The sequence below is a fragment of the Geobacillus sp. Sah69 genome (assembly GCF_001414205.1).
GTDB classification, from domain to species: Bacteria; Bacillota; Bacilli; order Bacillales; family Anoxybacillaceae; genus Geobacillus; species Geobacillus stearothermophilus.
This window is the reverse complement of sequence record NZ_LLKS01000073.1, coordinates 1-42,961: the sequence shown is the minus strand read 5'-3', so window position 1 is coordinate 42,961 and position 42,961 is coordinate 1. Positions and strand designations below refer to the sequence as shown.

Sequence of the window (42,961 nt, the reverse complement as noted above, 5' to 3'; positions counted from 1 at the left end):
CGCTTTCGCTGCGGCTCCGCCTCTTCGGCTTAACCTCGCACGCCATCGTCACTCGCCGGTTCATTCTACAAAAGGCACGCCATCACGCATGAACGCGCTCTGACTACTTGTAGGCACACGGTTTCAGGTTCTCTTTCACTCCCCTTCCGGGGTGCTTTTCACCTTTCCCTCACGGTACTGGTGCACTATCGGTCACTAGGGAGTATTTAGCCTTGGGAGATGGTCCTCCCTGCTTCCGACGGGATTTCCCGTGTCCCGCCGTACTCAGGATCCGCTCGGGAGGGAACGAAGTTTCGACTACAGGGCTGTCACCTTCTCTGGCCGGCCGTTCCAGACCGGTTCGTCTACCCCGTTCCTTTCTCACTCCCACAATGAGCGGTCCTACAACCCCAAGAGGCACGCCTCTTGGTTTGGGCTGTTCCCGTTTCGCTCGCCGCTACTCAGGGAATCGCGTTTGCTTTCTTCTCCTCCGGGTACTAAGATGTTTCAGTTCCCCGGGTGTGCCCTCCATGCCCTATGGATTCAGGCATGGATACTGCCCCATTACGGACAGTGGGTTCCCCCATTCGGACATCTCCGGATCAACGCTTGCTTACAGCTCCCCGGAGCGTTTCGGCGTTTGCCCCGTCCTTCATCGGCTCCTAGTGCCAAGGCATCCACCGTGCGCCCTTTCTAGCTTAACCTACAGCGCTCTCGGCTTCTTCCTTATTGTCTAGCATCGGTCGGCTCGCCGCCGCTCGGGGTCAAATAACCTTCCCCCTCGGGGTGCCAGCACCCCTGCGGGCGAAGAACATTTGCCCATCGCGGCGAAACGCTCGCCTCCGCTTTTCCGGTTATCTAGTTTTCAAGGAACGAATCAAGAAAAGTGGTGGAGCCTATCGGGATCGAACCGATGACCTCCTGCGTGCAAAGCAGGCGCTCTCCCAGCTGAGCTAAGGCCCCGCAACCGATGGGCCTAAGTGGACTTGAACCACCGACCTCACGCTTATCAGGCGTGCGCTCTGACCAGCTGAGCTATAGGCCCATGGAGGGAAAGTTCCCTCAAAACTAAACAAAACGACAAGCGTCATTATAATCAAACCGATAGGTTTTGTCAAGAAATTCTGTCTAGCTCCGGCTCGCCGCCGCTCGGGGTCAAATAACCTTCGCCTTCCGGGTGCAAGCACCCTTGCAGGCGAAGAACATTTGCCCATCGCGGCGAAACGCTCGCCTCCGCTTTTCGTACTGTCTAGCTCCGGCCGCCATCGGCTCGCGACGCTTCGGTCCTGCTGCGGCGGCAACAGCCTCCTCGCAGGCCCTCCAGCGCGTTTCGCCGATAGGCGGGCGACCTTCGCTTTTCCCCTTAGAAAGGAGGTGATCCAGCCGCACCTTCCGGTACGGCTACCTTGTTACGACTTCACCCCAATCACTTGCCCCACCTTCGGCGGCTGGCTCCCGTAAGGGTTACCTCACCGACTTCGGGTGTTGCAAGCTCTCGTGGTGTGACGGGCGGTGTGTACAAGGCCCGGGAACGTATTCACCGCGGCATGCTGATCCGCGATTACTAGCGATTCCGGCTTCATGCAGGCGAGTTGCAGCCTGCAATCCGAACTGAGAGCGGCTTTTTGGGATTCGCTCCCCCTCGCGGGTTCGCAGCCCTTTGTACCGCCCATTGTAGCACGTGTGTAGCCCAGGTCATAAGGGGCATGATGATTTGACGTCATCCCCACCTTCCTCCGACTTGTCGCCGGCAGTCCCTCTAGAGTGCCCAACCGAATGCTGGCAACTAGAGGCGAGGGTTGCGCTCGTTGCGGGACTTAACCCAACATCTCACGACACGAGCTGACGACAACCATGCACCACCTGTCACCCTGTCCCCCCCGAAGGGGGAACGCCCAATCTCTTGGGTTGTCAGGGGATGTCAAGACCTGGTAAGGTTCTTCGCGTTGCTTCGAATTAAACCACATGCTCCACCGCTTGTGCGGGCCCCCGTCAATTCCTTTGAGTTTCAGCCTTGCGGCCGTACTCCCCAGGCGGAGTGCTTATCGCGTTAGCTGCAGCACTAAAGGGTGTGACCCCTCTAACACTTAGCACTCATCGTTTACGGCGTGGACTACCAGGGTATCTAATCCTGTTTGCTCCCCACGCTTTCGCGCCTCAGCGTCAGGTRCAGGCCCGAGCCCCGCCTCCGCCACCGTGTTCCTCCACATCCCTACGCATKTCACCGCTACACGGGGAATTCCGCTCTCCTCGCCTGCCCTCAGTCCCCCAGTTTCCAAGGACYCTCCACGGTTGAGCCGTGGGCTTTCACATCAGACTTAAGAGACCGCCTGCGCGCGCTTTACGCCCAATAATTCCGGACAACGCTCGCCCCCTACGTATTACCGCGGCTGCTGGCACGTAGTTAGCCGGGGCTTTCTCGTGAGGTACCGTCACCGCGCCGCCCTCTTCGAACGGCGCTCCTTCGTCCCTCACAACAGAGCTTTACGACCCGAAGGCCTTCTTCGCTCACGCGGCGTCGCTCCGTCAGGCTTTCGCCCATTGCGGAAGATTCCCTACTGCTGCCTCCCGTAGGAGTCTGGGCCGTGTCTCAGTCCCAGTGTGGCCGGTCACCCTCTCAGGCCGGCTACGCATCGTCGCCTTGGTGAGCCGTTACCTCACCAACTAGCTAATGCGCCGCGGGCCCATCCGCAAGTGACAGCCCAAAGGCCGCCTTTCAACCGAAGACCATGCGGTCTTCGGTGTTATCCGGTATTAGCTCCGGTTTCCCGGAGTTATCCCGGTCTTGCGGGCAGGTTGCCCACGTGTTACTCACCCGTCCGCCGCTGACCGAATCAAGGCAAGCCTCAATCCGGTCCGCTCGACTTGCATGTATTAGGCACGCCGCCAGCGTTCGTCCTGAGCCAGGATCAAACTCTCCAAAGAAAGTTGATTGGCTTGTTCAGCGCCAAAACCAATGGTCATAGCGCACGCGCTTCGTTTCGTTCAGTTTTCAAGGAACAAGGTGACTTCCTGCATTTTTCTCTTCTTGCTTCTTCGTGGAGCGGGTGATGGGAATCGAACCCACGACATCAGCTTGGAAGGCTGAGGTTTTACCACTAAACTACACCCGCATATAATTTCGAACCAACATCCGCCACGCTCTTCCGTGCCCCTTCCTCTGCAAGCACATTCAAAGACGCTGGATGCGTCGGGGCAACTCGAAGCGGATTCGATAAGGCAGTACTCGTGGCTGAGATTTTACCACTAAACTACACCCGTATAGCAATTGATGAAGATATTCAAATCGGGAAGACAGGATTTGAACCTGCGACCCCATGGTCCCAAACCATGTGCTCTACCAAGCTGAGCTACTTCCCGATCATGGCGCGCTCGAGAGGATTCGAACCCCTAACCTTCTGATCCGTAGTCAGATGCTCTATCCAATTGAGCTACGAGCGCATTTTTAGCGACAAATTTTATTATAACAACTACTCATTCTTTTGTCAACATAATGTTTGGGTTTAGTGGAATGCGGTCGAGAGGACTTGAACCTCCACGGGGTCGCCCCCACTAGGCCCTCAACCTAGCGCGTCTGCCATTCCGCCACGACCGCATATGGACTAATCAGTGCGGGTGGAGGGACTTGAACCCCCACGCCGTGAGGCGCCAGATCCTAAGTCTGGTGCGTCTGCCAATTCCGCCACACCCGCTAATATGGTGAGCCATGGAGGACTCGAACCTCCGACCCTCTGATTAAAAGTCAGATGCTCTACCTACTGAGCTAATGGCTCATGGTTAGGTATACACTCACAGCGAACGATGTCCCTTCCTCTACTAGCATATTCAAAGACGCACGATGCGTCGGGACAACTCGTAGCAAACTCAGCGATGCAAAGCTCGTTGCTCTACCTACTGAGCTAATGGCTCATGGGTTCAATAACACTCCGAGACAACGATGCCCCTTCCTCTACAAGCTTATTCGAAGAAGTCAAGTGCGTCGGGGCAACTCGAAGCAAACTCGATGATGTAACGCTCGTTGCTCTACCTACTGAGCTAATGGCTCATGGTTGGGTATACACTCCAGGTACTACCTAGCTCTACCTGCCTCTTCCTCTGCCAGCCTATTCAAAGAAGCTAGGTGCGTCGAGGCAACTCGAAGCAAACTCGATGATGCATCGCTCGTTACTGAGCTAATGGCTCATGGGTTCAATAACACTCCGAGACAACGATGCCCCTTCCTCTACAAGCTTATTCGAAGAAGTCAAGTACGTCGGGGCAACTCGAAGTAAATTCGATGATGTAACGCTCGTTGCTGAGCTAATGGCTCGTATTTAACACATAAAGTGGCTGGGCCAGCTGGATTCGAACCAGCGCATCACGGAGTCAAAGTCCGTTGCCTTACCGCTTGGCTATGGCCCAGCGATTGGTGTAATGGCGGTCCCGACGGGACTCGAACCCGCGATCTCCTGCGTGACAGGCAGGCATGTTAACCACTACACTACGGGACCGCAATCCGCGGGAAACCCCCGCGCTGTAAGTGACCCGTACGGGATTCGAACCCGTGTTACCGCCGTGAAAGGGCGGTGTCTTAACCACTTGACCAACGGGCCATGCGACTATCGAAAGTGGCGGAGAAGGCGGGATTTGAACCCGCGCGCCGTTAAGTCACGACCTAACGGTTTAGCAAACCGTCCCCTTCAGCCACTTGGGTACTTCTCCAAACACTGGCTCCGCAAGTAGGATTCGAACCTACGACCTACCGGTTAACAGCCGGTTGCTCTACCGCTGAGCTATTGCGGAATGATGAAGAAATTATGCTATACTTTACGATGTGCTCGTTACCTCTTCCAGATAATTCAAGGAAGAAAGATGCGTCGAGACAACTTGTAGTGAATTCGATGATGCTAATGCTCGTCGTTGAACTATTGTGGAACGGCTCAGATTTCCTACACTTTCACAATCGACATTGTCTATTATATTGAGCTGTCGACTCTTTGTCAACATGTTTTTTGCTGTTTGTTTCATCGCCGTTTGGCGACGGCTTTTATAATTTAGCATATGGCCAATTTAATTGTCAACCACTTTTTTTTGCAAAATGTGATACTGCTCTCTTTTCGAAGAGGACGTTCGCATATCCGTGCCGTGATACAAGAGCTCCATAAAAAGTTTCGTTTCCTTCGGGAAAGACACGGCGGATGTTCCTAATAGGGTTCGGCATAAGCAAGGAAGCGTTCAACGGCGTTGGTTCGCTAGTTTAAGCCGCCCGCGGCAGTTCCCGCAGACGTAGCGGGCGGTGTTCATGCGCTTTTTTCGAGTGTACGTCAGGCCGCAAGATGTGCAAATGTATGTATAGATCGTTTTCGACCTGTCTGTTTTTTGGCCGATTGGACGACAATAGCGAGGCGCCCCCACTTTTTGCAGCAGTTCGCGGAAGTCGCGGTCGCGATGGCGGTAGCCTTTTCCCTCAAGGTGCAAGTGGTAATGGCAAAGCTCATGTTTGATAATGGCGATCAATTCTTCCTCGCCGAACTGCTCGTAATGTTTTTGATTGAGCTCAATGTTATGCGTCTGCAACATGTAGCGCCCGCCGGTGGTGCGCAAACGAGGGTTGAAGAAAGCGGTATGGCGGAACGGCTTGCCAAATGTGCTTATGGAAATTTGTTCAACGAGCGCTTGCAAGCGTTTTTGATCCATGACAGGCGCCCCCCTTTTATGTTTTCAGCACAGGACAATGCGCAGCTACATACATTATATACTACCTTTCCGTATGTTAGGGAGGTGACTGTTTTGCCTACGTGGCTAAAAAATCAGATGAGACGAGCCTATTATGAGAAAAATCTTGATCAAATTAAGCTGTTAAACCAATGCTGGTTTTTTTATCAAAGGAAGCACTGTCCGTAACATATGTTTGAGGCTGTCCCTGCTGTTCATTGGGCAGTACGGGACAGCCTCTCCAGCTTATTCCGGCGGAAGCATCGATAATGAAATTCTTCCTTTCGCTGCATCAACCCTTTCCACCCACACTTTGACGACGTCGCCGACGGAGACGACATCAAGCGGATGGCGGACGTATTGTTTGCTTAGCTTGGAAATGTGCACGAGCCCGTCCTGTTTGACGCCGATGTCGACAAAGGCGCCGAAGTCGACGACGTTGCGCACCGTTCCTTCGAGCTCCATGCCTGGCTTTAAGTCTTCCATTTTCAAAACGTCTTTTCGCAATATCGGCTTGGGCAGCTCGTCGCGCGGGTCGCGCTCTGGGCGGCACAACGCGTCAATGATGTCGCGGAGCGTCAGTTCCCCGATGCCGAATTCGGATGCCGCTGCTTTCACATCGATGGCTTGCAGCGCTTGGCGAAGCTCATTGCTGCCGATGGCGGCGGTTGTAAATCCTAACTTTTGCAACAACTGCTTCACTTCCGCGTACCGCTCGGGGTGAATCGGCGTGCGGTCAAGCGGCTCGTCGCCGTCGACAATGCGCAAAAACCCGATGCATTGCTCATACGTTTTCGCCCCAAGACGCGGGATCGTTTTCAGCTCCTCGCGGCTGCGGAATTTCCCTTGCTCTTCGCGGCGTTTGACAATGTTTTCGGAGACGGTTTTCGTCAGTCCCGAGACGTATTGGAGCAGCGAAACGGACGCCGTGTTGACGTTGACGCCGACTTGATTGACGACCGTCTCCACGACGAAACGGAGCGACTCCGCCAGCTTTTTTTGCGACACATCGTGCTGGTATTGGCCGACGCCAACCGATTTCGGGTCAATCTTCACCAGTTCGGCGAGCGGGTCTTGGACGCGGCGGGCGATTGAGACGGCGCTCCGCTCTTCAACTTGCAAGTCGGGAAACTCGGCGCGTGCAAGGTCGGAAGCCGAGTAGACGCTCGCTCCTGCTTCATTGACAATCAAATAAAAGATATCGCGTTGCACATGCTTCAGCGTGTCGGCGACAAACTGTTCAGTTTCCCGAGAGGCTGTTCCGTTGCCGATGGCGATCATATCCACATGATAGTCGTCAAGTAAACGAAGAATCTTTGTCCTCGCTTCATCCTTTTTCTCTTGCGGCGGGTGTGGGTAAATGACATCGATATGAAGCAGCTTCCCTGTTTCATCAACAACGGCAAGCTTGCATCCCGTTCGGTAGGCTGGGTCGATACCGAGCACCGTTTTTCCTTTCAATGGCGGCTGAAGAAGCAGTTTGCGTAAATTCTCGGCAAAAATATGGATCGCCCGCTCTTCCGCTTTCTCCGTCAACTCGTTGCGGATGTCGCGCTCAATGGCGGGCTCCATCAGCCGTTTGTATCCGTCTTCCACCGCTTCAGCCACGAGCCGGGCGGCCGGGGACGCCTCGTTGACGATCGTTTGCCGCTGCAAATAGCGGATGATTTCTTCGGCAGGGGCTTGGACCGAGACGCGCAGCACCTCCTCTTTTTCGCCGCGGTTCAGCGCCAAGACACGATGGGGGACGATTTTCGCCACAGGTTCTTCGTAGTCGTAATACATCTCGTATACGTTTTTTTCGTCCTTCTCCGACGCCTTCGCGGTGGACACGATCATCCCTTTCCGCCACGTCTGTTCCCGCGCCCATTGACGAAGAGCGGCATCGTCGGCCACCCGCTCGGCGATGATGTCCTTCGCCCCTTGCAGCGCCTCGTCTGCCGTTGCGACCCCTTTTTCTGTATCAATGAACGCCCGGGCCTGCTCTTCCGGAGTTGGGGCGGCAGGGCAGGAAAGAAGCCAATCGGCAAGCGGCTCAAGCCCTTTTTCTTTCGCAATCGTCGCCTTCGTGCGCCGCTTTTGCCGGTACGGGCGGTACAAATCTTCGACTTGCTGCAGTTTCGTGGCGCTGATAATCGCGTTTTTCAGCTCTTCGGTCAATTTCCCTTGCTCATCGATCAGCCGAATGACTTCTTCTTTCCGCTGCTCTAAATGCTGCAAATACTCCCAGCGCTCAAGCACCGCACGAATTTGCACTTCATCGAGCGCACCCGTCATCTCTTTCCGGTAGCGGGCGATAAATGGAATCGTATTTCCTTCCTGATGCAGGCTGATGACGTTTTCAACTTGTTTGGCTGCCAGCCGTTGTTCATCAGCGATCGTTTGAATCAAACGCTGTTCAATCGCCAACACGTTCCCTCCTTATGCACAGCCTTGCACGTTCTCCCATCTACACTCGCTCCTGAAAATGAGCAATGTTTGCAAACAGCTACCCGCTAGACCGTCTCTGCGTATTCCACACTTCGGCCGCCTTCCGAAGACGGCAAACGACGTTTCTTCACGCAACATATTCCCGTTAGCACGATGTCCCAGCCGCAACCGCACCGCAATCCGGACGCACCCGCTGATCTTTTGTCCATTCGAAGCAAGAGGAAGCCATCATTCCCCGCCGGTTGCACCGAGCTTGGGCAGGGAGAGAGTTCCGGACCGGGGATGACAAAAAAAGAGCTACTTATTCGTAGCCTCTTTGTGAAAGAATACACATAAATGCCAATAGAGGGGACAGACCGTTCCATGAGCCGATCTGCCCGTTTGGCCGGTGAGCCGACATCGCTGCCATGAGACGTTGCGCACCCATGCTGCTTCCACGCGCATCGATTGATCTTCCCACAGCAACACTTGCTGTTTTGGCGTCCCTCACGCTGAAGCGGAAAGATTTCCTTGCGCTTGCTTCAAAAGTCGATCAGCCCTAAGCTGATTTGCAGCGCTTCATCGACTTTGTCCATCATCTCATCATCCAGATGGGTGATTTTGTCAGTCAGCCGCTGCTTATCAATCGTACGGATTTGTTCAAGCAAAATGACCGAGTCCCGCTCAAACCCGTAGCGCTTCGCATCGATCTCGACATGCGTCGGCAGCTTTGCCTTTTGGATTTGCGCCGTGATCGCCGCTACAATAACCGTTGGACTGAAGCGATTGCCGATATCGTTTTGGATCACCAACACGGGGCGGACGCCGCCCTGCTCTGAGCCAACAACCGGGGAAAGGTCCGCAAAATACACGTCGCCACGTTTGACAATCAAAGCATTACCCCCCGCTAACTAAGCGTTCAACGGTGTGATCGGCCTCGTATTCAGCATGAAACGCTTCAGAAGCAATAGATAAATTGATTTTCGCCATTTCCATGTAGCCACGTCTCATCGCTTCGCGAATTTGCCGCTTTTTCCGCTCCCGGATATACATTTTCGTCGCCTGGTAAATAAGTTCATTGCGATTGCCGTTCTCCTGTTTGACGAGGACGTCGAGCTCCGTCAGCAGCGACTGCGGCAAACGAACGATGATTTCCGTCGTTGCGCCAGATTCCGACACAAATATACACCTCCACGAACTGCAGCCATTCATTGCTTCCACTTCATGATACCATTAAACAACGGCGCTGCAAAGTCATTTCTCCATTTTCTATCCTTTGTCTTTTGAAGCAGATTATGCACTGCTTTCCCCGCGGCCAATGGCGTTTCTCACTTCCATTATACGCTTATGGCGGAAAAAAATACGGGGCACTCGATAACTGATCGTGCAAGGCACTTCGTAGTTGATCGTTTCCAAATGGCGAGCGACATCATCAATGGAAATTACCTCGTCCCCTTGGCGACCAATCAGTGTCACCTTCGTGCCGACCGGCAGCGGACCAGGCAGGCGGATCATGCACTGGTCCATGCAAATGCGGCCGACAATCGGCGCCTTTTGTCCGTCAACAAGGACATGAAAGTGCTGCAGGCGGCGGAGCCAGCCGTCCGCATAGCCGATCGGAATCGTCCCGATCCACTCCTCCGTCTGCGCAGTGTACGTCGCACCATAGCTCACCTTTTCGCCTGGTTGCAGTTTTTTGACGTGTACGAGGCGGCTATGGAGCGAAAATGCTTCTTTTAATGGATACGGCAGCAGCGGCTTGATGCCGGGCGACGGGGCAAGCCCATACATGGCAATGCCGAAGCGGACCATATTGAACGTCCGGTCAGGGAAACGGAGCGACGCTGCGCTGTTGGCGCAATGGACGAGCGGCGGGCGCGACGGCAGCCATTCGAGCATGTGCAAAAAACGGGTATACTGATAGGAAAAATAATCGGTGTTCACCTCATCCGCAGTCGCAAAATGCGTGTACACCCCTTCAAGCACAAAATGCGGATGGCGCTCAATCAGCGCTACGATTCGTTTCGTCTCTTCCTCGTCTTTCACTCCAAGCCGTCCCATGCCGGTGTCCATTTTCAAATGGAAATGAATAGGAAAAGGGCCGCTGTAAAGGGCGGACGCTTCTTCCAACCAGTCGGAGCGGAACACGGTCAGGGCAATGCGCTGCTGGGCGGCCAGCGCCGCATCAGCTGGACGGGAAGCCCCGAGAACTAGAATCGGCGCTTCGATTCCTTTTTCCCTTAAAGCGAGCGCCTCATCCAAAAAGGCAACCGCCAGGCGGGAGGCCCCCGCTTCGAGCGCTGTCCTTGCCACCTGCACATCCCCATGTCCATAGGCGTTCGCCTTCACGACCGCCATAATGTGCGTGTCGTCCGGCAGCAAACGGCGCAAATTCGCCACATTGTCGTAAATGGCGTCCAAATCCACTTCCGCCCACGTATCGCGATGAAAGTCGTTCATGGTTTCTCGCTGCCTTTCCTGTTGCGCAAACTTGAAAGCGCTCGAAATCATTTTTGTCCTTTTTTAGTTTACCATGCCATTGCGGAAGAAGGAATAGGGGAAAGCGTGCGAAGACAGCGAAAAACGTTGGACGGCGCTGCGGTTGGCTGCACCGGTGCCGCAACTCCAATCGGGCAATAGAAAAAAGGCGGTTCCCCTGCTTTCGGAAGCGGGGAGACACGCCTTTTTTCGGATGGCATCGTTATTTTGCCGCTTTTTCCTGCACTGTGCTGGCCACCATTATCATTTCTTGTGGAGTCAAATCGTCCGAGGCGAGCGTAAACTCCACCCCGTTGTACGACCATGTCAGCGTTCGATCGGTGAGAGCGCCGACGGTGAAGCCTAAATCGACGGGATCGCCGTTCACCAAGACGGGCATGCTCGTTGCCGGAAGCACTTCCGCTTTTTCTTGAACGAGCGTAAATGATTTTTTGCCGCCAAACGTCATAATCACTCGTTTGCCACTCTCACTTTTGACCTCTTTTTCCTCGAGCATTTTCACTCCTTCAGGCAGCCGGCTCAAATCAGGGTACATGACTTCCATCACTTGTTCTTTTCCTTCGGCCATCGTTGGCACCTCAAGACGCGCCCCGGTCATGTTTTTGGACGTGTCGAACGCATCGTCATCAAACTTTTTGTTAAATTCAACATTGGAGAATTCGACCGTCAACAATGCTTTCCGGTCGGTATCCATCACTTTGACCGAGACCGGCGCCAAATCTTTTTTGCGCAGTGTAATCTCCTGTGTTGGGACGACCTCACTGTTCGGGTAGTTCGTTTTTGTCTCGAACACGTAATAATTTTTCGTTTCCTTAAACTTTGCCTTTGGATCGCTCAAAATGTCTTTGACGAGCGATTCGTACAAATACGCTTGGCTGCTGTTTTTCGGCCAATCGCTGACAAACTTGAAGCTTTTGTTGAGGGCGGGTGTAAAGACGAATACCCCCTCATCATTGCGCAAAATCACTTGGCTTTGCCCTTTGTCGGCGTTTTTCAAGCTGACGCGGTAGTACGACGGCTGCTTATGCCACACTTCCACATGGTATACTTGCGGCTCGGCGCCGGTGTGGAACGTCATTTTCGTTTCCGCTTGGTAACCTGTCATCTCATCCATCTTTTCATTCAGCGCCTTGAACACTTCCTCCTGCGATTTGGACCCGCAGCCAGCTAACACAAATAGAAAGATGATGCCGACCAATGCCATAAGCACCTTTCTGCCCATCGCTTCAACCCCTTTGCCTCATATATCGGTTTCTGTCCATGCACTACAATATATGAGACAACACCCGGGAATATGCAGACTAGCTATGACAAAGATCGAACGGCTTGAATGGTTCCAACCGCTCGATGACGACTTGGGCAACCGCATAATCGCGGCTATGGGAAATGGAAAGATGAACGACTTCGCGGTCGCAGTCAGCAGCAATGCGCGGTTTCCCGTAGGCATCTGTGGCGATTTCAATATCCTGAAATGACAAATGCCGTCCAATTCCTGTCCCGAGCGCTTTGGCGTACGCTTCCTTCGCCGCAAACCGTCCGGCGAGAAATTCCACCTGCCGGGCAGGCGGCAACTCATCAAACTGCGCCTTCTCCCGCGGCGTTAAAATCCGCTCCGGGAGTTTGCGGCTGCGGGCAAGGATGGACCGAATGCGCTCCAATTCCACAATGTCAATGCCGATGCCGATGATCATCGCGTTCCCCCCCTGCTATCGGTTTGCCGGCCGCGGACAAATTTTTTCCGGCCGTCGCGCATAAGATGGCTTATAGCAATAACATATGTTTGGTTTCCTGCCAAGAAAGGAGGCTCGTTCATGTTTCACCGTACCGGGGACGGTCGGCCGCTGCCTCGCCTTTGCCCCGCCGTATTCATCCTGTTGCTCGTCCATGTTGGCTTATGGGGGTTGTTCACGCTTCCTCTTCCGGCGCTTGAGCCAGTCTGGCAGAGCATCGTCGGAACGAACGGCGCCATCCGCCATGGGGAGTATTGGCGGCTTGTCAGCTCGCTTTTATTGCACCTCGATTTCGATCATTTAGCCGCGAACAGCCTCTCCTTATGGTTGTTCGGCTCGTGGCTCGAGCAAGCGCTTGGGAAAAGGAAGTTTTTGCTTCTTTATATCGGGGGAGGCGTCGGCGCCAACCTTGCCACCGCCTTGCTTCTTCCGCCGATGTACAGCCATGTTGGGGCGTCGGGCGCCATTTTCTCCTTATTTGGCATGTACAGCTATCTCGCCCTTTTTCGCCGCGACCTCATCGCCCCCCGGCACGCCCAGTTGCTGTTGGCCGCTATGGCCATCAACCTGTTGCTCGGCTTGATGGAGCCGGACGGCAACCTCATCGCCCATCTGTTTGGCTTTGTCACCGGCGGGCTGCTCGCTCCGTTTTTGACCGTCCGCCCCGAGCCGCCGTCGTTTCATGTCGTCCGGCCATGAAAAAACGGCGCTTAATGCGCCGTAATCCGCCGTTTTTTCGTCCGTCCGCGCGCGGAGCCGTCCGGGCGGCCGCCCCGTTTTTTCTCCCGCTTGACCGCTAATGGCGGCTCTTCGGTCAGTTTTACCGGCGTAGTATCCGGCTCGCGCGTCAACATTTTCAAGCAGGCGGCGACAAGCGTCACCGAATCATGCTCTTCCAGCAGCTCCTCGGCGGCCCGCTTGTAAAACGACAAGTTTTCCGTTTCCGCCACATTGAGAAGCTTCTCAATGGCAATGCGCTGTTGGCCTTCCAGCGCCTCATCGAGCGTCGGCGGCTTCATCCGCTCCATTTTCCGCTTCGTCGTCCGCTCAATATGGTGAAGTTGGCCGATCTCCCTTGGCGTGACAAACGTCATCGCCACACCCATTTTCCCGGCGCGACCTGTCCGCCCGATCCGATGGACGTAGCTTTCCGGATCCTGCGGGATGTCGAAGTTATATACGTGCGTCACGCCGGAAATATCCAATCCGCGCGCGGCAACGTCGGTTGCGACTAAAATTTCGATCGATCCTTCTTTAAACTTGCGCAACACCGACAGGCGCTTCGCCTGGCTTAAATCGCCGTGGATGCCTTCCGCCGCATAACCGCGCAAGTTGAGCGCCTCGGCAAGTTCATCAACGCGCCGCTTCGTGCGGCCGAACACGATCGCAAGCTCCGGCGCCTGAATATCGAGAAGCCGCGTCAAAATGTCAAATTTCTTTTTCTCGTGCACTTCTAAGTAGTACTGTTGAATGTTCGGCACGGTCATCTCTTTCGCCTTGACCTTCACGAGCTCCGGTTCATTCATGAACCTCTCGGCGATGCGGCGGATCGGATCCGGCATCGTTGCGGAAAACAGGAGCGTCTGCCGACCGGTCGGCACATGGCTTAAAATCGCTTCAATGTCCTCGATAAACCCCATGTTGAGCATCTCGTCCGCCTCATCGAGCACGACGGTATGCACGTGCTCAAGACGCAGCGTGCCGCGGTTGATATGGTCAAGAATGCGGCCCGGCGTGCCGACGATGATGTGCGGATGTTTTTTCAAGGCGCGAATTTGCCGTTCAATATCTTGCCCTCCATAAATCGGCAGGACGCGCACCCGCTTCACCGCGCCGATTTTATACAGCTCTTCCGACACTTGAATGGCGAGCTCCCGCGTCGGCGCGACAACGAGTGCTTGAACGGCGCCGTTTTTTACGTCCACTTTTTCCACAATCGGAATACCAAACGCCGCCGTTTTCCCAGTTCCGGTTTGCGCTTGGCCAATGACATCTTTGTTTTGCAGGCTGAGCGGGATCGTTTTTGCCTGAATCGGGGTCGTTTCTTCAAATCCCATCCGCTCGACAGCTTTCATCACTTCTTGGCTTAATCCTAATTCTTGAAATGTCGTCAATGTTATCCAAACTCCTTAAATTCAAAATCGTCCCTGATTCGTGAGAAAGGTTTGACAGTTATCATACCATGTTATGCGGTGATTTGCAATGATGGGCATGGGCAGCGCGCAAAAATGTTTCCACCTCAGCAAACAGAACGTGCCGATCGATACTATGACAAACATGATGGAACGAATTGGGCAAAAGCAACAGCTTTTTTTCCGCCGATCCAATCTGCTCATATAAATAATAGGCGCTTTTTAGCGGCACGATCCCATCTTTTTCTCCTTGCACAATGAGCGCGGGTGCCGCGACGCGCGGAAGTCGGGGACGCACATCGCGGACGAGTTTGCGAAACTCCCTGACAGCTGAAAACGGCGTCGCCATCATTTTGTTTCGATAGCGGAGAAACAGTGGGTGCTCCCGCGCTCCTTTCCATCCATTGGCAAACATCTCGCGGATGTCGCGCCATAATTGGCGCGGGTTGACATAGTAAAACGCAGCGCTTAGCAGCACGAGTTTGGCGACCGGGTATTTTTCCGCCAAGTAGACGGCGATCACTCCACCCATTGAAAACCCAATGACATACACCACACTGCAACGGTGATGGAGCGCTAAAAACGCTTGTTCCGCCGCTGCGATCCATTGGTCGTATGTAATTCCTTTCAACCGCAGTTCGCTTCCGTGGCCCGGCAAGGTCGGCGTTTCGATCATCCAATCGGTCCGCTCTCGCAAATAATCGGCCAGCGGCGCCACTTCTTCTGGACTTCCCGTAAACCCGTGAATACATAAACAGCCGATCATCATTTCCACCCCCGCCCGAATGAAAAGCGGCGCCTGTGACGCCGCTTTTAGTTTCTCTCGGGTTGCTTGATGTTACACCCAATATCGAAGCAACTCTTCCAATTTCATGCCGCGCGATGCTTTCAATAAAACAATGTCATCCGAAGTCGCGACGGAACGCACGGCCTCGGCCAACGCTGCTTTATCGTCGAACTCCCTCACCCGTCCATCATCAAAAAATGGGGCGGCCGCCGCGGCGATATGGTGCGAAAGCGGCCCGTAAGTGAACACATAGTCCACCATTCCCGGCCGCAGCACCTCCCCGATCTCTCGATGAAACGCCACTTCTTCGTCACCAAGCTCCAACATATCGCCCAATACGGCGATTTTTTGCCGGTAGCCGCCTAATTCCCCAAGCAGCGTCAAGGCGGCGCGCATCGATGTCGGGCTAGCATTGTAGGCGTCATTAATGACGGTAAAGCCATATTTCGTCTTGACGACTTCCGTACGCATGCGCGTCACTTGCAGGCGGGAGAGAGACGCATCAATGCCTTCCCAATCGACGCCAAAAAAGCGGGCTACCGCGATGGCTGCGAGCGCGTTGTATACGTGATGTTTTCCCAACACCGGCATAAAGAGCGTCCGACCCGGAAGCACGTTAATGGCAAATGACGTCCCCCCCGCTTCAATGCACACATCGGTCGGGTAGTAGTCGTTTTCCGCTCCCGCTCCAAATGTCACGACGTGGCGGGGAAGAGATAAATGCGGGACCCGCTCGGCCAACAGCGGTTCGTCGCCATGGTAGACGAACAAGCCATCGTGGTGCACCCCTTCCAAAATTTCCAATTTGGCTTTGGCGATGCCTTCCCGTGAACCAAGCTCTTGCAAATGTGATTCCCCGATGTTGGTAATGACGGCTGCATCCGGTTTGGCAATCAACGTGAGCCGCTCGATTTCGCCGAATCCGCTCATCCCCATTTCGACAACGGCAATCTCTGTGTCTTCCTCGAGCGAAAGCAGCGTCAACGGCACGCCGATATGATTGTTAAGGTTGCCTTCTGTTTTTTGCACGCGGTAGTTGGCCGCCAACAACGCAGCAATCATATCTTTTGTCGTCGTTTTGCCGTTGCTGCCGGTCACGCCAACCACTTTCAGCCCAAGCTGTTGGCGGTAACGGGCGGCAAGCCGCTGCAACGCCGAAAGGGTATCGTCAACGATAATCGCCGGAACACCTTCTGGCGGCGTCCCTTCCGCTTCCGCCCACAGCACTGCTGCCGCTCCTTTTTGCACCGCCTCGTTCACAAAGGCATGGCCGTTAAACTTCGCGCCAATAAGCGGAACGTACAAGTTGCCGGCTTGGATCGCTCTCGTGTCTGTCGATACGCCGCTGACGGCAATCGTCTCCCATTCCGACTTCACGCACCGACCGCCTGACATCTCCGCAATTTGCCGCACCGTCCGTTTCATCATCCGCTTTCACCCTCTTTATTTTTCAAATGTGTACGTGATCGTCTGCTTTTCTTGATGCCGTTCCAACGCCAGCGCAATGAGGCGCTCGATCAGTTCCGGATACGGCACGCCGCTGTGCTGCCAAAGAAGCGGAAACATGCTGTACGGGGTAAATCCCGGCATCGTATTGATTTCGTTAATATACACAGTGCCATCTTCAGCGAGGAAAAAGTCGGCACGCACGAGCCCGGACAAGTCAAGTGCTTTAAACGCGGCAATGGCCATTTCCTTAATCGTTTCATACTGCTCTGGCGTCACCTTAGCGGGAATAATCAGTTCCGTTTGTCCGTCTTCATATTTTGCATCATAGTCGTAAAATTCCTTTTTTGGCACAATTTCTCCGACGACCGAACAAATCGGTTCATCATTGCCGATGACGCCGATCTCGATCTCCCGGCCGACGATCGCTTCTTCAATGATGATTTTCCGGTCATACTTAAACGCTTCGGCAAACGCCTTGTGCAAATCGCCGCGCTGTTTGCATTTCGAAATGCCGACGCTCGAACCGGCGTTGGCCGGCTTGACAAAGCACGGGTAGCCAAGCTCTTGTTCGATCCGGTCGTAAACGGCTTCCCCGCTTTTTTGCCAGTCATATTTGGTCACCGCCACATATTTCGCCTGGCGCAGCCCGGCTTGGGCAAACAAGTTTTTCATAATCACTTTATCCATGCCGACGGCCGAGGCAAGCACACCGTTGCCTACGTACGGGAGGTTTAACATTTCGAGCAGTCCTTGCACAGTTCCGTCTTCGCCGTTCGGCCCATGCAAAAGCGGGAAGATGACGTCAATCGTTTCCTCGCTGTCCGCAGACGACGATTCCGACGCCGGCACCTGGTTTAAAGATACCGGGATCATGGCCGTCGCTGTCGACGTGAACTGCAGCTGTTTCACTTCTTTGACCGGTCCGGTCAATCGCTTTCCTTTAATCCACTGCCCTTGTGGAGTAATGTAAATCGGAATCACATCAAATTTATGGGGATCGATGGCGTTCATCACTGCCATCGCCGTTGACAACGATACTTGATGCTCCGGCGACTTCCCGCCATACAACACTCCGACTCTCGTTTTCATCTTCGTTCCTCCTCTTTCCTTGGCCATCGTTCCTATTGTAACACGTTTCGCGCCCAACGGTCTGATATTTTATATGTACGGTGCAGCTTGTTTCGCTACTCTTGAGGCATCCACCCGGCACAAAAAAATGCCATCTAACGTCCGTTAGATGGCCCACGCTACGGGTGAAGCACACGCTGGGCGCGACGCCTCGGCATCGCCGCCACCATTTCGGCGAGCGCTTCCTGCCCCGTTTTCTCCACCCCGGCGAAATAGTCGGACACACGGCGGAAAAACCGGTTTTTCTCAACATCATCATTGAGCAGGCGCAACATGGCCCGCTCGCCGCGGTCTGGTTCAGCTAAATGGTAAATCAAGCCGTTCCGCTGCAAATATTGCAAATTGATGCGCTCCTGACCCGGCAGACAATCGATCGTAAACATCGGAATGCGTTTATGAAGCAGCTCGCTCACCGTCACTCCACCCGGCTTTGTCACCACCGCGTCCACCTCATCATACAGCCGGTTCATTTCTTCCGGGTCGGCAATGTACGGGAGCGGACGGATGTGCGGGAGATTCCAGCTGGAAATTTCGTCGTATAACTGGCGGTTGGCGCCGCATAGCACGGAATAGCGAAACAGCGTCGATGCCCGGGCCGCCCGCAAAAAGGCCATCATATTGCCAAGCCCTTGGCTTCCGCCGGCGACAAGTATATGGGCCGGCCACCTCTTTCGCCGCGTTTCCGTCGTGATCCGAAACGCATCATGAACCGGAATGCCTGTGACCACGATGCGCCCTTCGTCAATCCCGTATTTTGTGACCAGTTCCCATTTCGCCTCTGGATGGGGGACGAAGTGATAATCGATAAACCGTTTCCCCCAGACGCTGTTCATGAAAAAATCGGTATAGACGTTCACCACAGGAACAAACAACGCCTGTTTCCGCTTAAGCTGCTGCAAAATGCGAGACGGAAACGAGTGGGTGCAAACGATCAAATCCGGCCGTTCCTGCTCGAGCATTTTTTTCATTTTGCTTTCGAAATATGGCAGCCATGGCTCAAATGAAACAAACTCGAACCGCGGCGGCTCTTGATACATAAACGTTTTGTACACGCGATGATAGGAAGCGGGATGTGAACGAATCCAGCGCAAATACGCTTCTGACACCATTTTTTCCATCAGTTCATTGCAATAGCTCAAAAAATCGATTTTTTTGCTTTCGACCGCCGGAAACTGGCGCCGCAAAAAATCGATCAACGTATCCGCGACTTTATGGTGTCCCGTGTTCATTTGAAACAACGGCAAGAACAACACTTTCATCATCGATCGCACCCTTTAGCTTTCGAAAGATTTTTGCGCCTCCGCTGTCCGATCCACGCCGCAAGCAAAAACAGCAAAAACAACGCCAATCCGACAAGCGGGAAAGAAACGAGGGGAATATGGACATGCCGGCCGAGCAGCAGCCCAACGAACATCATCGGGGCGACCCATCCAGCCGTTCCAAGCGCTGCAAGCAGCAAAAACGGCCGAAACGGAAACCGGCTTACCCCCGCCATATACGGGAAGATTTGCCGGACGCCTGGCGCATAACAGCTGAACAAAATGCCCCATTTCCCATAACGGCGGAACCAAAGCTGAGCCCTCCCCCACCGCTCGTCCGTAATTCCCACGTATTTGCCGTACTTTTTCATAAACGGCGCCCCCCACCATCGTCCGGCGCCATACGCCGCCACCATGCCGGTCATCGCTCCTCCCCAGCATGACGCGAGCGACGGCCAAAGCAGCAGCTGCTCCTTGGCGACGATCAAACCGACGAAAAAAAGCAAACTTTCCTCCGGCGCTGGGATGCCGACAATGCCGCAAAATAAAAACAAAAACAGCGTCACATATCCGTACGACTGAACGTACGGCAACCATACACCTGTTTCCATGGCTCCCCCATCACATCGACGAGATTCGTTTGTTAGTTTGCGCGTTTCTCATTTCTGTAATCGTCACCCAGCGCATCTTTCTCGCTGCTTCATCTTTCAGCAGCAGCTCAAGCGCTGACAACATTTGCTCCGGCGCATGCCGGTCGGCCCCCAACGCATCGCCGTTGTCATGAAGAACAATCACAGCTCCGCCGCGCAACGCTCCTTTTAACCGGCGGAACAACTCCATTTCCCCCAGTTTGGCGTTCCAGTCGCCAACAATATGCGTCCATAACACGGTCGTATACCGTTTTTGTACGATCGGTGCCCATGCGTTAAAATGCCCCCACGGAGGGCGGTAATAAATCGGTCGTTGGCCCGTCGCCCGCTCAATCGCCGCAGCGGCGCGGCGCACCCCCCAATCGAGCCAAAACGGCGGCACAAGCCAGTTGCTTATATGGCGATAGTTGTGAATGCCGACTTCATGGCCTTCCTCCACCATGCGCCGCACAATGTCCGGATAACGTTCCGCTTTGCGGCCGACGACGAAAAACGTCGCCTTGACACCGTGTTTCTTTAATAAATCCAACAGTTTTGGCGTATAATACGGGTCAGGACCGTCATCAAACGTCAAAGCAAGGCAATCGGGCGCTGTTCCTTCCCGAAACAACAGTACCCGCTTTTTGCGAATGACGATCGTCGGCACAACCCCGTAAACGATGATTCCAGCGATCAGACAACCGAAAAGCCATGCCAACATCGTCCTCACCTCGCAATATTTTTTCCTTTAAAAAATCACAACGTGCGAACAGACTACTAAATTTATAATAAATAATATATAATACAGACTACTAAATTTATAATAATAATATTATAATTTCGATGAAAAAAAAATCAAAAGAAAAACAATGAAATTTTCATGTGACGCCCAAACGTTCCCTTTTTCTATACGAAACGTCCAGCCGATCGGTTTCCTCCATAAATGACATTGCATCTGCTATAATACATAATCGGTATGAAACTCTAGCCGCAAAGAGCAATTCATCGGCATATCCGTTCCGCCGGACGGCCGGAACGGGACGGCCGCATTGTACGTTATTCATCTTGCAAAAAGACAGGTGATCTGCATTGCGAAAGAAAATCGTCTTAACCGGCGGCGGCACGGCTGGCCATGTGATGGTCAACGTCGCCTTGATTCCGAAACTAAAAGCACAAGGCTGGGACATCATCTACATCGGCTCTCACGAGGGAATTGAACGGGAGATCATCGGCCGCATCGACGGCGTACCGTACTATTCGGTTTCGACCGGAAAACTGCGACGCTATTTTGACTGGAAAAACTTTAAAGATCCGTTCAACGTGCTAAAAGGCGTTTGGCAGGCGTACCGCCTTATCCAAAAAGAAAGGCCGGACGTCGTGTTCTCCAAAGGCGGATTCGTCTCCGTTCCCGTCATTCTTGGCGCCTGGCTGAACGGTGTACCGTCGGTGATTCATGAATCCGACTTGACGCCCGGTCTTGCAAACAAAATCGCCATGCCCTTTGCGACGAAAATTTGCCTCACCTTTCCGGAAACGAAGCAACACGTCAGCGCCGATAAAGCGGTCTACATCGGCGCCGTCGTCCGCGAGGAACTGAAGCACGGCAGCGTTGCCCAAGGGCGGAGGATGTGCCAGTTCGACGGCAAAAAACCGGTGCTGCTGGCGATGGGCGGCAGCTTAGGCTCGAAAAGAATCAACGACGCCTTGCGCGCCAACTTATCAACGCTGCTTGCCGAATTTGACATCATCCACATTTGCGGCAAAGGAAACATCGACCCAAGCCTCGCAGACCAAAAAGGATACAAACAGTTCGAATACGTCAACGAAGAGCTGCCACACTTGTTGGCTTTGGCCGACATCGTCGTCTCTCGCGCGGGCGCAAACGCCATTTTCGAACTGCTCGCCTTGCGCAAGCCGATGCTGCTCATCCCGCTCTCGAAAGCGGCAAGCCGCGGCGACCAAATTCTCAACGCCCGCTCGTTTAAAAACGCGGGCTATGCGGAAGTGCTGATGGAAGAAGACTTGACAAACGAATCGTTCTATGCCGCCATTCGCCGCCTATATGAAAACAAAGAGCGCTACCGGAAAAACATGGAGAAAGCCGGCGGAAGCGATCCGCTGCAAACATTGCTTTCCATCATTCAAGACACCGCCCGCCGGTGAAAGCAGGCGATGCCTGACGCGGCTAACCACGGCCGTTTTTTCGGCATCGCCTTATTTTGCATAGGCATGGAAATAAGCAACTCGACTAAACGGCTTATCCGTATTATAATCCATAGTACAGATAAGCAACAACTATTTTTTTACTTTTCTTAACATTTTTTAGAAGACGGACTGGCGAAAAACAACGAATTCATGCGGTTTAGGGAGCTCGCCCAAAAGCAAATGATGATGTTTCAAGACTTTTCTATTTGAAAAACCTTGTTGAAGCACAACATTTCCCCTTAAATCCTTGGTCTTCTACAATCCATCATCTTTTGTTCCCCTAAGCGGAATGCATGCCAGCCAACAGAGTAAAAGAAGATAACAAACAACCGCCCGGCGGAACACCTCCGCCAAGCGGCGCGACTAAAAGTATAACAAAGAAATAACAACGGCTAGCACGATCCGATATACCGCAAACGGCACGAGGCGGATGCGGTTGATGAGCTGCAAGAGGAAACGGATCGCCAGCAAGGCAAAGACGAAGGCGCTCAAAAAACCGGCGATGAAAAACGGGATGTCGGCAGCCGTGACGTATTGCCAGTTTTTCAACAGCGACAGCCCGCTCGCCCCAGCCATGATCGGAACAGCCATAATGAACGTGAAATCGGCGGCGGCGCGATGGCTCATGCCGACGAGCACCCCGCCGGCAATCGTCGAACCGGAGCGGGAAAAACCGGGCCATAACGATAAGCATTGCACCAATCCGACGAGAAACGCCTGTTTGTACGTAATTTCGTCGACCGTCTGCGCCCGCGCAGCTCTTTTCGCGAATTTGTCGGCGGCGATCATGAGCAGCGCGCCGAGCACAAGGCCGATGAGCACCGTTTTCGTAGAAAACAAATGTTCGTCGATGTAGTCTTCAAACAAGACGCCGAGCACCCCGGCTGGAAGCAGGCCGACGATGACGTGAAGAAGCGTCAGCCGCGGATGTCCGCCCGGATGGCGGCCGCGGAAACCAAGCAAATCGAGAAATCGGTCTTTAAACACCACAACAGCGGCCAAAATCGAGCCGAGCTGGATAACGACTTTAAACGTATTCGCCGCGTACTTGCCTAAAAACTCGGTCGATTTCAACCAAAGATCGTCCACAATGATCATATGCCCGGTCGAAGACACAGGGGCAAACTCGGTCAGCCCCTCGACCATCCCTAAAATAACCGCCTTCAACAGCTCGATCCAGTTCATTCGTTCCATCCTTTCTGCGCGGGGTCGTCCTTTTTATACATATGGGCCGGGCGGGCGAAATAACACCCTGCTTCGGCCGTGCCTGCTCTATTGTACTACAAATCATTCGTTTCTACTACCCGCACGTTTTTGGATGGGTGTGATGCCGGGAAGAGCGTCAGTCATCAGTCAGCGGGCGGAAATGGGCCTGCCCCCATCTCCCCACGCCGTTCTAGGTAGTGGTACAAAGCGCCGCACAGTTCGCATCATTTTCCAGCTCCACCGGCAGACCCGTCGCCCCGCCGAATACGTCTTTAAAGTTAGGGCCGTGAATGCACGGCAAGGCGCTGCTTCCGCCAATGACACCGATGTCGCTGTCGACGCTGCCTGCCGAACTGATCGCGATGCCAGAAAGTTCGTAACTCGCCTGCGCGTGGCGGACGACGCGAAGCAAGTCGTCGCGAAACCGTTGAAAGTCATGACGCTCCGAACGGTAGCGCCCCTTTTCCAAAAAATCACCGCGCTCGTTCATGACGGCATGTTTCACATACGTGCCGCCGATGTCGAAAACGATATAGCAACGCATCGATGGCGCCTCCTTCATTCTTTTCACTATTTCCTTGCTTTATTTTATGCTTTATGTATTCGTGATCCAATCGTCTGCACCTCCCTGCCGCAATGAAAGAAGCCGCTCCGTTGGCGGGAGCGGCTCGTTTCCATCATCGTTCATATCCCATTGACAACGCCTTTTGCGCATTACGGACATCATGATAAAGAAGCTGGGCGAGGTCGTACGCCGGATAGTAACCACGTTCATACATATAGTTGAACGCTTTTTCGTGCGTGTCAATGGCTTTGAGCAGATGTTTGACAAACGTTTTGCGCAGCACCGGCGTCGCCGCCTCGGTAATGGCAGCAGCATAATTACGCACTGCCGTTTTTGAAAAGCCAAGCAAATCGCCAGCGTGCAAGGCCCGGTCGCCATCATCATGGTCGCGGCTTTCTTCCATCATCGGTGCCGCCGGAATGAAGGCAAGCAGCTCGCGCAAGTTCGTTTCCAATCCTTGAATCGTTTCCGTATAAAGCCCTTTCAACTCAGGACAGTCGATCTTGCCGACAGCCTTTTTCATTTTCATTAACGCGTTGGCCTGAAAAGCGATCAATTCATGCAGCTCCAACGTTTCATGCCATGCCAAATGGCGATGGCCGTGCATTTGCCCATGCATATGGTTCATCACGCTTCCCCCTCGTTTTTTATCAGTTCATTTCCATTTACTGTTATATGCCTATAAAAAGGAAACGGTCACCATTGTACGGGCCTTCCGTATCGGCAAAAAAGGCGTCTCGCCTCAGGCGAAACGCCTTCCTCCATCCTGTTTACAGCCAATCCCCGCCATCAAATCCATCGCCGCCGTCAAACCAGTCATCGACATCCAGACCGTCAGCCACATCATCAACTGCATCGTCGAGCAACTCCTCCGCTACCATTCCCGCCAACATGCCAGCCGCGAATCCGCCAATGGCTCCGGCCCATCCATGTCCGCCATGGTGCGAATGATGGACGGGTGAATAATGGCCTACGGGATGGCTATAGATTGGCGAATGTGGCGTTGCCAACGGATGCCCACTCAGCTGGCCGAACGCCCCAGCCGCCTGCACCGCCTCTTCGATGGCTTCTCGAAGCAGACGGGCTGCCGCCGCCGAATCGCGAAGCTGTTCGTGAGTAATCAACAGTTCCCGTTTCATTTCGCGTTCCCCGCCAAAGCCGTGGCGGACGTCGATCTCCATATACAAACGCACCCCTTCTCCCTCGACAAGGGCAAAAAACTCAACCTCCTGGACGATCCCTTGAAACTCACCCGTTGGGAAGAATGAAAATTCTTGTCCGTACGGTGTAATGCTCCCAGATGCCGGTTTCTCCCGGAATCCTAAGGCAGCCAATGCGGAAAACACTTGATCCAAGGCGGTCGGCGGCAAAATGTGAATGGCGTCTTGGTCATATGCATCCACCCCAGCGGCAATATCGAGCCGGGTGACGAACGTATAACGAACCGTGGGGCGGCTGATCGGCAAATGGTGCGGCAGTGTGTACGAAAACGGGAGCACTTTCCGCTCGCTAGGCTGAATCGTAAACGAAGACGCGACCGGGATCACCGCCGCGGTTTTGCGATATGCCTTCCCTTCCGCTTGCACTTCTAATTGCAATACGACATCTAAGTTCCGAATGTGTTGGGCGACTGAACCACCTTCCAGCAAAAATTCCCCTTCCAACGTTTCACCAAGGCGTACATGCGAGCGATGCAGCACGAGATCCACTTTGGCAGCGCTGATGCCGAGTCTCGATAAAAACTTTTTCCACATCGGACCTCTCTCCTTTTTTCATCTTATTCACACTTGAATTACGAACAAGCCGCCAACATGGTGTCACCGAAATAATTTGATCAACCCCAAGACGATCAATACAACCCCAGGCAGCATGGTCGCCCTTTTCATGATTCTTGTTTTTGACACCATATACCCCAACGATAAGCCGAGTCTGATGAACACAAGATTGAACATACCAACCAGCAAGGCAAACGAAAGCGGCGGAAAATGCAAAAGCGACGAACTGATCCCGGCGCCAAAGGAATCCATCGAAAGAGCAATGCCGATTAATAACGCTTCTTTTTGACTGATCGTGCCTGAACGATCAAGATCGCCAAGTTCGGGGCGTTTCAATACTTGAACAGTGCCGCTGAAACGGTTAGCCCCCCCTGCTTCATCAGGCTCCATCGAAAACTCGCTCCCGTCTCCCTTTGGTTTATAGACGTTATAAATCGCCCAACCGCCAAGCGCCATGAGAATGACCGAAGCAAGCCCTCGCTCGACTTGCAACGGCAAAAAAAGCGCCAACAGGCGGCCGATGTTCATGGACGCAAACACCACCGCCCCGGACATGAATGCGATCAGCACCAACGAAACAAAGGAGAAACGGACACCCCTCATTCCATACGTCATGCCTACGCTCAAACTGTCCATGCTCACGCTGAAAGCGAGCAAAATCATGGACACCCATAACCACATAGGAATCCCCCCCTGCCGTACGATATGCAATTCCGTACAGAGAGGGGACTTTCTTGCCATTCGACACGCATCGATTTCCGGGGAAATGTTTCCCCTTTTCTCGACATTATTCCCGCAAATGATACGGAAGCGTCGCAATGACCACATCTTTTTTCATGATCAAGAAAAAGCGCAAGATGATGGCGGTTTGGTTATGCAAAAATGTATGCCACCATTTTTTCACGATAAATTGCGGCAAGAGCACTGTCACCGGCGCGCGGTCTGCTTCTTTTTCCGCTTTCGTGATGTATTCTAATAATGGCGACAAAATGGTTCGGTACGGTGAATAGATGACTTCCAACGGAATGTCCGGATAAAACTTCTCCCACTTTTGCCGCAGCTTTTGTTCGGCTTTTTCGTCGAAAATAATCGACAGTGCCGTAATGTCGTCGGAAATGCTGCGAGCGTACTGAACGGATTGGGCGACCACTTTGCTGACGCCGGAAATGGGAATAATGACTTTTGGTTTCAACAGTTTCTCGCGCTGTTGCCACTCCCGTTCGTCAAGCCGCAATTGCTCGCCAAGTTTTTTGTAATGCTCGTGAATTCGGATGAACATCCAGACGAACAGCGGAATCGCCACGATGACGATCCAGGCCCCTTGCGTAAATTTAGCGATCATCGTGACGAGCGTGACGATCCCGGTGACCACCGCTCCCGTTCCGACGGTGAGCAGCACGCCGAATTTCCGTCCTTCTTCCCGATTCCATAATTTTTTAATCAACCCACTCTGACCGATCGTAAAGGAAAGAAAGACGCCAACCGCATAAAGCGGGATGAGCGAATGGGTTTTGGCATGAAACGCGATGATCAATGCGATCGCCAGCACGCTCAACAATATAATGCCATTGGAAAACACAAGGCGATCGCCCCGGGCCGCCAAGCTTCTCGGCAAAAAACCGTCCTTCGCCATAATCGACGTCAACTGCGGAAACCCGGCAAAACTCGTATTCGCCGCGAGCACTAAAATGACCATCGTCGCCAGCTGAAACAAGTAAAACAAAAGACCATTCCCAAACACATGGCGTCCGATTTGCGAAATGACCGTTTGATGCTCGGTCGGAGTAACGCCGAATCCCGCCGCCAACACGGTGATGCCTAAAAACATCACGCCAAGCAATGCGGACATCCATCCCATCGTAATGGCGGCGTTTTTTGAACTGTCTGGCCGGAACGCCGGCACGCCGTTGCTGATTGCTTCGACCCCAGTCATCGCCGAACATCCCGATGAAAAGGCGCGCAGCAAAATAAACAAACTGTAACCGGACGCAAACATGTGAGCTGTGGAAGCATGCTCATGCATCGTAAACCCATGCCATCCTTCCTGCCACAACTGCCACCCGCCGACAGCGATCATCACAAGAACGAAGCCAATGAACACATACGTCGGGTAGGCGAAAACCGTTGCGGATTCGGTAATGCCGCGTAAATTGAGCACCATTAAAAGCAAGACAAGAGCGACAGCGAGCTCCACTTTCCACGGCAGCAGCCCCGGAAACGCCGATGTCAGCGCGGCGACGCCGGAGCTGATGCTGACGGCGACAGTTAAAATATAATCGATCATCAGCGCCGCCCCGGCCACTAAACTAATTTTCGTCCCCAAATGGTCGCGGGCGACGACATACGCCCCGCCGCCGGACGGAAACGCGTAAATGATTTGCCGATACGACAAGGTCACTAACAAAAGCAATACTAAAATCGCCACCGCGATCGGCAGCGAATAGAAAAAGACGCTTGTCCCTAATAAAGCAAGCACAAGCAAAATTTCTTCCGTCGCGTAGGCCACCGATGACAGCGCATCGGAAGAAAAAACGGCCAACGCTTTCCATTTCGGCAATTTTTCATGTTCGAGCCGTTTTGTCTCCATCGGTTTCCCAATCAACAAACGTTTTAACGAAGCCATGCTTCCGTTCCTCCCAAAGCATATTCGAGTTGATTCAAAAAGAAAAAACCGCTGAGGACGCGCTCAACGGCTACGTTTGGTTCAAAACCATACTCGTCCCTCCCCAAAGCGCTTGCGAGGTTAGCTGTCGGGTTCGGGCTTGGAGAGATGCCCGTCCTTTCGGATTCACCCCTAGCAACGAGCGTTGCAACAAGTGGGTCCCCCGCTCCATGACGGATTCAGCGCTAAATATTCAGTTGTTTCTGCTTCCATATATTACTCCTCTCCCTTTTCTCCGTAAACAGTGAAAAAGCGGAAAAAACAACGATTTTCTCTGCCTTTGAGCCGCTTTTTCGCATAAACCGTCCTTATCTTTATGCTTTCTTTCTTTTTCCTGTCTTGCCTCTATCCAATCATAATTTTCCCTTTCGGATAGCGGAACGGATCAGGCTGACGGCGCAGCGTGACCGCGTACGCGATCGTCAGCGGACCGACGCGGCCGGCAAACATCGTCAAGATAATGACCGCCTTTCCAAGCGGAGACAACTCTGGAGTCAGTCCCATCGACAGTCCGACGGTCCCAAACGCCGACGTCGCTTCGAATAAAATCATGAGAAAGTCTTTTCCGCTCTCGGTGATCGTCAACACCATCGTTACAAACATGACGATAAACAGCCCGCTCATGGTCACGGTCAGCGACTTGTATACCGTATCATAGACAATTCGTTTTCGGAACAAAATGACGTCTTCCTTCCCGCGAATTTGCGACCAAACCGCGCCGAGCAACGTCGTAAAGGTCGTTGTTTTGATTCCGCCGCCCGTCGAACCCGGGGAAGCGCCGACAAACATGAGAAACACGATCAAAAACAGCGTCGGCTGCGTCAAATCCGGGATGTTAAGCGTATTCGAGCCCGCTGTTCTCGGAGTGACCGCCTGGTAAAACGCGGACAGAAACTTGCCTGAGAGCGACAGCGGCCCCATCGTCTTCGGATTGTTCCACTCCAGCAGCAATATCAGCGCCATGCTGGCTACTAGCAGCCATGCCGTCGTAATGGCGACGACCTTCGTATGAAGGGAAAGGCGGCGCATCTGCCTATACTCGTACACTTCATTCATGACAATAAAGCCGATTCCGCCTAAAATAATCAAAATCGGCACAACAAGGCTGACGACCGGATCGTCCACATAGCCGGTCAAGCTGCGGAACTCACCCATTAAATCAAACCCGGCGTTGTTAAAATTCGAAATCGCATGGAAAAAGCCAAAGTAAATCGCCCGGCCGAGCGGCATGTCAAAGGCAAAGCGGATTGAGAGCAACACCCCGCCGATCCCTTCAATCACAACAGTAAAAAGGAAAATGCGTTTGACGAGCCGAACGATGCCCTCGATCGTCAAATTATTGAGCGCCTCTTGGAGGATGAGCCGTTCTTTCAACGAAATGCGTTTGCCAAACAAAAAGGCAAACAGCGTCGCAAACGTCATAAATCCGAGCCCACCGACTTGAATGAGCGCCAAAATGACAAGCTGGCCAAACAGGGTAAACGTCGTCCCGGTGTCGACGACAACAAGTCCAGTTACGCACGTCGCGGAAGTCGCTGTAAACAGCGCGTCTAAAAACGGCAACCCCTTTCCATCCACGGTCGCAACAGGAAGCATCAACAGCAGCGCTCCAATCAAAATAATGAGCGCAAATCCGGACACGAGAATTTTCGGCGGATCAAAAAATTTGCCTTTCGGATTCATTGGCATGGCTTACCTCTTTCCCTTCATCCAGTTCTTCCTTATAGTTTGTGGATAATGCATAGAAAAAATATACCAAAAACAAGCCGATTCCGGTACAGCCAATAATTTTTATCATAATGTCCTCGTTGTCTAATAAAATGGGTAAAGGGCATGGCCACGCGCATCGGGACGTTTTCAGAAGGGCAGTTGAAACCTTTTCGATTTCCATTCGTCATATATGAGTGGCAGTCCATCGCCATACAGGGAAACGAGGTGGCAAGGAAGGAGGCGCCCGTCAATCCTTAAAAAACATTCCATTGACTTTTGGCAAAAGACGTATTATGCTACTTGACATGGAGACGTTCCGATGTAAAATGATGTCAGGACAAAATGCTGACTGCTATGCGCGGAAGCTGTTCATAGAAGAATAGAAATAGAAATGGATCTTTCGAGAATACGAGGCAAAGGAGGAGAAGAGAACGTGAAAACGATTGGAAAGAAATTGTTGACAAAATGCCGTTCTCTCCCTAACCAATATATTGGTTTTTTTATTTTGGCGGTGCTCTTGTTTTGGCTGAAGACGTATGTCGCCTATCTAGCGGAATTTAACCTTGGCATCAGCAACTCCATGCAGGAGTTTTTGCTGTTGATCAATCCGATCAGCTCGGCGGTGTTTTTCTTTGGCTTAGCCCTATTGGGCAGAGAAACACGGGTATATAGGCGGCTCGTTACTATTAATCTCATTTTGTCGTTCATTTTATACGCCAATATCGTCTATTATCGCTTTTTCAGCGATTTTATTACATTGCCGACGTTGACGCAAACGAAAAACTTTGGCGATCTCGGCGGCAGCATTTTGGAATTGCTCAGATGGTATGACCCGCTTTATTTCTTGGACACGATCATTTTGGCAGTGATCGTGTTCTCGAAACGGTTCCCGCTTCCGCCGGTGCGGGCCGGTCGCGTCAAAAAAGGCGTTATTTTTGCTTCGGCCATTTTAATGTTCAGCGTCAACTTGGCGCTCGCGGAAGCCGACCGCCCGCAGCTGTTGACTAGAACGTTTGACCGCAACTATATCGTCAAATATTTAGGGGTATACAACTACTTGATCTATGACACGATCCAAAGCATGAAATCGTCGACACAACGGGCGTTCGCGAACAAAAGCGACATCACAACCGTATTGAACCATGTGCAGGCGACATATGCCGAGCCGAATCCGAAGTATTTCGGCGTCGCCAAAGGAATGAACGTCATCTATATTCACTTGGAGTCATTCCAAAACTTTTTAATCAACTACAAACTGAATGGCCAGGAAGTGACGCCGTTTTTAAACTCGCTCACCCGCGATCCGAACACATTCTATTTCGATAACTTCTTCCATCAAACGGGTCAAGGGAAAACATCGGACGCAGAGTTTATGCTCGAAAACTCGCTCTATGGCCTGCCGCAAGGGGCCGTCTTCACGACGAAAGGGCAAAATACGTACCATGCGGCTCCTGCCATTTTGCGCCAATACGGTTACACAAGCGCGGTTTTCCACGGCAACTACAAATCGTTCTGGAACCGCGATGAAATTTACAAATCGTTCGGGTTCGATCATTTCTTTGACGCCAGCTACTATGATATGAACGACGAGGACGTCTTGAACTACGGGTTGAAAGACAAACCGTTCTTCCGGGAGTCGATCCCTCTGTTGGAAACGTTGAAAGAGCCGTTCTATGTGAAATTTATTACACTGTCGAACCACTTCCCGTACCCGATCAGCGAGGAAGATGCCACAATCCCGCCGGCAACGACGGGAGACGGAACGGTCGACCGTTACTTCCAAACGGCCCGCTACTTGGATGAGGCCATCAAAGAGTTCTTTGATTACTTGAAAAAATCCGGTCTGTACGACCGCTCGGTCATTATTTTGTACGGCGACCATTATGGCATTTCGGAAAATCACAACAAGGCCATGTCGCAAATTTTAGGCAAGGAAATCACGCCGTATGAACACGCCCAGTTACAACGAGTGCCGCTGTTCATCCATGTCCCAGGCATAAAAGGCGGCGTCATTCATGAATTCGGCGGCCAAATCGACTTGTTGCCGACTTTGTTGCATTTGCTTGGCATCGACTCGAAAAATTACGTCCACTTCGGAACGGACTTGTTGTCGCCGGACCATCAAGAAATCATCCCGTTCCGCAACGGTGACTTCGTAACGCCAACCGTGACAGCGGTCAACGGCAAGTACTATGATACGAAAACGGGCGAGCCGCTTGAAGAAACGCCGGAGATTCAACGTCTCGAACAAATCGTCCGCACGAAGCTCGACCTGTCGGATAAGGTTGTTTACGGCGATTTGCTCCGGTTCTATACCCCAAAAGGCTTCGAACCGGTCGATCCGTCGAAATACGATTACAACAAACGCGAAAATGAAGAGGGAAGCGCACAATAAGCGCTTCCCTCTTTTTTTCTAGAAGGCCGGTGAAAAACGGTGACTTTCGCTTAATCAGTGTTTTGGGGCGCGAGAGAAGGCCTGGTTTTAAAAGGCTTCTCAACTTGAGAACACCGTGTTTTTCGTGTTTTTTTCACTCCATCACTACCCTTCTAGGACAAACGGACAAAAAAACGCTCGCCCAGCTGAAACTAGGCAAGCGTTCCCGTCATTCCTCGACTTGTTCAAGCACAATCCGCTTCGCTCTTCCTAAATAACGCTCCACTTGACGCAGCACATTTTCCTTCTCCGTAAATGCCCCGACTTGCGTTCCATCCACTGTCACACGCGGTGAACTACCCACCACCTACGCTTCGCTTAGAGGTGGGGGCTTCAAGCGACTTGTGTGTGTTCGCTGAACGGTAAGCCACACACAAGAACCCTTTACGCTTCCCTTCGTTCCGAAGGTGTCCGTTCTAGCCATATTCTATCCTATTCGTTGGCTAACGCCAACCGACATTCATCTCCCACTTTCACTGGTGCTGGCGCACCTTCACGTTTAGAAGTAGGAGACTTCTTTCGGAGGGAAGTTAAAAAGAGGTTTGATTTTTTGTCAGATCCAATGCCCGTGCCATTCCATTCACATGCCCACGGGCGACTGTTCGCAAAAACTGGGTGTCATTCAATTTTTCTGCATCCTCTTTTCGATCAATAAATCCATTCTCCGTGAGCACCGCCGGCATCACTGTTTCGCGCAGCACATGGAAGTTTGCTTTCTTTTTCCCACGGTCGCGAAATCCTGTAGCCTTGACGACTTCTTCATGAATGGCATCGCGGATGCGGGCTGTTACCGAATCGTCATCGAGCCGATTATAAATATAATCTTCATACCCCGTGCCGCCACCGGCATTCACGTGAATCGACACGTATAAATCCGCCCCCCATTGATTGGCCCGATCCGTCCGCTCCTCAAGCGGCACCGTTTCATCTTTTGTCCGACTCAGCTGCACCAACACTCCTTCATACTCATTTTGCAGCAGACGGTTGATTTCAAGAGCGATAAACAACGTAATGTCTTTCTCCAACAACCCGTTGCCGATCGCTCCGGTATCTCTTCCCCCATGACCGGGGTCAATAAAAATTTTCGGCATCGTCGTTTCCTCCCCTTCCTTACATGTCCGGCGTTTTTCACGAAGACAATATAGGGACATCCACTCCACATTTTTTCTTATTTTATTAATAGAATAAGCATTTGAAAGGAAAAGGTGACAGGCAAAGGACCAAAACAAGGAGAAACACTAGCCGCCAACATTTCCTCTATTTGTGGTATAATAGGACGAGGAAATAAATTCCAAAGGAGGAATACGCATGTCCCGCGCACAACAATGGGTGCAATATTTCCTTTCCCACCGCCATGTCACGATGGAATTGATCCACAAAATCGACGAGGCGCATTATGATTACAAACCGACGCCGACCTCGATGACAGCAAAGCAGCAAGCCGGCTAGGCATCCCTAACCGGCTTTTCCTTTTGATTTATTTTCTTAAATAGAGCACCCTTCGTCGGTGCACGTCCCGCCTTGATCAGTCGACAGCGGCTGCAGCGGCCGCGATTGTTCTTCCTCCCATACCTTCTCCAGCGCCCGCCGGAACACCTCAACCGGCTGGGCGCCGGAAATCGCATACTTCCGGTTCAGAACGAAAAACGGCACGCCGCGGACGCCCAACGCCGCCGCTTCTTCCTCATCGCGGCGCACCTCTTGTGTGTAGCGGCCGCTGGCCAACACTTCTTCCGCTTCCGTCCGGTCAAGCCCGGCTGCTTCGGCGATCGCAAGCAGCACATTGCGGTCGCTGATTCGCTTCGACTCCGTAAAATAGGCGTAAAACAACCGCTCGACGACATCTTGAAGCCTTCCTTTTTCATTCGCATATTGAGCCAACCGGTGGGCGTCAAACGTATTCGTCGGCTTCATCGTGTCAAAGCGGAACGTCAAACCGACCGCCTCCGCCTGCCGGCCGATATCGGCGTTCGCCCGCTTCGCTTCCTCGAGCGAAATGCCGTATTTGTTGGCGATGATTTCATGAATCGTCAATGGGGTCTCGTTTGGTGCGTTTGGATCGAGTTCAAAGCTGCGGAATACGATTTCAACGTCTTCCCGGTGCGGAAATGGCTCAAGCGCCTGTTCCAATCGGCGTTTGCCGATATAGCAAAACGGGCAGACAAAATCGGACCATACTTCAATTTTCACGGCCATATCCTCCTCTACTTTTGACGCGCTTCCCCTCCATTGTAGCCCATTGCCGGTCGAATGGCTAACGAAAGGCATGGGGGCGGACCCACCCGCATACATTGTACTACCATGCTGTTGGGACAAGGAGGGAGAATCTCATGCATTCCCAGGAATTCGGCGCCTTTCTGTTGCGGATTGTCACCGGGTTCATCTTTTTCGCCCATGGCTGGGTGAAATGGCAGCGGGGGCTTGAGGCGGCGGCCGATTCGTTTGCGGCGATGGGGCTTCCCGGCTGGCTCGCCTACATCGTGACGATGGTGGAGCTTGCCGGCGGCTGGGCGATGATGCTTGGCCTTGGCACACGGCCGATTGCGGCGGCGTTCGAGCCGGCGCTCGGCTCGGTTAAGGCAAAGGCGCCGATCCTTTCGCCTGTCGCCATTTTTGGCAAGTAGCGCCGCTTTTGTTCCTCGGTGCCGAGCTCGACGATGCCGACCGTACCGATGCCGGTATGAGCGCCGATTAATGTCGTATAGCCGTTATGCGTTTTCCCGAGTTCTTCATAAATGGCGCATTTGCCGACCATCGACAAGCCAAGGCCGCCGTATTCTTCCAGGATGCTTAAGCCGAACAGCCCCATGGCTTTCGATTTTTCAATAATATCTTCTGGAATGTGGTCGTTTTCTTCAATGTCCATGGCCACCGGTTCCACGACTTCTTTCACAAATTTACGGACGTTTTCTTTTAAAAATTCAATCTCGGCTGGCAACGTAAAATCCATCTTCTTCCCCTCCCCGTTACCAAAAAATGATTAAATCTCTATTCATTCCCTATGATACAATGAAATATTCGTCGAGCCGACGAAAATTAATGAATATTTTACCTTTTTAATCAAATATTTGTTATTTCGATGTTATAATTGTCGTTGAATGAAAATATTGGAAAGGGGACAAGGGGAACTATGAAAAGAGAAATTGTCTTAAATGATACAGATCTCAAACGCGCATTGAAGATTATGATGGCAGAATCCGATATTGACAGCATGGCTGCCGTGGCCAGAAATTTGAACATCAAAGAAACAACTTTCCGATCAGCTATCAATAACAATTCTCTTCGAGTGGCTGAACTTGTCAGGATATGTGAAATGATGGGATATGAGCTTGTGATACGAAGTAAAAACCAGTAAAAAACCATCCTCCATGCAAAGGATGGTTTTTATTTTGTGTCTGACAAAAAATGTTTACAAAAATAAAACCCCAGCACCGAAGTACTGGGGCAAAAACCATGAATTCCCCGCTGAAGGGGTGAAATGGCCTGTGAAGCGGCGTTGTTCGGTCGCCTGACAGTCGATAAAGGCTTAAAATGGTAAATCTTCAAATTGCATCTATACAATTATAATTCGTTTTGATATAATGGGGCCAAGCCGGCCGGTTATCATCTGTAGATGAGCAAATTTGCTAACATAAATTTACAAACTAAACAAAAAAGGAGACATGAACCCGATTCCTTGGTTAGAATAGATGTGCTACCAACTACCCACAAGGAGGTTCATGTCTCATGAATAGATTAGCACATCATCAAGGAATCCACAAGTTTTTCATGACGCTGGGATTGGCGCTTTATTTCTCGAAGCCGGTCATCAAGCATCTCGTTCATCTTGTCGACGCCTTGACGACCAAGGGATTTTCGGGGACATTGACGGATGTCCGGTACTGGAGTTTTCATCCGAATCATCGAACCACGCTCAGCCACTTTTTCACGAAAAGCCCTTGGAACGAGGAAAAACTGCTTGAGAAGCTTCAGGAGTGGGTTCTTCGCCAGATCGAACGCCTGGCCAAACGGACGAATCAACCCCTGTTCCTTTCGATTGATGATACCATTTGCCAAAAAACGAAGCCTTCGTCACGGGCAACGCACGCCATTCAAGGGTGTGACTGGCATTTCTCTCACAGCGATCATCAATTGGTCTGGGGGCATTCGCTTGTTTGGCTGATGGTGCACACCTTCACGCAAGCGTTTCCGTTCGCCTTTCGTCTGTATGACAAGACATCGGGAAGAAGCAAAATCGACCTGGCGATCGAGATGCTTTCCTCGCTCAAGGGGAAGCGGGCTCAGCCGGTGTATGTGCTCGTGGATTCATGGTATCCGTCCCAAGCGCTCATCGAAGCCTGTCTGAAACAAGGATTCCATGTCATCGCCATGCTCAAGACGAACCGGATTCTCTACCCGAAAGGTATCGCCATCCAAGCGAAGGAGTTTGCCCGCTATATCGAGCCAAATGACACCCGCCTCGTCACGGTGGGGAACGAGCGCTATCGTGTCTACCGCTACGAAGGCGCGCTCAACGGTCTTGATGACGCGGTGGTGCTGCTGGCTTGGAAGGCGGATCAACCGATGACGCCGGATCATCTCCATGTCATATTGAGCACCGACCGGGAGCTGAGTGACGAAGACATCTTGCGTTACTATGCCCAGCGCTGGACGATCGAATGCTTTTTCCGGCAGGCAAAAGACCAGCTGAAGCTCGATGGGTACCGTGTTCGCCACGTTCGGGCGGTGAAACGGTATTGGGTCGTGGTGCTGTTAGCCTGCGTATACAGCATCGCGGAATCTCAACAAGACATCTCTTCCGGCCTGGAGCTTCTTCGGTCTCGGAAAGGGCACAGCGTCGTCGAGTTCATCTATGACGCCGCAAAGCAAGATATTCCCATTGATGTGATCAAAAAACAGCTCCATGTCGCCTAAGGGGTCCCCTGTTTGTCTCTTAGGGAATGGAAATTACTGTAATGAAAAATACTCATCTACAGTTTCATGGATAAAATGAGCGATCGTTCGTCTCATGTTCTTGATCCCTCGCTTTTCGACAAGTCGGACAAAAAAGCGAACTTTTTCTTTTCCTGCTCAGCGAGGCGGATGAGCAAGTCCAACGGCGGTTGGCTGCCTGTCGCCTGCTTTCGCGTCCCTTGGCCGATGATTTCGCTGTAAAACATATGCGGAAACATAGCATCGGCTAAGTAGACGCTTTGATACGAAGCATAGAGCGGACAAATGGAGAAATAGATTTCAAATAATGACCGAATTCTTTTGGACACGTTGTTTTTCGGGTTTCTTGTTAAGGAAATGAGCAAAAAGCGAAAATCATCGAGCGGGAGGTCATAGTAAGCGCGGTCAAAATCAATCATCATCACTTTATTGCTTTCGGCCAATAACAGATTGTTGCTGTTATAATCCCCATGGCAAATGGCTTTCCGTTTCGCCGCTTCACGGCAAAAGTCAGCGACATCGCTTTTTTCAAGCAGCGCATAGCTTTTGGCCGAAAGCTGGGCCATCTGTTTCATTATATGAGAAAGAGAGGTCCCATTATTAACGGTCTCTGCCTGTTTCTGTAAATACGCCGTCTTTTCCCGGTGTGCATCCAGTATGTCGGTCGGTTCGGGGAAGGACGGCGAATGGGGAGGGATCCAATCGTCGAATAGGCTGTGTTTGTGAAAACGGGCCAACCATTCAATCCGTTGCTGGAATGAGGGCTTGCTTCCGCTTGAGGAAACGTACTCCATCAAGTAGTAATAGTGGTTTTTTCGTTGAACGTAAGGTTGCTTTGTTTTTGTCCGGATCATTTTTGGGACGTGAAATCCAGTTTCATATAGTTTGGAATGAAGCAAAATCGGGAAAGGTGTTTTATCCTCATTCAGCCGTTTTAGTACGCACCTCTCACCCGTTTTTTTGTTTTGCAGAAGCCATACTTTTTCCTTTTTTAGCTCGCCGGCGATATCCACCTCGGTTTCCGACAGGCCGTAGCTGTGCAACACTTCAAACAACAGGCGGGATCGTTTTGAGGCCACGATCAGTTCCTCCTAGCGCCAATGGTCGGTTAATAAGAGTGTATGTAAAGGGAAACGAGTTGGTATAGACAGGTGCACTAGGCCATGGCGAAAAGGGGCGGCAAAAAATAAGGCCGACCGCGCTCTTTGGCGCTGGCCGGCAAGGCTTTTCTTGATTATTCTTCTCTTGTCTCTTGTGTTAAAAACCTATACTCCATCATATGATTGGCGTAGGAGAGCGTTTGGGTAAACGTCCGCACCGGAGCAGGTTCGCCTGCTGCCGGGCCGAGGAGGCGGAAAAAGCGCACGCCTCCTTTTGCGGCCGCAGCGAGCGGAAAGGGGAGAGGAACGTGGATGACCCGTTTTCCTTTATTCTTCTTTGTTTAGCCAGCTTTCGTCTGACGAGGCTCATCGTATACGATACGATCACCGCCTGGCTTCGCCGGCCTTTCCATGAATGGGTGGAGGAGGAGCTTCCGGACGGAAGAAAAGAAGTATTTCTCATTTTGAAGGGCAGCGGATTGCGGCGCTGGATCGGCGAACTGCTAAGTTGCTACTGGTGCACCGGGATATGGTGTGCAGCGTTTTGTTATATTGGGGTTGTTGCTTGGCCGGCCGTTTTCCAGCCGCTGATCGTGCTGCTCGCAGTCGCCGGCGGGGCGGCGCTGATTGAAACGGTTGTCAGCAAGTGGCTCTCGTAAGGGGAGAGACGCTATATAGATGCAACAAAGAAGTTTAACATATCCTTGACAGAAAAGTGGTTTGCCCATTTTCGACTGTCGAAGGCAAGCGTGTGGCTTGCCTCCGTCACGCCTTAGCGTGACGGAAGACCGAACAACGACTCGCTTCACAGACCCATTCATGGGTCTTTAAGCGGCGTTGTTCGGTCACTCGACAGTCGGATGCAATGACCGGCAAAGACGAAAAATGTTAAAGCTTTAAATTGCATCTATATAGCTTGCGTCATCCGGACCGGCTGCAGCGGAAAGCTGCCGCCTGGATGGCTGGCCGACGGCTTCCGCCGGTGGGAGATTGTGTTTCGGTTGGTCTTGGACACTTGAAGCATCATGCCCCCGCTGCTGCTGTCAAGCAAAGATCGTTGCTGCCGACAAGACGAGGCCGGCTGAAGCCGGCCGGGAAAAGCAGCCGCTCCATTGGATGGGGCGGGCTCCGTTTACCATTGGACGGCGATGCGGTTGGCCGCGTCGGCGCCTTTGGGCAGTTCAGCGCCATATACGAAGCCGTCGACTGTCAGGGAGCGGACGTTGCCGGACGGTCGAACCGCAATCTCAAACTGGGAAAAGCGCCGTTCTTCACCTGGTTCAATGGGGACGCCATGAAGCGGGGCAATCCAATATTCGCCGTTTTGCCGCACTTTTTCCCGCCAGTTTTCTTGGATGAACGTCCAACCTTCGGCGCCGCTGTCAGCCAGCCCCTCCTGTGCGGCGCGCCCGCTTTGGGGGAGCGCAATTTTTCCGCTCAGCACCGCTGCTTTCGGCGGCGAGATGCGGAGGCAGACGACCGGATGGTGAAGCGGCGCGGTTCCGCTGTTGCGGATGATGAAGTCGCCAATCACGACAATTTCTTCTTCATCAAGGTGCGTCGGGATCATAACCGAGTAATGAAACAGCGCCAGCACGGAAGCGGCTGGATCGGCGCCGGTGGTTTGTTGCGGTCCGGAGACGCGATGCTCTGCCTCTTCGAGCGCGATTTCATACAACAAAAGCTGGCGCTCCAAGGCCGCGATCTTTTTCTTGTACATTTCGGCGTTGACTGTTTCGGCTTCACGCAATTTTTCTTTTAGATAGGCGCTGCGCATTTTTTCTTTTTCCAGTTCGGCCTCAAGCTGCTTGATCTGTTGCCTGCACGAGGCGGCTTCAGACCGGTAGTGAATAATTTGTTGCTGCAGGCGGAGGTGCCGGTCATCATTCGCATTTTTCACTCGTTTTCCACTCCTTCCATTTTTATCTTATGTATACGCGGAAGGCAAGTGCCATATAAAAAAGGCTGTTGTTGAGAACAACAGCCTAAGTGGTGCGGGACGTTACATTGCTGGGAATACGTCCGGGCATTGTGGCGGGAATTTGGTTGTCGGGCACAGCGTAGCTTCGGCAAGTTCTTCGCGCGGTTGGCAGAAGCGGGCTTCAACTTCGATTTTGACGTCAGCTTCCACTTGGACTTCAAGGCATAAGGTGATGGAAACGTCGAGTTGAGTGAAGTTGTCCGTGCAAACTAAGCTTGTATCGCATTCAAAGAAGGAAATATGGCAATTGAGCTGCGTGCCTTCCGGAGCGCATAAGATGAATGTTTGCGCCGTGGCAAACGGAATCGGCGCCGATTGGCAAATCACCGTGCCGGTCGGGCTGACAATTTGCACAACGACGTGTCCTTTGACGAGCGCTTTGACTTTTTGCAATGTCACGGTCTCCCCGGAAGGAAGGGTGACGTTGACGGGCTGCCGGCCGTTTGGCTGCATGATTTCTTGGCAAATCAGCGCATCCTGGTCAACAACCGGATCGATTGGATTTCCGGCAGCGTCTGTCAAGAAACAACGAATGGCAAAGTTTTGCGGGTCCATGTTTTGCGCTGCCAAAAAGTCGCAAATCGTCCCGTCTCCCGGACAAGTGTCCGATGGGAAAATCGTTTCCAAATCATCGCCGCTGAAGCTTTTTAATGGCACGTCGATTTGCCGCGTCACCCAGTCATAAATTTTGCGTGTTCTGATGCATACCCTTTCCGTATCGCGATGGTAATGGCCCATTTTCTCGTTCCTCCTATCGTTCATTTGTTCCCCAACGCCTAATGGTTTGGGACTACTGTATACTATGAATGATATAGGTAAATGTGTTGGGACAGATGCGGATTTTTTATCGGCAGGCGTCTGCCGGACGATGAAATAAAGGGGGAGATGACGAATGAGAGAACAACGGGGAGCGGCGAAGGCAGGAACAAAAGGGATAGATGAACGGCGGCTGGCTGAGCGGATTGCTGAGCTGGAGCGCCGGCTCGAAGAAGCAGAGGCAGAAAATGTAGTGTTAAGGGAACTGGCTTACCAAAGCAAGCAACGTTATGAGCAAATAAAGCAGCTGATGAAACAAAACGACGAACTTCGCCGCCAGCTGCAGCAGCTGCAAGGAGAGACGGGAGGAGTACGTGACGAAGAACGGCCGGACAGCTGGTTTTTCCGTACGCTGCGCCAAGAAAACGCGATTGTGCCCCACCCGGACGAGCGCAAGGAAAAATGAGGCGCACCCTTGGCCGATAGGGCCATACAATAGCAGTAGCCATACATTTTTTTCATTTGGAGGGATGAGGCCATGACGAAACCAATCTCGCCCAAACCGACGGCTTGGGCGCTCACCTCAACAACCCAGCCAGTGCGGCGCCCGAGAGGCTGCGGCTGCGGCCGGCCGCCGGTCGTAAAGAAATAGCACAAATCCGTGAGAAGCGCCTATACTCCGCTTCCTCTCCTTGCATAGTCTAACAGTGCAACTAGGCGAAAGGAAGGGGGGAAGGGCATGTCGGATCGGAAAAAAGCGAAAGTGATTCATGTCGATAAATTGATCATTCATGCCGATGACATCGTCATTATGCCGCGCGGCCGCATCCGCGATCCATGGTTGTTCCCGCACCGCGATGATACGGAAATGGAAGCCGTTGAAGATGCGCGGGACCGGGATAAGGAAGAACATGGTGAAGGAGGCTATGATCGAAACGAAGGAGAACAGAGACCGTTTTCGTGGATCTAGCCATAAAGCAAATGGGGGACGCAAACGGTGGAGCGTTTTAAAAATTACGGGCTTTGGCTGGCAATCGGATCGTTTGCCGTGATTGCGCTTGAGACATTCGGCGTCGACATTGATCTTGGCAAATATGAACAACTGTACCATGCCTTCTTAAGCATTTTGGTGATGGCCGGTATTTTAAACAACCGTCGCTCGGCCGCGGTTATTCCGATAAAATTGATGACAAGTCGTAAATCGCATGGGCGCCTGCAGAAGGCGCCCTTTTCGTGCCCGGAAAGGCTGGAAAGGCGGCAGAACGTTTTGCAGAAAATGACAATTATAATTGGCGGCGAAAAAACCATTCTAAACATTGTCACCACCAATCTTACACCATATAAGGAGCATTCCCGTTAGGAGCTTTTCCGGGGACTTGATCAAAAAAAGCCCTCTTGGTATGATGCAGGGGTGTCAACCACATCACTCACCATACCAAGGAGGACTTCAGATGAATTGTACACAAAACTATAAAATTGATCAAGTAACCGAACAAACGCTTGTCGTGGGTATTGATATCGCGAAACGAACCCACTACGCCTGCTTCGTGGATGACCGGGGGCGCGTGCTTCGCAAGTCGTTCCCGATCTTCCAGTCGAAAGAGGGGTTTCAGCAGCTGTATAAAGCGATTCAGGAGGCGATGCAAGCGTTTGGGAAGTCAGAGGTGATCGTCGCCGTGGAGCCGACCGGGCACTACTGGTTGAACCTGGCCTACTTCCTCGAGGAGCACGGGATCCCGTTGGTCATGGTCAACCCGGCGCATGTGTGCCGGTCGAAAGAACTTGATGACAACCTGCCGACGAAACACGACGCCAAAGACGCCCTGGTCATTGCCAGACTGGCAAAAGACGGACGATTCCTCGTTCCCCGGCTGCTGCACGAGACCGAAGCCGATTTCGGCGTGGGAACCACGCTCAAAGAGAAGCGCCGCAAGGAACAG

General features: G+C 52.4%; 36 protein-coding genes, 13 tRNA genes, 2 rRNA genes, 5 pseudogenes and 1 riboswitch. Of the genes and pseudogenes, 13 read left to right on the top strand and 43 right to left on the bottom strand.

The genetic code is table 11. From position 1 onward, the window contains the following. The 16 genes from AP057_RS15790 to AP057_RS15715 form a co-directional block, all read right to left on the bottom strand. Positions 1–683 (bottom strand): 23S ribosomal RNA (locus AP057_RS15790); the annotation flags it as partial. Positions 684–866: 183 nt separating this feature from the next. Continuing rightward, positions 867–942: transfer RNA gene (locus tag AP057_RS15785), tRNA-Ala, on the bottom strand. An 8-nt stretch (positions 943–950) separates the two neighbouring features. Next, positions 951–1,024, bottom strand: a tRNA-Ile gene (locus AP057_RS15780). 322 nt (positions 1,025–1,346) lie between these two features. Beyond that, positions 1,347–2,904 (bottom strand): 16S ribosomal RNA (locus AP057_RS15775). Positions 2,905–3,018: 114 nt separating this feature from the next. Then, a tRNA-Gly gene (locus AP057_RS15770) sits at positions 3,019–3,092 on the bottom strand. Positions 3,093–3,265: 173 nt separating this feature from the next. Then, positions 3,266–3,339: transfer RNA gene (locus AP057_RS15765), tRNA-Pro, on the bottom strand. 4 nt (positions 3,340–3,343) lie between these two features. Further along, positions 3,344–3,420, bottom strand: a tRNA-Arg gene (locus tag AP057_RS15760). A 71-nt stretch (positions 3,421–3,491) separates the two neighbouring features. Then, positions 3,492–3,574, bottom strand: a tRNA-Leu gene (locus AP057_RS15755). 15 nt (positions 3,575–3,589) lie between these two features. After that, positions 3,590–3,671: transfer RNA gene (locus tag AP057_RS15750), tRNA-Leu, on the bottom strand. A 5-nt stretch (positions 3,672–3,676) separates the two neighbouring features. Further along, positions 3,677–3,752 (bottom strand) — tRNA-Lys (locus tag AP057_RS15745). Between the two features lie 553 nt (positions 3,753–4,305). Beyond that, a tRNA-Gln gene (locus AP057_RS15740) sits at positions 4,306–4,380 on the bottom strand. Positions 4,381–4,393: 13 nt separating this feature from the next. Continuing rightward, a tRNA-Asp gene (locus AP057_RS15735) sits at positions 4,394–4,469 on the bottom strand. A 30-nt stretch (positions 4,470–4,499) separates the two neighbouring features. Continuing rightward, positions 4,500–4,571: transfer RNA gene (locus tag AP057_RS15730), tRNA-Glu, on the bottom strand. A gap of 16 nt (positions 4,572–4,587) precedes the next feature. Further along, a tRNA-Ser gene (locus AP057_RS15725) sits at positions 4,588–4,680 on the bottom strand. A 6-nt stretch (positions 4,681–4,686) separates the two neighbouring features. Further along, positions 4,687–4,761 (bottom strand) — tRNA-Asn (locus AP057_RS15720). A 432-nt stretch (positions 4,762–5,193) separates the two neighbouring features. Beyond that, a complete protein-coding gene (locus AP057_RS15715; protein ID WP_033016555.1) occupies positions 5,194–5,655 on the bottom strand; it encodes a SprT family protein in 462 nt (153 codons plus the stop codon). Positions 5,656–5,748: 93 nt separating this feature from the next. Between AP057_RS15715 and cmpA the strand changes: the two genes are divergently transcribed. Then, positions 5,749–5,862: a cortex morphogenetic protein CmpA gene (cmpA, locus tag AP057_RS17235; protein ID WP_121625977.1), complete on the top strand. Its 114-nt coding sequence runs from the start codon at positions 5,749–5,751 to the stop codon at positions 5,860–5,862. Between the two features lie 57 nt (positions 5,863–5,919). Here cmpA and AP057_RS15710 read toward each other — a convergent pair whose 3' ends face one another. The 6 genes from AP057_RS15710 to acpS all read right to left on the bottom strand — a co-directional run bounded on the left by AP057_RS15710 (position 5,920) and on the right by acpS (position 12,272). Beyond that, complete coding sequence (locus AP057_RS15710) at positions 5,920–8,082, bottom strand: Tex family protein (protein ID WP_049624463.1); 2,163 nt, start codon at positions 8,080–8,082, stop codon at positions 5,920–5,922. Positions 8,083–8,624: 542 nt separating this feature from the next. After that, a complete protein-coding gene (ndoA, locus tag AP057_RS15705) occupies positions 8,625–8,975 on the bottom strand; it encodes a type II toxin-antitoxin system endoribonuclease NdoA (protein WP_003253417.1) in 351 nt (116 codons plus the stop codon). 4 nt (positions 8,976–8,979) lie between these two features. Next, complete coding sequence (locus AP057_RS15700) at positions 8,980–9,261, bottom strand: CopG family ribbon-helix-helix protein (RefSeq protein ID WP_033010302.1); 282 nt, start codon at positions 9,259–9,261, stop codon at positions 8,980–8,982. 114 nt (positions 9,262–9,375) lie between these two features. Next, positions 9,376–10,542, bottom strand: coding sequence for an alanine racemase (alr, locus tag AP057_RS15695; RefSeq protein ID WP_033016557.1), 1,167 nt, complete (start codon positions 10,540–10,542; stop codon positions 9,376–9,378). 241 nt (positions 10,543–10,783) lie between these two features. Further along, entirely contained in the window at positions 10,784–11,803 is a 1,020-nt protein-coding gene (locus tag AP057_RS15690; RefSeq protein ID WP_055359166.1) for an outer membrane lipoprotein carrier protein LolA, read from the bottom strand. A 79-nt stretch (positions 11,804–11,882) separates the two neighbouring features. After that, positions 11,883–12,272, bottom strand: coding sequence for a holo-ACP synthase (gene acpS / locus AP057_RS15685; protein WP_033010299.1), 390 nt, complete (start codon positions 12,270–12,272; stop codon positions 11,883–11,885). Between the two features lie 120 nt (positions 12,273–12,392). Between acpS and AP057_RS15680 the strand changes: the two genes are divergently transcribed. Further along, positions 12,393–13,010 carry a rhomboid family intramembrane serine protease gene (locus AP057_RS15680; protein WP_049624464.1) on the top strand — a complete coding sequence of 206 codons (618 nt, stop codon included), beginning with the start codon at positions 12,393–12,395 and terminating at the stop codon, positions 13,008–13,010. 11 nt (positions 13,011–13,021) lie between these two features. On the opposite strand, the gene AP057_RS15675 is transcribed toward AP057_RS15680, so the two are convergent. From AP057_RS15675 to AP057_RS15645, 7 genes are all read right to left on the bottom strand, one after another. Then, entirely contained in the window at positions 13,022–14,425 is a 1,404-nt protein-coding gene (locus AP057_RS15675) for a DEAD/DEAH box helicase (protein ID WP_049626557.1), read from the bottom strand. Positions 14,426–14,486: 61 nt separating this feature from the next. Beyond that, positions 14,487–15,209, bottom strand: a complete 723-nt coding sequence (locus tag AP057_RS15670) for a carboxylesterase (protein WP_011229735.1) — start codon at positions 15,207–15,209, stop codon at positions 14,487–14,489. Positions 15,210–15,281: 72 nt separating this feature from the next. Next, entirely contained in the window at positions 15,282–16,658 is a 1,377-nt protein-coding gene (gene murF / locus AP057_RS15665) for a UDP-N-acetylmuramoyl-tripeptide--D-alanyl-D-alanine ligase (protein ID WP_033016545.1), read from the bottom strand. 15 nt (positions 16,659–16,673) lie between these two features. Beyond that, positions 16,674–17,768, bottom strand: a complete 1,095-nt coding sequence (locus AP057_RS15660) for a D-alanine--D-alanine ligase (RefSeq protein ID WP_033016543.1) — start codon at positions 17,766–17,768, stop codon at positions 16,674–16,676. 158 nt (positions 17,769–17,926) lie between these two features. After that, positions 17,927–19,069, bottom strand: a complete 1,143-nt coding sequence (locus tag AP057_RS15655) for a galactosyldiacylglycerol synthase (protein WP_055359165.1) — start codon at positions 19,067–19,069, stop codon at positions 17,927–17,929. After that, entirely contained in the window at positions 19,066–19,677 is a 612-nt protein-coding gene (locus tag AP057_RS15650; RefSeq protein WP_049624466.1) for a DedA family protein, read from the bottom strand. The genes AP057_RS15655 and AP057_RS15650 overlap by 4 nt, the downstream gene beginning before the upstream one ends. A gap of 10 nt (positions 19,678–19,687) precedes the next feature. Beyond that, positions 19,688–20,416: a polysaccharide deacetylase family protein gene (locus AP057_RS15645; protein ID WP_049624467.1), complete on the bottom strand. Its 729-nt coding sequence runs from the start codon at positions 20,414–20,416 to the stop codon at positions 19,688–19,690. A 368-nt stretch (positions 20,417–20,784) separates the two neighbouring features. Between AP057_RS15645 and AP057_RS15640 the strand changes: the two genes are divergently transcribed. Further along, positions 20,785–21,858, top strand: coding sequence for an undecaprenyldiphospho-muramoylpentapeptide beta-N-acetylglucosaminyltransferase (locus tag AP057_RS15640; RefSeq protein WP_033016518.1), 1,074 nt, complete (start codon positions 20,785–20,787; stop codon positions 21,856–21,858). 405 nt (positions 21,859–22,263) lie between these two features. Here AP057_RS15640 and AP057_RS15635 read toward each other — a convergent pair whose 3' ends face one another. The 7 genes and pseudogenes from AP057_RS15635 to AP057_RS15605 form a co-directional block, all read right to left on the bottom strand. Beyond that, entirely contained in the window at positions 22,264–23,085 is an 822-nt protein-coding gene (locus tag AP057_RS15635; protein ID WP_033016517.1) for an undecaprenyl-diphosphate phosphatase, read from the bottom strand. Between the two features lie 226 nt (positions 23,086–23,311). Beyond that, a pseudogene (locus AP057_RS15630) lies at positions 23,312–23,650 on the bottom strand (ROK family protein); the annotation flags it as partial. Positions 23,651–23,783: 133 nt separating this feature from the next. Further along, positions 23,784–24,290: a spore coat protein gene (locus AP057_RS15625; protein ID WP_080706550.1), complete on the bottom strand. Its 507-nt coding sequence runs from the start codon at positions 24,288–24,290 to the stop codon at positions 23,784–23,786. Between the two features lie 151 nt (positions 24,291–24,441). Next, positions 24,442–25,425: a sporulation protein gene (locus tag AP057_RS15620; protein ID WP_049626555.1), complete on the bottom strand. Its 984-nt coding sequence runs from the start codon at positions 25,423–25,425 to the stop codon at positions 24,442–24,444. Positions 25,426–25,488: 63 nt separating this feature from the next. Continuing rightward, positions 25,489–26,127: a sporulation membrane protein YtaF gene (gene ytaF, locus AP057_RS15615; RefSeq protein ID WP_049624469.1), complete on the bottom strand. Its 639-nt coding sequence runs from the start codon at positions 26,125–26,127 to the stop codon at positions 25,489–25,491. A gap of 106 nt (positions 26,128–26,233) precedes the next feature. After that, the gene (locus AP057_RS15610) at positions 26,234–28,069 is read right to left on the bottom strand and encodes an APC family permease (protein WP_055359164.1); all 1,836 of its coding nucleotides are present in this window, start codon (positions 28,067–28,069) and stop codon (positions 26,234–26,236) included. 94 nt (positions 28,070–28,163) lie between these two features. Continuing rightward, a riboswitch (cyclic di-AMP (ydaO/yuaA leader) is annotated at positions 28,164–28,303 on the bottom strand. 150 nt (positions 28,304–28,453) lie between these two features. Continuing rightward, positions 28,454–29,791, bottom strand: a complete 1,338-nt coding sequence (locus AP057_RS15605) for a TrkH family potassium uptake protein (RefSeq protein WP_055359167.1) — start codon at positions 29,789–29,791, stop codon at positions 28,454–28,456. A 460-nt stretch (positions 29,792–30,251) separates the two neighbouring features. Here AP057_RS15605 and AP057_RS15600 point away from each other — a divergent pair, with 460 nt between their 5' ends. Continuing rightward, positions 30,252–32,213 carry an LTA synthase family protein gene (locus AP057_RS15600; protein WP_049624471.1) on the top strand — a complete coding sequence of 654 codons (1,962 nt, stop codon included), beginning with the start codon at positions 30,252–30,254 and terminating at the stop codon, positions 32,211–32,213. 208 nt (positions 32,214–32,421) lie between these two features. Here AP057_RS15600 and AP057_RS16815 read toward each other — a convergent pair whose 3' ends face one another. Then, positions 32,422–32,559, bottom strand: coding sequence for a hypothetical protein (locus tag AP057_RS16815; protein WP_369813970.1), 138 nt, complete (start codon positions 32,557–32,559; stop codon positions 32,422–32,424). A gap of 235 nt (positions 32,560–32,794) precedes the next feature. Continuing rightward, a pseudogene (locus AP057_RS15595) lies at positions 32,795–33,343 on the bottom strand (N-acetylmuramoyl-L-alanine amidase); the annotation flags it as partial. 217 nt (positions 33,344–33,560) lie between these two features. Between AP057_RS15595 and AP057_RS17630 the strand changes: the two are divergent. Then, positions 33,561–33,695, top strand: a pseudogene (locus tag AP057_RS17630) (DinB family protein); the annotation flags it as partial. 42 nt (positions 33,696–33,737) lie between these two features. On the opposite strand, the gene AP057_RS15590 reads toward AP057_RS17630, so the two are convergent. After that, positions 33,738–34,442, bottom strand: a complete 705-nt coding sequence (locus AP057_RS15590) for a DsbA family oxidoreductase (RefSeq protein ID WP_049625124.1) — start codon at positions 34,440–34,442, stop codon at positions 33,738–33,740. A 140-nt stretch (positions 34,443–34,582) separates the two neighbouring features. Between AP057_RS15590 and AP057_RS16805 the strand changes: the two genes are divergently transcribed. Beyond that, entirely contained in the window at positions 34,583–34,876 is a 294-nt protein-coding gene (locus tag AP057_RS16805) for a DoxX family protein (protein ID WP_080985726.1), read from the top strand. Here AP057_RS16805 and AP057_RS15585 read toward each other — a convergent pair. Continuing rightward, a pseudogene (locus tag AP057_RS15585) lies at positions 34,792–35,202 on the bottom strand (acyl-CoA dehydrogenase family protein); the annotation flags it as partial. The gene AP057_RS16805 and the pseudogene AP057_RS15585 sit on opposite strands and share 85 nt — an antisense overlap. 180 nt (positions 35,203–35,382) lie before the next feature. On the opposite strand from AP057_RS15585, the gene AP057_RS17225 reads away from it, so the two are divergent. Both AP057_RS17225 and AP057_RS15575 read left to right on the top strand, forming a co-directional pair. Next, on the top strand, positions 35,383–35,607 hold the full coding sequence (locus AP057_RS17225) for a hypothetical protein (RefSeq protein WP_049625123.1): 225 nt from the start codon (positions 35,383–35,385) through the stop codon (positions 35,605–35,607). Between the two features lie 371 nt (positions 35,608–35,978). Further along, positions 35,979–37,166, top strand: a complete 1,188-nt coding sequence (locus AP057_RS15575) for an IS701 family transposase (protein ID WP_049625563.1) — start codon at positions 35,979–35,981, stop codon at positions 37,164–37,166. 92 nt (positions 37,167–37,258) lie between these two features. Here the strand turns inward: AP057_RS15575 and AP057_RS15570 are convergent, their stop codons facing one another. Beyond that, positions 37,259–38,263, bottom strand: a complete 1,005-nt coding sequence (locus tag AP057_RS15570; protein ID WP_049626830.1) for a phosphotransferase — start codon at positions 38,261–38,263, stop codon at positions 37,259–37,261. Positions 38,264–38,592: 329 nt separating this feature from the next. Between AP057_RS15570 and AP057_RS15565 the strand changes: the two genes are divergently transcribed. Continuing rightward, a complete protein-coding gene (locus tag AP057_RS15565; RefSeq protein WP_033015715.1) occupies positions 38,593–38,943 on the top strand; it encodes a DUF1360 domain-containing protein in 351 nt (116 codons plus the stop codon). Positions 38,944–39,416: 473 nt separating this feature from the next. On the opposite strand, the gene AP057_RS15560 is transcribed toward AP057_RS15565, so the two are convergent. Further along, entirely contained in the window at positions 39,417–40,184 is a 768-nt protein-coding gene (locus AP057_RS15560; RefSeq protein WP_049626171.1) for a hypothetical protein, read from the bottom strand. 102 nt (positions 40,185–40,286) lie between these two features. Then, entirely contained in the window at positions 40,287–41,003 is a 717-nt protein-coding gene (locus AP057_RS15555; protein ID WP_049626172.1) for a hypothetical protein, read from the bottom strand. 154 nt (positions 41,004–41,157) lie between these two features. Between AP057_RS15555 and AP057_RS15550 the strand changes: the two genes are divergently transcribed. The 4 genes and pseudogenes from AP057_RS15550 to AP057_RS15535 all read left to right on the top strand — a co-directional run. Continuing rightward, positions 41,158–41,487 (top strand): spore coat protein regulator protein YlbO, encoded by a 330-nt coding sequence (locus AP057_RS15550; protein ID WP_047817949.1) that lies wholly within the window; start codon positions 41,158–41,160, stop codon positions 41,485–41,487. Positions 41,488–41,760: 273 nt separating this feature from the next. Beyond that, the gene (locus tag AP057_RS15545) at positions 41,761–41,991 is read left to right on the top strand and encodes a hypothetical protein (protein ID WP_049624147.1); all 231 of its coding nucleotides are present in this window, start codon (positions 41,761–41,763) and stop codon (positions 41,989–41,991) included. Between the two features lie 27 nt (positions 41,992–42,018). Continuing rightward, positions 42,019–42,221: pseudogene (locus tag AP057_RS15540) on the top strand (holin). A gap of 251 nt (positions 42,222–42,472) precedes the next feature. Continuing rightward, positions 42,473–42,961 (top strand): transposase (locus AP057_RS15535; protein WP_152968906.1); only part of this gene is annotated, 489 nt, incomplete at its 3' end.

Bases quoted from the DNA above. Each gene is read 5' to 3' on its own strand.
- murF (WP_033016545.1), bottom strand. From the start codon at position 16,658: ATGATGAAACGGACGGTGCGGCAAATTGCGGAGATGTCAGGCGGTCGG.
- AP057_RS15645 (WP_049624467.1), bottom strand. From the start codon at position 20,416: ATGTTGGCATGGCTTTTCGGTTGTCTGATCGCTGGAATCATCGTTTAC.
- AP057_RS15650 (WP_049624466.1), bottom strand. From the start codon at position 19,677: ATGGAAACAGGTGTATGGTTGCCGTACGTTCAGTCGTACGGATATGTG.
- AP057_RS15545 (WP_049624147.1), top strand. From the start codon at position 41,761: ATGTCGGATCGGAAAAAAGCGAAAGTGATTCATGTCGATAAATTGATC.
- AP057_RS15635 (WP_033016517.1), bottom strand. From the start codon at position 23,085: ATGAACTGGATCGAGCTGTTGAAGGCGGTTATTTTAGGGATGGTCGAG.
- AP057_RS15625 (WP_080706550.1), bottom strand. From the start codon at position 24,290: ATGCATGGGCAAATGCACGGCCATCGCCATTTGGCATGGCATGAAACG.
- AP057_RS15620 (WP_049626555.1), bottom strand. From the start codon at position 25,425: ATGTGGAAAAAGTTTTTATCGAGACTCGGCATCAGCGCTGCCAAAGTG.
- AP057_RS15550 (WP_047817949.1), top strand. From the start codon at position 41,158: ATGAGAGAACAACGGGGAGCGGCGAAGGCAGGAACAAAAGGGATAGAT.
- acpS (WP_033010299.1), bottom strand. From the start codon at position 12,272: ATGATCATCGGCATCGGCATTGACATTGTGGAATTGGAGCGCATTCGG.
- AP057_RS15680 (WP_049624464.1), top strand. From the start codon at position 12,393: ATGTTTCACCGTACCGGGGACGGTCGGCCGCTGCCTCGCCTTTGCCCC.
- AP057_RS17225 (WP_049625123.1), top strand. From the start codon at position 35,383: ATGAAAAGAGAAATTGTCTTAAATGATACAGATCTCAAACGCGCATTG.
- AP057_RS15670 (WP_011229735.1), bottom strand. From the start codon at position 15,209: ATGATCGGCTGTTTATGTATTCACGGGTTTACGGGAAGTCCAGAAGAA.
- AP057_RS15690 (WP_055359166.1), bottom strand. From the start codon at position 11,803: ATGGGCAGAAAGGTGCTTATGGCATTGGTCGGCATCATCTTTCTATTT.
- AP057_RS15655 (WP_055359165.1), bottom strand. From the start codon at position 19,069: ATGATGAAAGTGTTGTTCTTGCCGTTGTTTCAAATGAACACGGGACAC.
- AP057_RS15715 (WP_033016555.1), bottom strand. From the start codon at position 5,655: ATGGATCAAAAACGCTTGCAAGCGCTCGTTGAACAAATTTCCATAAGC.
- alr (WP_033016557.1), bottom strand. From the start codon at position 10,542: ATGAACGACTTTCATCGCGATACGTGGGCGGAAGTGGATTTGGACGCC.
- AP057_RS16805 (WP_080985726.1), top strand. From the start codon at position 34,583: ATGCATTCCCAGGAATTCGGCGCCTTTCTGTTGCGGATTGTCACCGGG.
- AP057_RS15555 (WP_049626172.1), bottom strand. From the start codon at position 41,003: ATGGGCCATTACCATCGCGATACGGAAAGGGTATGCATCAGAACACGC.
- AP057_RS15610 (WP_055359164.1), bottom strand. From the start codon at position 28,069: ATGGCTTCGTTAAAACGTTTGTTGATTGGGAAACCGATGGAGACAAAA.
- AP057_RS15660 (WP_033016543.1), bottom strand. From the start codon at position 17,768: ATGAAAACGAGAGTCGGAGTGTTGTATGGCGGGAAGTCGCCGGAGCAT.
- ytaF (WP_049624469.1), bottom strand. From the start codon at position 26,127: ATGTGGTTATGGGTGTCCATGATTTTGCTCGCTTTCAGCGTGAGCATG.
- AP057_RS15605 (WP_055359167.1), bottom strand. From the start codon at position 29,791: ATGAATCCGAAAGGCAAATTTTTTGATCCGCCGAAAATTCTCGTGTCC.
- AP057_RS15575 (WP_049625563.1), top strand. From the start codon at position 35,979: ATGAATAGATTAGCACATCATCAAGGAATCCACAAGTTTTTCATGACG.